Consider the following 56,762-nt stretch of genomic DNA (forward strand, 5'->3'; position numbering starts at 1 on the left):
CCAGGCGTGGACCAGCAGAAGATTGGCCGGCAGGGCCTTCCACGACAGGATGTTGGGATCGACCGCCATGCCGGCGACCGTGGCGACCACGGCCATGGCGCCGACGCCGACCAGGGTGGCCAAGTGCAGCGGATAGACCCGCGCCAGCCGGTTCCACAGGAAGTCGCCATAGCGGAAGCGGCCTTCGCCGAACCCGCTGAGATAGACGTGGCAGAGGATGAAGCCCGACAGGGTGAAGAAGGCCTCGACGCCCAGATAGCCCTTGGCGGCGATGGCCGGCGTGAAACCGACATCCAGCTTGGGCCAGTAGTGGAACATCACCACCCAGAAGGCGGCGAAGAACCGAAGGGCGGTCAGGGGCTTTACGTGGGCGGCGTCGGGCATGGACTCGTCCTCCAGCGCCGCCTCTGAAACCTTAAGGGGTCTCGACAAGCGCGGCGTTTGACCCCCATCTCACACCTTCACGGTTTCGAGCGGGGAGGCTCGGAGCCAAAATCTAGTGATAACCGATGAACGAACTCCTTAGCCTTGCGGTCGACCCAGCCGCCTGGGCCGCCTTGATCACGCTTGTCGTGATGGAAGTGGTCCTTGGGATCGACAACCTGGTCTTTATTTCCATTCTTTCGAACAAGCTGCCGCCGGAACATCGTCAGAGGGTGCGCCGGATCGGTATCTCGTTGGCGCTGATCATGCGCCTCGTCCTGCTGTCGACCATCGCCTTCATCGTCGGCCTGACCGCCCCGGTCTTCAACCTGGGCATCGTCGGTCCGGTGGGCGCGCATGGCGAGCCCGGCTTCGAGACCGCCTTCTCGTGGCGTGACCTGATCCTGATCGCCGGCGGCGTCTTCCTGATCTGGAAGGCGACCAAGGAGATCCACCACACCGTCGACCCGGCCAAGGGCGACGAACTGCTGGAGAAGGACAAGGCGACGATCGTGATCTCCAACGTCGGCGCGGCGATCTTCCAGATCATCCTGCTGGACCTGGTGTTCTCGATCGACTCGATCCTGACCGCCGTCGGCATGACCGACCACCTGCCAATCATGGTCGCGGCCGTGATCATCGCGGTGGCGGCGATGATGCTGGCCGCCGATCCGCTGGCCAACTTCATCAACGACAACCCGACCGTGGTCATGCTGGCCCTGGGCTTCCTGCTCATGATCGGCACGGTCCTGATCGCCGAGGGCTTCGGCGCCCACGTGCCGAAGGGCTACATCTACACGGCCATGGCCTTCTCGGCCGGGGTCGAGGGCCTGAACATGCTGGCGCGAAAGCGCGGGGCGAAGAAGGACCACTAGGTCCGCAACGAGCCCCTACTTCTGACGTTTGGAGCGTGGTAGTCGCGGAACCCCCGCGACGACCACGTTTCCAGGCTCAGATGACCTCGCAGACCTTCACCGATACCGAGCGCCGCACGACGCTGGCGGCGCTGATGATCGTGTTCCTGCTCAGCGCGCTGGACCAGACGATCGTGTCCACGGCCATGCCGCGGATCATCTCCGAGCTGAACGGCCTCAATCTCTATTCGTGGGTGACCACGGCCTATCTGCTGACCTCGACGGTGATGGTGCCGATCTGGGGCAAGCTGGGCGACATCTTCGGCCGCAAGCCGGTGCTGATCACCGGCATCTCGATCTTCCTGGCCGGCTCGTGGCTGTCGGGCGTGGCCGGCGAGTTCGGGACCATCCTGGGCATGCCGGGCATGGTGCAGCTGATCGTGTTCCGCGCCCTGCAGGGTATCGGTGGTGGGGCGCTGTTCACCACCGCCTTCGCCATCATCGCCGACCTCTATCCGCCGCGCGAGCGGGGCAAGTTCGCCGGCATCTTCGGTTCGGTGTTCGGCCTGGCCAGCGTGCTGGGCCCCATCATCGGCGGCTATTTCACCGACCACGGCACGGTGCAGATCGGGAGCCATCTGGTCGCCGGCTGGCGCTGGGTGTTCTACGTCAATCTGCCGCTCAGCTTGCTCTCGCTGTTCATGGTCATCGTGAAGATGCCGAAGCTGGAGCATCGCCGCTCGGGCAAGATCGACTTCCTGGGCGCGGCCCTGCTGATCGCCGCCTTCGTGCCGCTGCTGCTGGCGCTGAGCCTGGGCGGCCACAGCTTCGCCTGGAGCTCGCCGCGGAGCCTGGGGCTCTTCGCCCTGGCCGCCGTGTCGCTGGCGCTGTTCGTGTTCGTCGAGACCAAGGTCAGCAACCCGATCGTGCCGATGCACCTGTTCAAGAACCGGGTGTTCACCACGGCCAACATGGCCGGCTTCCTGATCTCCAGCGCCTTCATGGGCGTGGTGATGTTCCTGCCGCTGTTCCTGCAGTTGGGCCGGGGCGTGCCGGCCACGATCAGCGGCATGACCATGCTGCCCCTGATGGGCGGCCTGATCGTCAGCAGCACCATCGCCGGCCAGATGGTCAGCAAGACCGGCAAGTACAAGCCGTTCATGATCACCGGCGCGGTCATCCTGCTGGTCGCGGTGTTCCTACTGCACGACCTGTCGAAGATCCACGGCCTGGGCCTGCTGTGCGGACTGCTGGCCTTCGTGGGCCTGGGCCTGGGTCCCGGCCAGAGCCTGTTCAACATCGCCACCCAGAACGCCGTCGACCCGCGCGACATCGGGGTGGCGACGAGTTCCAACCAGTTCTTCCGCCAGATCGGCTCGACGGTCGGCGCGGCCCTGGCCGGGACCCTGCTGACCGCGCGCCTGGCCAACCTGCCGGGCGGCGGGCTGGACCTCGGCAAGCTGGAAGGCATGGCGGTGAAGGCCGCCGCCTCCGGTCAGGCCGCCCACGCCGATCCGGTGCTGCAGGCGGCCCTGGTCGACGCGGTGAGCGGCGTGATGGTCGCGGCGCTGTTCGTGATCGCGGCGGGCCTGGTGACGATCCTCTTCATCCCCGCCTTGCCCCTGCGCTCGCACCAGCCGGCGGCGGGCGCGCCGGTGCTCGAAAAGGACGAGCCGACGAACACCTAGAGAAATGAGTACGGGTCCACGTCGATCACCACCCGCACCGAGTTCGGGATCTTGGCCCGCGCCCGCCAAGCGGCCATGAAGCCCTGCAGGTCGACGGTGCGATCGGCCCGGACCAGGAACCGCTTGCGGCGACGGCCACGCACGATGGCCAGGGGCGCGTCGGCGGGGCCGAACACCTCGACCCCCTCGGCGTTGGGGATCACGGCGGCCAGGGCCTCGACATAGGCGTCCAGCGCCTCGCCATCGGGGCCCGAAGCGATCACCGCCGCCAGGCGTCCGTAGGGCGGCAGGCCTGCGTCCTGGCGCATCGACATCTCGGCCTCGACGAAGGCGTCGCGATCCTGGGCCTTCAGGGCCTGCATGACCGCGTGCTCCGGGGAGTAGGTCTGCAGCAGCGCCCGGCCCGTTTTCTCGTGGCGGCCCGCGCGACCGGCGGCCTGGGCCAGCAGCTGGAAGGTTCGCTCGCCCGCCCGCAGGTCGCCGCCCCGCAAGCTGAGGTCCGCATCGACCACGCCCACCAGGGTCAGGTTCGGGAAGTTGTGGCCCTTGGCCGCCGCCTGGGTGGCGACCAGGATGTCGATCTCGCCGGCCGCCATGGTCTCGACCAGGGTCCGCGCGGCTTCGGCATCCATCACCGTATCGGACGAGAACACGGCGATCCGTGCATCGGGGAAGATGTGCCGCGCCTCCTCCTCGACCCGCTCCACGCCGGGGCCGATCGAGACGAGGCTGTCCTTGGCCCCGCAGTGCGGGCAGACCTCCGGCTTCTTCATCGAGAAGCCGGTCAGGTGGCAGACCAGCCGCCCGGTGTAGCGGTGCTCGACCAGCCAGCTGTCGGTGTCGGGCGACTTCATCTTCTCGCCGCAGGACCGACAGAGGACCAGCGGCGCATAGCCCCGCCGGTTCAGGAACAGCATGGCCTGCTCGCCGCGTTGCAGCGTCACGGCCATGGCTTTGATCAGCGGCGGCGACAGCCAGCGGCCGGGCTCCGGCGGGGTCTGGCGCATGTCGACGAGGTCGATGTCAGGCAGCTGCGCCGCGCCATGCCGAGCCGACAAGCGCAGCCAGCGGTAGCGGCCGGCCTGGGCGTTGAACAGGCTCTCCAGCGACGGCGTCGCCGAGGCCAAGAGCACGGACGCGCCTTCGATCTTGGCGCGGGCCACGGCCAGGTCCCGGGCCTGATAGATGAAGCCCTCTTCCTGCTTGAACGAGCTGTCGTGCTCCTCGTCGACCACGATCAGGCGCAGCTTCCTGAACGGCAGGAACAGGGCCGAGCGGGCGCCGACGACGATGCGCGCATTGCCGCTGGCCACCGCCTCCCACACCTGCCGACGGCGCGGCGGCGAGACGCCGGAGTGCCACTCGGCCGGCTCGGCGCCGAAGCGCTGCTCGAAGCGGGCCATCACCGCCTGGGTCAGGGCGATCTCGGGCAGCAGCACCAGGACCTGGGCGTCGGGATCGGTAAGGGCCGCCGCCACGGCCTCCAGATAGACCTCGGTCTTGCCCGAGCCGGTCACCCCGTCCAGCAGCGCCGCCTGGAAGCCGCCGGCGTCCAGCATCTGCGTCATCACCTCGACGCAGGCGGCCTGGCCGGGATTGAGCGCGCGCGGCGGCAGGGAGAGGTCCGGCTGCGGCAGGCCACGGTCGGGCTCCACGAAGTCCGCGACCAGAGCGCCCTCGTCGACCAGCCCCTTCACGACGCCGGCCGAGACGCCGGCGGCCGAGGCGAGCGCCGCGCCGGACAGCTTCACGCCCTCGGCGGCGGCCAGCACCTTGAGGCGCGCGGGCGTCATGCGGGCGGGCTGAGTTCCGGTCAGGACCAGCACCTTGTCCGGCTTGGGCGGCGGATGGCGCAGGCCGCGCAGGGCCATGGCCAGGGGCCAGCCGGGCAGATCGACCGAATAACGCGCCGCCCATTCGACAAAGGCCAGCACGCCCGGCGGCAGCGGCGGGTCGTCGACCTTCTCCAGGACAGGCTTCAGCGGCCGGTTGCCGCCGGTCCCGTCGCGCAGGGCGGTGACCACGCCGCGAATCACGCGCGGCCCCAGGGGCACGGTCACGTGGTCGCCGAGGGCGAGCTCCAACCCTTCCGGCTCGGCGTAGTCGAAGGCCTCCGGCAAGGGCATGGGCAGCAGGACGGAGGCGATACGCGGCATGGCGACTTGGTATGTACGCGAAACCGTCCCCAGGTCGAGAGGCGCCAGGCGCGACGTCATCAAGCCGACGTTAACCGACTTACCCCTTCATCGTGACGTTGAGTCTAGGACGGGTGGGACGAGATGAGCGAAGCGACCAAGAAGGCTGTCGATGCGGACAGCGTCCGCGATTTCCTTCGCACCGAGCCGGAGTTCCTGCGCCAGGACGAGCACCTGCTGGGTGAGCTGGGCCTGAAGGTTGCCGGCGACAACGTCATCGACTTCGGCCCTGCCGCCCTGGCCCGCGCCTCGGCCGCCCACAAGCGCGAGGCCAGCGTCCGCCAGGCCATCGAGGAAAACGCCCGCGCCAACTATTCGGCCCAGGCCCAGACCCACGCCGCGGTCATCGACCTGCTGGACGCCCGCAACCACTCCGACCTCGCCCGCCGCGTCGACGAGATGGCGCGCGGCCGCTTCGGCCTGGCCGCCGGCGTCATGGTCCTGGAAGGTCCCACCCGCGTTCCGGCGGGCTGGTACGCCCTGGCGGAGGGTCAGGTCGACATGCTGGCCGGAGACGCCCCCATCGCCCGCATGGGCTTCTTCGCCCCGGCGCTGCCGCTGTTCGGCGAGCAGATGGAAACCATCCGCAGCATGGCCCTGGTCCGCATGGCCATCTGGGAACCGCGCCGCGAGGCCCTGCTGGCCTTCGGCTCGACGGACCCCGAAGGCTTCACCGCCGACATGGGCGCCGAGCTGGTCAACTTCCTGGCCCGCGTGGTCGAGCGCACGGCTGAACGCTGGCCGGTCCTGTGAGCGCGCGCCAGGCATACTCGGCCTGGCTGGACTACCTGACGCTGGAGCGCCGGGCCTCGCCGCGTACGGTGCGGGCCTATGGCGACAACGTCCTGGCCTATCTGAACTTCCTGGAACGGCATCGTGGCGAGAGCGTGAGCCTCGTGGCCATGGGCGAGGTCTCGGCCGCCGACCTGCGCGGCTACCTTGCCTTCCGCCGGCAGGGCGAGGACGCCCTGGCCCCGCGCTCGATCAGTCAGGCGCTGTCGTCGATCCGCGCCTTCCACCGCTATCTCGACCAGCGCCATGGCGTGGCAAACGCCGCCGTCGAGCTGGTGCGCGGTCCTCGCCTGAAGATCGGCCTGCCGCGTCCGGTCTCCGAGGACCAGGCCCGCGACCTGATCACGCAAGCCGCCGACGACACTGAGCGCGAACCCTGGGAAACCGCCCGCGACGAGGCGGTGCTGACCCTGCTGTGGGGCTGTGGACTGCGGATCAGTGAAGCGCTTTCCCTGACCTTCGGCGCCGCGCCGCTGGGGCAGGCGATCCGCATCACCGGCAAGGGCGGCAAGACCCGGATCGTGCCGGTGCTGGACGCCGTCCGCGAGGCGGTGGACGTCTATCTGAACGAGCTGCCGTTCGTGCTGACCGCCGACGAGCCGCTATTCCGCGCCAAGCGGGGCGGCCCCCTGTCGCCGCGCCACGTCCAGGGCCTGGTCCAGACCCTGCGCGGCCGGCTGGGGCTATCGGACCGGGTGACGCCACACGCCTTCCGCCACGCCTTCGCCACCCACCTGCTGGGCGCCGGCGCGGACCTGCGGGCGATCCAGGACCTGCTGGGTCACGCCTCGCTGTCGACGACCCAACGCTACACCCAGGTGGACGCGGCGGGCCTGCTGGCCGCCTACCAGGCCGCGCACCCCAAGGCGTAACGCTACCTAGGGTGCGACGGAGTGTCGCGAAAACCTAGGAAAGCCTGGCCATTAACCGCGATTTTACGGCGTTGCGCGACCCTTCGAGCTTGAACGCAGCTTTCCGCCGAGCGCGAGATCGCGCCGCGAAATGAGGCCCCGATGAAGTTCGACGACCTGAAGATCTCAACCAAGGTGGCCCTGCCCGCCGTCATCCTGACCGTGGTCGCCCTCGTGATCGTGGGCATGGGCGCATGGCAGGCCCGCAAGGTCGAGGCCAACACCAAGATCCTGGTGGAAAGCCGGGCTCCCGCCGAGCTCGAGGCCGCACGCTTCAACCGTCGCATCTCGACCATCGGCTACGCCGTCTACCGCACGGTGGCCTATGAAGGCTCCTCGCCGGAGGCTCAGGCCGCCAGCGACGAACTGGACAAGGCCTACAAGGAAGGCAAGGGCCGCCTGAAGGACATCAAGCAGGCCGATCCGTCGGCGGCCAAGACGCTGGACGCCTTCGGCGCGCGCCTCGACAAGATCTATTCCAGCGCCCGCAACGGCGCGGACATGGGCCTGCAGGACATCGACGACGCCGCCAAGATGATGCTGGTCGGCATCGATCCGGAGATCGAGGCCCTCGGCAAGGACGTCAGCAAGTTCACCAACGACCACTCGGCCGAGACCAAGCAGATGGTCGACAAGGCTTCCAAGGAAGCCGCGGCCGGCACCGTGTTTTCGATCCTGTTCGGCCTGATCGCCGCCGGCGGCGCCCTGCTGCTGGCCCTGTGGATCGGCTCCAAGAAGATCGCCGCCCCGCTGATCGCCACGTCCAAGACCATGGAAGTCCTGGCCCAGGGTTCGGTCGACGTCGACGTCAAGGGCGCGGACCGCAAGGACGAGGTCGGCGCCATGGCCCGCTCGGTCCAGGTGTTCAAGGACAACGCCGTGGCCCTGCGCACCGCCGAGGCCGCCCAGCAGCGCGCCAGCGCCGAAACGGAAGCCGAGCGCCGCCGCAATGAGGCCGCCCGCGAAGAGACCGCCAAGGAACTCGCCTTCGTCATGGAATCCGTGGCCGGCGGCCTGGCCCGTCTGTCGGACGGTGACCTGACCTACCGCCTCGAGCAGGAATTCCCCGACGCCTACAAGGCCCTGCGCATGGACTTCAACGGCGCCATCACCCAGATGGAAGAGGCGATGCGCACCATCGTCCACGCCGCCAGCAGCATCGGCGCGGGCTCGGACGAGATCGCCTCGGCCGCCGACGACCTGTCGCGCCGCAGCGAGCAGCAGGCCGCCAGCCTGGAAGAAACCGCCGCCGCCCTGGACGAGATCACCGCCACGGTGAAGCGCTCGTCGGCCGGCGCCCTGGAAGCCGCCAAGGTGGTGGGCTCGACCCGCACCGATGCCGAACGCTCCAGCGTCGTGGTCCGCAACGCCGTCGACGCCATGAACCAGATCGAGAAGTCGTCGCAGTCGATCAGCCAGATCATCGGCGTCATCGACGAAATCGCCTTCCAGACCAACCTGCTGGCCCTGAACGCCGGCGTCGAAGCCGCCCGCGCGGGTGAAGCCGGCCGTGGTTTCGCCGTCGTCGCCCAGGAAGTTCGCGCCCTGGCGCAGCGCTCGGCCGACGCGGCCAAGGAGATCAAGACCCTGATCTCGACCTCGTCGCAGCAGGTCAGCCAAGGCGTCAGCATGGTCGGTCAGACCGGTGAGGCCCTGCAGGCCATCGTCGGCAAGGTCGGTGAGATCGACGCCCTGGTCGGCGAGATCGCGGCCTCGGGCCAGGAACAGGCCACCGGCCTCAACCAGGTCAACGCCGCCGTCAACCAGATGGACCAGACCGTCCAGCAGAACGCCGCCATGGTCGAGCAATCGACCGCCGCCTCGCACGCCCTGAAGGGCGAGGCCGGCAACCTGATGCAGATGATCTCGCGCTTCCGCGTCAACGGCAGCGACGTCGCCGCCTCGACCCGCGTCTCGCGTCGTCCCTCGGCCCCGGCGCCCACCGCGTCGCGTCCGGCCGCTCCGGCCCCGAGCCGAGGCCCGTCGCTGGCCAGCTCGACCCATCGCCCAGGCGCCAATCCGGTCGCCGCCGCCCAGGCCAAGCTGGCCAAGGCCGTCGGCGCCTCGTCCAGCGACGACTGGGAAGAGTTCTGATCACCGCCAGCCGGTGTGAGTTTCAGTAAGCGTAGCCCCGTCCAGCCGACGGGGTCCTCCCCTCGAAAGCGACTGGCCCCGTCCTCCTCAAGGCGGGGCCATTTTTCGTTCAGGCGGCGGAACTTCACCGGCGCGCCCGCGCTGCACTGGAAGTCCCCCTGGAACTTCGCCGTGCCTCGCCTGCCCAAAGCCCTCGCCGTCCCGTCCCGTTCGGCCCTGTCGGTCGCCTCCAACGTGGTAGACTGGTTGACCCTGGGCGTACTGGGCGCGGCGACGGTGGCCCTGGCCATCTCGTCACGGCGCGCCAAGCCCGACGCGGTCGAGCGCCTCGAGCCCCAGACCCAGGCCAGCCGCTCGGCCGACCCCGACCGGGCCCTGCGGGAACCCGGCCGAGGCCGCCATGCCGAGACGCCGACCCAGATCCCGCCGCGCGGCTGGAAGGACATCCTCAAGCGTACGGCCAAGGAATTCCGCGACGACAATATCGCCCTGGTCGCCGCCGGCATGACCTTCTACGCCCTGCTGGCCTTCTTCCCCGGCCTGACGGCGTTCGTGGCGCTGTACGGCATGTTCGCCGACGTGGCCGACGCGCGACGGCAGCTGGACGCCCTGGCCGGGGTGCTGCCGCCCGACACTGTCCGCTTCATCGGCGACCAGATGATCCGTGTCGCCGGCGCCCACACCGCCGGCCTGACCTGGACCTTCGTCATCGGCCTGCTGGTCGCGGTCTGGAGCGCCAACGGCGCGGCCAAGGCCTGCTTCCTGGGCCTGAACATCGCCTATGAGGAAACCGAGAAGCGCGGCTTCGTGCGCCTGACCGCCACCACTCTGGCCTTCACGCTGAGCGGCCTGGCCTTCGTGGTCCTGACCCTGGCGGTGAACCTGGCGCCAGAGCTGGGCTGGCTGCGCTGGCCGGCGCTGGTCCTGGCGGTCGGCGTCGGCGTGGCGCTGCTCTACCGCTACGGCCCCAGTCGCGATCCGGCCAAGTGGCGCTGGGTCAGCTGGGGCGCGGGCCTGACCACCCTCATCTGGATCGCGGGCTCGGTCGGCTTCTCGTTCTATCTCGGCAACTTCGCCCACTACGATCGCGCCTACGGCCCCTTGGGCGCGGTGATCGGCTTCATGATGTGGACCTATGTGTCGTCGCTGATCCTGCTGGCCGGCGCGGAACTGAACGCCGAGCTGGAGCACCAGACCGCCCGCGACACCACGGCCGGACCGGCCCTGCCGCTGGGCGTGCGCGGCGCGCAGATGGCCGACACGGTGGGCGCAGCGCAGTAGCTAGCGCGCGGGTCCGCTCTGGGCGACCAGCACGGGCACGGGGCAGCCATCGACGAGGCGGACCACCGCCTTCTCAAGGCGCGCGTTCGGCATCTTGGACAGCGGTTGGGCCGTCAGGGTCTCGGGATGGCCGGCGCGCGACAGCCCGTGGCTATCGCAGCTCACCATCTGCGGGTGGCCCGCGAGGCTCATCGGGGGACGCCGAAGCGGCCGCGTCTTGAACGGCGACGGCGCGGAACGCCGAGCCCGCATCTCTTGCGGGGTCGGCGGGTGGGCGACCTTCGGAAACGGCATCCTCAGCTGATCCACCCGCTGGGTCGGATCGAACGGCTTGCGCTGAAGCACATAACCCTTGTGGCCGACCACGGGCGCGGCGGGAATGTCCACGCCTGGCGCCGCTTGAGGCGCTGCCGGTGCGGCTTGCAGCAGGGCGACCAGGGTCAGGGCGGACAAAAGCATGGCGGGGCTCCCGAGGAACCCCGCCACTCTACGTCCGATTGACCGGACGCCAACATTAACTATCGGACAGGAAGGACCCGCCCGCAGGCCCTTAGGCCTGCATGGTCCAGCCTTCGACGCCCATCGACGCCTGGCGGATCGCTTCCGAACGGGTCGGGTGCGGGTGGCAGGTGCGGGCGATGTCTTCCGACGCGCCGCCGAACTCCATGGCCACGCAGACCTCGGCGATCATGTCGCCGACGTTCGGACCCACGGCGTGGGCGCCCAGGATGCGGTCGGTCTTGGCGTCGGCCAGGATCTTCACGAAGCCATCGCCCTCATGGTTGATCTTGGCGCGGCTGTTGGCCAGGAACGGGAACTTGCCGACCTTGTAGGCGATGCCCGCGGCCTTCAGGTCCTCCTCGGTCTTACCGACCGTGGCGACTTCCGGCTTGGTGTAGATGACGCCCGGAATGATGTCGTAGTTCATGTGGCCGGCCTTGCCCGCGATCAGCTCGATGCAGGCCACGGCCTCGTCCTCGGCCTTGTGGGCCAGCATCGGACCCGAGGTCACGTCGCCGATCACCCAGACGCCGTCGACGCCGGTCTTGTAGTGGTCGTTGGCGATGACGCCGCGCTTGTCCGGCGTGATGCCGACCGATTCCAGGCCCAGGCCTTGCGTGTACGGACGACGGCCGATGGCGACCAGCACGTAGTCGGCCTCAATCGTCGAGGCCGCGCCGCCGGCGACCGGCTCGTGGGTCAGCTTCACGCCCTTGGCGCCGGCTTCAGCGCCGGTGACCTTGGCGCCCAGCTGGAACTTGAAGCCCTGCTTGGTCAGGATCTTCTGGAAGGCGGTCGCGACTTCAGCGTCCGTACCCGGCAGGATGCGGTCCAGATATTCGACGACGGTGACTTCCGCGCCCAGACGGCGCCACACCGAACCCAGCTCCAGGCCGATGACGCCGGCGCCGACCACGACCAGCGACTTGGGCACTTCCGGCAGCGACAGGGCGCCGGTCGAGTCGATGATGCGCTTGTTGTCGATCGTCACGCCGGGCAGCGGGGTCGGCTCCGAGCCGGTGGCGATGACGATGTTCTTGGTCTCGAGCACGGTTTCGGTACCGTCCTCGGCCTTGACCACGACCTTACCGGCGCCGTCGATACGGCCCCAGCCCTTCACGTAGTCGACCTTGTTCTTCTTCATCAGGAACTCGACGCCCTTGGTCAGGGCTTCGACGCTCTCGGCCTTCTGGGCCATCATCTGGGGCAGGTTCAGCTTCGGCTTGACCTCGATGCCCAGCTTGGCGAACTCGCCGCCTGCCGCCGCTTCGTAATATTCCGAGGCGTGCAGCAGGGCCTTCGAGGGCATGCAGCCGACGTTCAGGCAGGTGCCGCCCAGCTTGCCGCGGCCTTCGACGATCGCGGTCTTCAGACCCAGCTGACCGGCGCGGATCGCCGCGTTGTAGCCACCGGGACCGCCACCGATGATGACGACGTCGTACTGAGCCATGGGTCTTTCGCCTTCAGGACGCGCCGAAAGCGGCGCCGGACAAAATATGGGGCCTCGCCGGCCATATTGTCAGACCTCTGGAGGCGCGTGTTCCTTAGAGGTAAGCGGCCCAAAACGGAACCCGCTTTCGACGCTCGCGCCCTTGAAAATCAAGGAGAATGCGAGGTTTCGACAAAGTGGGCCTCCCTTCCCTCGCCCGGGCGATGCAGCCTAACCTGCGCGCCTCTTCGGGGAGACCTCCGCGCCGTGCTGAAATCCGCCTTCCTGGCCCTGGCCATCCTTTGCGCCTCGAGCGCGCCCGTGCTGGCCCAGACGGCCGAGGGCGCGCCCATCGTCATCGGGCGGTCGCTGACGATGGAGTCCAAGATCCTGAGCCAGACCCGGCGCATCAACGTCCACCTGCCCGCCGGCTACGCGACCTCGGGCAAGGCCTATCCGGTGCTGTACCTGCTGGATGGCGGCGAGGCCGAGGACTTCCCGCACATCGCCGGCCTGGCCCAGCTGGGCGAGCTGTCGTGGACCTATCGCGAGATGATCGTGGTCGGCATCGAGGGCATCGATCGCCGCCACGACCTGACCCATCCGACGAGCGACGCCAAGGAGAAGGCCGACTATCCGACGACCGGCGGATCGGCCGCCTATCGCCGCTTCCTCGGGGAGGAGCTCAAGCCGTGGGTCGCCGCCCGCTATCGGACCAGCGGCGAAAGCGCGATCATCGGCGAGAGCCTGGCGGGCCTGTTCGTGGTCGAGACACTGCTCAAGCAGCCGGCCCTGTTCGACGCCTATATCGCCGCCAGCCCCAGCCTTTGGTGGAGCCACCAGGCCCTGGCGCGAGGGGCGGCGGCCGATCTCGCCAAGTGGCCAGCGACGGGCCCGCGCAAGCTGTACCTGACCATCGGCGACGAGGGCTCGACCATGCAGGACGGCGTCGACAAGGTGGTGGCGGCCATCGGCGCGGCCAAGCCGGCCGGCCTGACGCTGATCTATGACCCGATGCATCAGGAACACCACAGCACGGTCTATCACCCGGCCGCGCTGAAGGCGTTCCGCACGGTCTGGCCCGGACCGCGTCCGAACAGTCCGTAGCTTCGCCACAAGCTTGACATCGCATCGCCTGCGGGTCGCCACGGGTCCGTGGCGTCATAGCCTTATGACCTCGCGCGTCCGCCTGCTGTCGGCCCTAGCCGCGCCATTCGCCGCTCTCGCCTTGAGCGCCGGTGGGACGCCCGCGCCGGCGGCCACACAGATCCCGATCGCCAGCGGCAAGGCCGGCGACACCCTGGCGGTGTTCTATTCGGGCGATGGCGGCTGGCGGGCCATCGACCAGCAGGTGGCCCAGCACCTGGCCGACAACGGCGTGCCGACGGTCGGCGTCGACTCGCTCACCTATTTCCGCACCCGGCGCACCGCCGCCGGCGCGGCCCAGGACCTGGCCATCGCGCTTCGGGCGTACGAGGCGACCTGGGGCCGCAAGAACGTGGTGCTGATCGGCTATTCGTTCGGGGCCGACGCCCTGCCGGCGATCATCCCGCAGCTGCCGGCCGATGTCCGCGCCCATGTCAGCCGCCTGGTGCTGATCGGAACCGGACCCAACGGCGACCTGCAGTTCCATCCGGTCAGTTGGCTGAACCTGGCGGCGTCGGACTCCTTCCCGGTGCGGCCGGCGATCGACGCCCTTTCCGGGCTCAAGATGTCGGGAATGAAGGTCACCTGCGTCTATGGCGACCAGGAGCGGGAGGACATCTGCCCCACCCTGCCCGACGCCCGCGTGGCCAAGGTCCGCCTGCCTGGCGACCACCACTTCAACCGCGACTACGCGGCTCTGGCGGCGGCGGTGCTGAAGGCCAGTCTCTAGGCGCTGGAGCCGAAACCTCGCCCTTTCGACAAGCTCAGGGTGAGGTTTCTGTTCGAGCGTCGGCGATCATCCTCACCCTGAGCCTGTCGAAGGGCAAGGACGACGCACAGCCCCTCTAGAGCGGCGCGGCTAGGTCGTACCTGTCGGCCAGCCAGCGGGTGATCGGACGGGCGTCCGACAGGAAGCTCAGCCCGTTGGCCATCTGGATCTCGCCGTGCGGGCCCTCGTCCGGCGCGGCTTGCGCCAGGATCAGGGTCGGGGCGTTCTGGTGCTCTTCGCCCAGGCGCTCGACCAAGGCAGGGCGCGGCTTGGGGTAATCGACGCGGACGATCTCCAGCGCCTCGCGCAGCTGCGGGTACCGCGCCAGATAGCCTTCCATCATCGCGCAGTCGGGGCAGAACCGCTGCTGGCCTTCTTTGTCGAAGCCCATCGGCAGCAGGTAGAGCGTGTCCTTGGCCATGGCGGTCTCCGTAAACGCAAACGGCCCCGGCGTGAACCGGGGCCGCGGGAAGCAGAGCTTCTGTAGGTCTTAGAGGTCCAGCAGCAGGCGCTGCGGATCTTCCAGGGCTTCCTTGACCTTCACGAGGAAGGTCACGGCGCCGGCGCCGTCGACGACGCGGTGGTCGTAGGACAGGGCCAGGTACATCATCGGGCGGATCTCGATCTTGCCGTTGACGACCATGGCGCGTTCCTTGATCGCGTGCATGCCCAGGATGCCCGACTGCGGCGCGTTCAGGATCGGCGTCGACATCAGCGAGCCGTAGATGCCGCCGTTGGTGATCGTGAAGGTGCCGCCCTGCATGTCCTCGATGGACAGCTGGCCGTCGCGAGCCTTCTTGCCCAGGACGCCGATGGCCTTTTCGATCTCGGCCAGGTTCAGCGCGTCGGCGTCACGGACGACCGGAACCACCAGGCCCTTGTCGGTGCCGACGGCGACGCCGATGTCGTAGTGGTTCTTGTAGACGATGTCCGTGCCGTCGATCTCGGCGTTGACGTCCGGGATCGCCTTCAGGGCCGCGACGACGGCCTTGGTGAAGAAGGACATGAAGCCCAGCTTCACGCCGTGGCGCTTTTCGAAGACGTCCTTGTACTGGCTGCGCAGAGCCATCACGGCGCTCATGTCGACCTCGTTGAAGGTCGTCAGCATGGCGGCGGTGTTCTGGGCTTCCTTCAGGCGACGAGCGATCGTCTGACGCAGGCGCGTCATCTTCACGCGCTCTTCGCGCTCGTGCAGCGGACGCGGCGCCGACGGGGCGGCGGCCGGGGCCGGAGCGGCCGAGCGGGCTTCCAGGGCGGCGAGCGCGTCGCCCTTGGTCACGCGACCGTCCTTGCCGGTGCCCGCGACCTTCGACAGGTCCAGGCCCGTCTCGGCGGCGATGCGGGCCGGAGCCGGGCTGACCGGGGCGGCGGCGGGAGCAGCAGCCGGGGCCGGAGCAGCGGCGGGCGCCGGAGCCGGCTTCGGCGCTTCAGCCTTCGGAGCCGGAGCAGCGGCCGGAGCGGCCGAGGCGGTCGCGCCTTCGGTCACCACGCCCAAGACCGTACCCGGAACGACCGTCGCGCCTTCGTCGGCGCCGATGGCCGAGAGCACGCCGTCGGCCGGCGAAGCCACTTCCAGCGAAACCTTGTCGGTTTCCAGCTCGACGAGGATCTCGTCCTTCTTCACGGCCTCGCCGACCTTCTTGGTCCAGCGCGCCACCGTGGCTTCGGTGACGGATTCGCCGAGGGCGGGCGTATTGATGTCGGCCATGGGGCTTTCCGATGTCTCTCTTGTTTGGTCCGGCGAGTATTAAAGACGAAGTCCGACGCTTACGCGAAGGCCTCGTTGAGGAAGGTCTCAAGCTCTTTCAGGTGGCGGCTCATCAAACCGGCGGCCGTGGAGGCCGAGGCGGGACGACCCACGTACTTGGCGCGCTTGGCCTTGATGTCCAGCTTGTCGAGCGTCAGCTCGATCCACGGATCGACGAAGGTCCAGCCACCCATGTTCTTGGGCTCTTCCTGACACCAGATCAGGTCGGCGTTCTTGAATCGACCGAGCACGCCCATCAGCGACTTCATCGGCCACGGATAGAACTGTTCCAGACGCAGCAGGTAGACGTCGTCACGGCCCAGCTTGGCGCGCTGGTCGACCAGGTCGAAGTAGACCTTGCCCGAGCAGACGATGACGCGCTTGATCTGATCGTCGCTCTTCAGCGTGATCCCGCCGACGTCGCAACCAGCCTCGGCGCCGTCCACCATCACGCGGTGGAAGGTCGAGCCTTCGGCGAAGTCGGAGATGTTCGAGACGGCGCGCTTGTGGCGCAGCAGGCTCTTGGGGGCCATGACGATCAGCGGCTTGCGGAACTCGCGGTGCATCTGACGACGCAGGGCGTGGAAGTAGTTCGCCGGCGTCGTGCAGTTGACGACCTGCATGTTGTCTTCCGCGCACGACTGCAGGAAGCGCTCGAGGCGCGCCGAGCTGTGCTCGGGACCCTGGCCTTCGTAGCCGTGCGGCAGCAGCATCACGAGACCGCTCATCCGCAGCCACTTGCGCTCGCCCGAGCTGATGAACTGGTCGATGACCACCTGGGCGCCGTTCACGAAGTCGCCGAACTGGCCTTCCCACAGGGTCAGGGTGTTCGGGTCGGCCAGCGAGAAGCCGTATTCGAAGCCCAGCACCGCCTCTTCCGACAGCGCCGAGTCGATCACTTCATAGTGCGCCTGGCCCGGACGGATGTTGTTGAGCATCGTGTAATGCTCTTCGGTCGTCTGATCGATGACGTCCGAATGGCGCTGGGTGAAGGTGCCGCGCACCGAGTCCTGGCCCGACAGGCGGACCGGGATGCCCTCGTCGAGCAGGGTGGCGAAGGCCAGGTGCTCGGCCGCGCCCCAGTCGATGCCTTCACCCTTCTCGAACGCGTCGCGGCGGTTCTCGATGGCGCGGCGGACGGTCTTGTGGGCGTCGATGCGTTCCGGGATCGTGGTGATCTGACGGCCCAGCTCCAGCAGGCGGGTCTTCGGGAAGGCCGTCTTGCCGCGACGATCCTCGTCGCCCGGCAGGGTCAGGCCGGCCCACTTGCCGTCCAGCCAGTCGGCCTTGTTGGCCTTGTAGGCCTTGCCGGCGTCGAATTCCTGATCGAGGAACTTCTCGAACTCGACGACCCAGCCGTCGGACTCGCCCTGGCTAATGACGCCCTCGCCGATCAGGCGGTTGGCGTACAGTTCACGGGTCGGCGGGTGACCCTTGATCTTCGCGTACATGACCGGCGAGGTCATGGTCGGATCGTCGCCTTCGTTGTGACCGAAGCGACGGTAGCAGACCATGTCGATGACGACGTCCTTGCCGAACTTCTGGCGGTACTCGGTCGCGACCTTCGAGGCGAACACGACCGCTTCCGGGTCGTCGCCGTTCACGTGGAAGATCGGGGCCTCGACCATCAGCGCCATGTCGCTGGGGTACGGCGACGAGCGCGAGTAACGCGGGCTGGTCGTGAAGCCGATCTGGTTGTTGACGATGAAGTGGATGGTGCCGCCCGTGCGGTAGCCGCGCAGGCCCGACAGGGTGAAGCACTCGGCCACCACGCCCTGGCCGGCGAAGGCGGCGTCGCCGTGCAGCAGCAGCGGCAGGACGTGGCCACGGCCGGCGTCCGGCTGCTCGCGCAGGACGAAGGCCTGCTTGGCGCGAGCCTTGCCGATCACGACCGGGTTGACGATTTCCAGGTGCGACGGGTTGGCCGTCAGCGACAGGTGGACCTTGTTGTCGTCGAACTCACGGTCCGAGGAGGCGCCCATGTGATACTTGACGTCGCCCGAGCCCTCGATGTCCGAGGGAACCGACGAGCCGCCTTGGAATTCGTGGAAGATCACGTGGTAGGGCTTGCCCATCACGGCGGCCAGCACGTTCAGGCGGCCACGGTGGGGCATGCCCAGGACGATGTCCTTCACGCCCAGAGCGCCGCCGCGCTTGATGATCTGCTCCATGGCCGGGACCATGGCTTCGCCGCCGTCCAGGCCGAAGCGCTTGGTGCCCGGGAAGCGCTTGTGCAGGAAGCGTTCGAAGCCCTCGGCCTCGATCAGCTTCTTCAGGATCGCGACCTTACCTTCCTTGGAGAAGGTGATTTCCTTGTCGCGGCCCTCGATGCGCTCCTGAAGCCAGGCCTTCTCCGACGGATCGGAGATGTGCATGTACTGCACGCCGACATTGCCGCAGTAGGTGCGACGGACGATCGACAGGATCTCGCGGACCGAAGCGGTCTCCAGGCCCAGCACGAAGTCGAGGAAGATCGGACGGTCGTAGTCGGCCTCGGCGAAGCCGTAGGTCGCCGGATCCAGCTCGCTGGCGTCCTTCGGCGGATCCAGGCCCAGCGGGTCGAGGTTGGCGGCCAGGTGGCCGCGCATCCGGTAGGCTCGGATCATCATGATGGCGCGCAGGCTGTCCAGCGTGGCGGCGCGGACGGCTTCGGCGGAGGAGCCGGGGGCCTTGCCCTCGATCGCCTTGGCGACCTTGGCTTCGACGGCGGGGGCGACGCTGGCCCACTGGCCGTCCAGGGCCGACAGCCAGTCCGGACGGACGCTGGGGACCTTCTTGGGCGTCCAGGCGGGATCTTGCGCCGCGCGCTTAACGCTGTCGGCCTGCTCCTGCAGGCTGGCGAAGAAGGCGTTCCACGAGGGATCGACCGATCCGGGGCTCTCCGCCCACTGGGCGTAGAGGTCTTCCACGAACGCTGCATTGGCGCCGTAGAGGAAGCTGGTCTCGGTCAAGACCTGGTTGATAATGCCTGCGTCGTCCGCCATCGTTTTCGCCTCAGAGCCTGCCCTTTCGGATCCGTCCGAAAGGGACAGCAGGCTCGTTTTTTAGGAGAACGTGGCGGTCGCCGAAACCGGCTTCCACTTTCGACTGCCACGTTCTCGTCCGGTGCTCTACGGGAGCGCTACCGCACACCCCGTAAATATAGTCTCTCAATCACCCGAGCGCCCGTCGCGTTGGCGGGGCCCAGGTGATTTTTTCGGATCGTCGACTGGCGGTCGCAAAAAACCTGGGCCCCGCGCGAGGCGGGGTTTCGGTGTCTTTTAGTTAGCCCTTCAGGACTTCAAGCAGGGTCTCGCCCAGCTTGGCCGGCGAAGGCGAGACACGGATGCCCGCCTCTTCCATCGCCGCGATCTTGTCCTCGGCGCCGCCCTTGCCGCCCGACACGATCGCGCCGGCGTGGCCCATGTGACGACCAGGAGGAGCCGTACGACCGGCGATGAAGCCGACCATGGGCTTCTTGCGGCCGCGCTTGGCTTCGTCCTTCAGGAACTGGGCCGCTTCTTCTTCGGCCGAGCCGCCGATTTCACCGATCATGACGATCGACTTGGTGGCTTCGTCGGCCAGGAACAGTTCCAGCACGTCGATGAACTCGGTGCCCTTGACCGGGTCGCCGCCGATGCCGACGGCCGTCGTCTGGCCAAGGCCCGCGTTGGTCGTCTGGAACACGGCTTCGTACGTCAGGGTGCCCGAACGCGACACGACGCCGACCGAGCCTTCCGAGAAGATGCCGCCCGGCATGATGCCGATCTTGCACTGGTTGGGCGTCAGGACGCCCGGGCAGTTCGGGCCGATCAGGCGCGAACGCGAACCGGCCAGAGCCTTCTTCACCTTGACCATGTCCAGCACCGGGATGCCTTCGGTGATGCAGATGATCAGCGGGATCTCGGCGTCGATGGCTTCCAGGATCGAGTCGGCCGCGAAGGGCGGCGGGACGTAGATCACCGAGGCGTCGGCGCCGGTGCGGTCCTTGGCTTCGGCGACGGTGTTGAACACCGGCAGACCGATGTGGGTCTGGCCGCCCTTACCGGGCGTGACGCCGCCGACCATCTTGGTGCCGTAGGCGATGGCCTGTTCCGAGTGGAAGGTGCCTTGAGCGCCGGTGATGCCCTGGCAGATGACCTTGGTGTGCGAACCGATCAGAACCGACATTAACGGGCGCCCTTCACAGCGGCGACGATCTTCTCGGCGCCGTCAGACAGATCGTTGGCGGCGATGACGTTCAGGCCGCTTTCCGAGATGATTTTCTTGCCGAGTTCGACGTTGGTGCCTTCCAGGCGGACGACCAGCGGAACCTGGAGACCGACTTCCTTCACGGCGGCGATGACGCCTTCAGCGATGATGTCGCAGCGCATGATGCCGCCGAAGATGTTGACCAGGATGCCCTTCACGGCCGGATCGGCGGTGATGATCTTGAAGGCCGCGGTGACCTTCTCCTTCGAAGCGCCGCCGCCGACATCCAGGAAGTTGGCCGGCTCGGCGCCGTACAGCTTGATGATGTCCATGGTGGCCATGGCCAGGCCAGCGCCGTTGACCATGCAGCCGATTTCGCCGTCGAGGGCGATATAGGCCAGGTCGTACTTCGAGGCTTCGATTTCCTTGGGGTCTTCTTCGCTCTCGTCGCGCAGCGCCTTGATGTCCGGGTGACGGAACAGGCTGTTGCCGTCGAACGACAGCTTGGCGTCGAGGACGCGCAGGTGATCATCCGCCGTCACGATCAGCGGGTTGATCTCCAGCATGGCCATGTCCTTGGCCATGAACGCCGTATAGAGCTGGTTCAGCAGCGTGGCGGCTTCCTTGGCGAGACCACCGGTCAGGCCCAGGGCGTTGGCCAGGGCGCGCTGGTGGGTCGGCCACACGCCGGTCGCCGGGTCGATGGTGAAGGTGTGGATCTTCTCCGGGGTCGCGTGGGCGACCTCTTCGATGTCCATGCCGCCTTCGGTCGAAGCGACCACCGAGACCTTGCTCGAAGCGCGGTCAACCAGCAGCGACAGGTAGAATTCCTTGGCGATCGCCGCGCCTTCTTCGATGTAGAGGCGGTTGACCTGCTTGCCCTTGGGGCCCGTCTGGTGGGTCACCAGCACGCGGCCGAGCATTTCCTCGGCGTTGGTGCGGACGTCCTCGACCGACTTGACGACGCGGACGCCGCCCTTGGCGTCGGGGCCCAGGCCCTCGAACTTGCCCTTGCCACGGCCACCGGCGTGGATCTGGCTCTTCACGACGAAGACGGGCGTGCCGAGCTTTTCGGCGGCTTCCGCGGCTTCGGCGGGCGTGTAGGCGGCGAAGCCGCGCGGCACGGGAGCGCCGAACTCGGCGAGTACGGCTTTGGCTTGATGTTCGTGGATGTTCATGTGGGCCCGGTCTCGACGACGGCTTTCTGAAATGTGGCCGGGTTATAGGAGCGCTATTTCGCAGGCGCAACCGCGTGAGGGCGATAAGGTGAAGGCTTGCGCGCTTATCTTATCGGTTGGGACGCTCGCGCCAGCCAATCTGGGGCGCCCTGGCAAGGGAAACCCTTGACGTAGCGTGATTGTTACCGGTCACACCCTTTGCCGTGAAAACGGGCGCCACCGGTGTCGAGACCGCCGTTATCTTTGGCGCCCGGGGTCTTTGAAGAAGATCAGGATCAATGACAACGTTGCCACCGCGTCCCGATCCTTCGAGCCCTTCGGCGGCAGATAGGCCGTCGGCTGCAGACCGCTGATGTCCACCGCGCCCACGTCCACGCCGTCCTTGCTGAACACATAGCCCAGCACCTGGCCGCCGCCGATCGGCATTCCGCCGACTTGCTCGGTGCGCGCCCGGATGCTCACGCCGCCGAAGCGCAGCTCGCCCGCGCGCTGCGGCTGCTGCAGGCTTTTCATGAAGCTGGAGCCCCGCGCCTGAGCCAGCCCGAAGGTCGCGTCCGAGCCCGCGCCCGGCCCGGAAAGCGTGCAGACGAACTGCAGCTTGTCGCGGTCGAAGGTGATCCAGCCCAGGCCCAGACGGCTCTGGCCGCCGCCGCAGGCGACCTCGACGGGTCCCAGGCCCGGACCGTTGATCGTCATCTCGACGCTGGCCTTGTCGCCCTCGAAGATGCCGGTGACCGAGCTCTTGCTGCTCTTCACCGTGGCGTTGCCGTCGTACTCACCCAGCTGGAAGCCAGGTCGGAACAGGCTGGGGCCCTTCTTGCCGGACAGCTTGACCTTCTCGGTCCCGGGCGGCGCGGCGGCCTGGGCGGGAAGAGCCAACGTCAGGCCGACGGCGAGCGAAAGTGCGATAGTAACGGATTTCATGGCGAGCCCCACCCCCACTATGTCGCGGCGGAGCTTGCCATGTATCGGCGTTATCTCAACCCTTCGGGGAGACCGACGCCGTCGCCCGGCGCTCCAGCTTGCCCCAGCCGACCCGGCCGCCGCGGATGGCCATGACCACCGACTTGACCACGACGTAGTACATCAGCTGGCGATAGCCGAACCGCTGCACCGGCAGGAACGGCAGATCGGCCCACGGCGCGCGCTTCTCCAGGGCCATGCCCAGGGCGCCGGCCGAGAGGTCCACCGCGATGAACACCGCCCAATAGGCCAGGCCCAGCAGCATGTCGTCGGGCCGCCACTCCACCGGGTGGGCCACCGCGCCATAAAGACCGCTGACCAGGCTCCAGACCACCGCGAGGTCCACCAGCGGCGCGGCGACGGCCAGGATGATCTGGAACAGCCAGATCTGCGGCAGGGCCACGAAGCCCAGCACCGGGGTCTTGGTCGAGAACATCGCCCGGCGGTGCTTCCAGACGCACTGCAGGGTGCCGAACGACCAGCGGAAGCGCTGCTTGAGCAGGCCGCCGACCGTGTCAGGCGCTTCGGTATAGGCGCGGGCCTCGGGATCGAAGGCGACTTTCCAGCCGGCGCGCTGGCAGGCGATGGTCAGGTCCTGGTCCTCGGCCAGGGTGTCGGCGGGATAGCCACCCAGCGTATCGAGCACGCTCTTGCGCCACGCACCGACCGCGCCGGGCACCACGGTCACCGCACCCAAGGCCGACAGGGCGCGGCGCTCCAGGTTCTGGGCGGTGACATATTCCAGGGCCTGCCAGCGGGTGACGATGTTCAGGCGATTGCCGACGATGGCGTTGCCGGCCACGGCGCCGACGTCGGGATCTTGGAACCAGCGCGCCAGGCGGCCGATTGTCTCGGGCGGGAACAGGGTGTCGGCGTCCAGGGCCACGACGAACTCGCCCCTGGCCACGGCCAGGCCCCGGTTCACGGCCCGCGCCTTGCCGCCGTTCTCGAAGCTCAGCAGCGTCACGCGCGGATCGTCGGCGAAGTGGTCGCGGACCTCCTGGGCGGTGCGGTCCTTGGAGCCGTCGTCCAGAACCAGGACCTCCAGGTTCTTCCAGTCGCTCTCCAGGATCCGCGCCACGGAGGCGGCGATCACCTTCTCCTCGTTGAAGCAGGGGATCAGGACGCTGACCAAGGGACCATTGTCGCTGTCGAGGTCGGCCGGCTCCTCGTGGGTCCAGAAGCGATGGACCAGGGCGAGGCTCGCCAGGAACACCAGCCGCGCGACGCCCAGGAAGATCGCCGCCACGAACAGCCAGGTCATCGCCGCCTGCGCCCAGCGGAAGAAGTCGAAGCCCAGGCGGTCCAGGGCCAGCCCCACCGCGTCGCGCTGGGTCGGGGGCATCACCTGCTGCGGGGTCATGCCGGCCAGCTCGCCGACCGTAACCAGGCGATAGCCGCGCGCCCGGATCTGGTCGATCAGCCCCGGCAACGCGGCCACTGTGCGGCTGCGGTCGCCGCCGGCGTCGTGCAGCAGCACCACCTGGCCGGGGTTGTTCCCCGGGTTGTCGAGACGGTCGAGGGTGCGGTCGATGATCTGCTGCGGGGTCGGCTTCTGCCAGTCGTCGGGATCGATCCGCAAGCCGACGGTCATGTAGCCCAGGGTCTGAGCGATCACGAGCGGGGCCACCTCGTGCGGGGTCGAGGGCTCGGCGTCGCCGAAGAACGGCGGGCGGAACAGGCGCATCGAGCGGCCGGTGATCACCTCGAACAGGCGCTGGGTGGCGTTCAACTCGACCGTCACCTGCGGCAGCGGCGTCTCGGCGATGTTGGGGTGGGTCCAGCTGTGGCCACCGACGTCGTGACCCTCATCCACTTCACGCTGCACCAGGTCGGGGCGGCGCTGCATGTTCTGGCCGATCACGAAGAAGGTGGCCGGCGCGTTCTTCTTCTTGAGGATGTCGAGGATCTTCGGCGTCCAGCGGCCGTCGGGACCGTCGTCGAAGGTCAGGGCGACCAGGCCCTTCTTCTGGCCGTAGCGCTCGATGACGTAGCTGGAGGGAATGACGTCGTAGGTCTCGCCCGAGATCAGGCCGGTGTCGGGATCGAACTCCAGGCCGCGCTTGCCGGGCGTGGGCAGCTGGGCGATCCGCAACACCTCGCCGCCGCCGTCGAAGTCGACGCCTTGGCCATTGGCGAGCGTGGTCAGCCCGCCCGGCGAGGCCTGGCCATAAGGCTTGCCCAGCAGCGACCAGACGCCCGGATCCTCCATGCCCATTCGCCACAGGCCGTAGCCGCGCGGCTTCCAGGGGTCGGAGACCTTGACCTGGTTGAACAGGGTCACCGCGTCCAGGAACCAGACGACGTGGTTGTCGCCGTTGTCGTCGGTGTACTGGTAGGTCGGGTTCAGGGCGTCGTCGTCCATGCGGATCGTCGCCCCGGCGTCCTGGGCGTTGCGCATCGCCTCGTGGAAGGTGGCGGGCGCCCCCGAGGCGCGGCTGCCGTCCTTGTTCAGCGTCCAGTCGTAGCCGTAGGCGCCGAGCGCCAGCACCGTGCGGTTCGGGTCGAGCTGCTTGGAAAAGCGCTTCTCCAGCTCGCTCTCGTACCAGTCCTGGCCGGCGTTCGGCCCGGGATCGCCGAGGGCGTAGTGCTGGTCATAGGCCATCAGCACCAGGGTGTCGGCGCTCTGCTGCAGGCGCTTGAGCGGCCAGCCCTCCTCGTCGAACGGGGCGGTGACCCAGACCTCGCGGCCGGTCGCCTTGAAGGCCGCACGGGCTTCGTCGAGGAACTTCGGATAGGCCGCCAGCCCCTTGGCCGATAGCGCCTCGAAGTCGAAGACATAGCCGCCGAAGCCGCGCTGGGCGGCCAGGGCCTCGAGATTGGCGATCAGCTTGGCGCGCGCGGCGGGATCGGCCAGCAGGGCGTCGGCCAGCGGTCCGTTGAAGGCGGCGTTGGCCGAGTTGTGGACCAGCGGCAGCACGGCCAGCCGGCTGGAGGCCGCCGCGATCCGGGCCGCGCCCTGCGGGTCGTCGACGACGCTGATCGCACCGGACGCGCCGTTGATCGCCACCCACTGCGGGGAGATCACATCCAGCTTGTCGATGTTGCGGCGCAGGGACTCGCGGCTGTCCTCGTCCCAGGGGACATAGAAGCCGACCGACAGCGCCCGGGCGCCGGCCTCGTTCGGGGCGACCTTGGGATGGGGCACGCGGCGCCAGGTCTTGGCCGGCCGCGTCTTGCGGACCGTCTCCTGGTGCAGCGAGGTCAGGACGTGGGGGTCCTTCAGCGGCGCGTCGGGCAGGCGCGGGGCGAAGGCCAGGGTGGCGGCGAAGCCGGCCACGATCGCGGCGATCAGCGAGATGACGATCCCGAGGGCCAGCTTGGCCCGCCGCTCACGCTTGCCCGTGGGGTCGTGGAAGATGTGGCGGTCTTCGGGGGTCATGGCGGCGCTCGCGATTTGGGCGGCTCATGATCCCCGATCTTGACCGAAGCGTGGCGGTAGGCGGGCGGCGGAATGCCGCTCCCCACCGTGGGTTCGCCTCAGTCCACCCAGTCGCGGTCCAGACGGCGCGAGGCCAGGAAGAAGAGCAGCGCCGCCAATAGATAGAAGCCCATGCCGGTATAGATCGCCCAGCGCAGCGACTCCGCGCCGAACACGGGCTTCAGGGCGTCGGAGACCGCGCCGAAATAGTAGATGCCGACGGCGATCCCCAGCAGGTTGTTGATCAGCAGGAACAGGGCCGAGGCCGTGGTCCGCATCGGGGCCGGGGCCAGGTGCTGCACGGCCGCCGTGATGGGACCCAGCCAGGCCAGGTTCAGGCCCGTGGGGATCAGGAAGATCACGAAGGCCAGGGCCAGCGAGGCTTGCCCGCCCAGGCCGCCGACCAGCGCGCCGCTGTTCATGGCCAGCAGGAAGCACGGCACCGAGATCAGGAAGGCGATGGCCGGGGTCAGCGGGTAGCCGGCCTTGGACTTGGCGCCCAGGCGATCGGCCATGACGCCGCCCATCCAGATGCCCGCGACGCCGCCCAGGAAGGCGATGCCGGAATAGTACCAGGCGGTCTGGGCCAGGGTCAGGCCCAGACTGCGCATGAAGAACGACGGCAGCCAGGCCGCGACGCCGTAGCCGCAGACCGACGAGCTGGCCGCGCCCAGGGCCAGCAGCCAGAAGCTGGGCTTGTTGGCCAGCAGCTTGGCCACCTCGCGCAGCGGCGCGGCGGGCGCCGGGGCGACCGGCGCCTCGCCGGGCGCGCGGTCGGCGCCGCCGCGTTGCGGGTCGCGCATCACCAGGCGGAAGATCGGGGCCAGCAGCACGCCCAGCAGGCCCACGACGATGAAGGCCGTGCGCCAGCCGTAGTGCACGGCCAGCAGGCCGCCGACCAAGGTGCCGGCCGCCGTGCCCAGCGGAATCCCGAAAGCGTAGGCCGCCAGGGCCCGCGCGCGCTGGTGCTTGGGGAAATAGTCCGAGATCAGCGAATAGGCCGGGGCCACGCCGCCCGCCTCGCCGATGCCCACGCCCATGCGGGCCAGGAACAGGTGACTGAAGCTGCCGACCATGCCGCACAGGGCCGTGAAGCCGCTCCACAGCGTCAGGGCGGCAGTCATGATCCAGACGCGGCTGAAACGGTCGGCCAGCCAGGCGATCGGGATGGCCAGAGTCGTATAGAGCAGGGCGAAGGCCAGACCGCCCATCAGGCCGAACTGGGCGTCGGTGAGCTGGAACTCGTCCTTGATCGGCTTGGCCAGGATGCCGAGGATCTGCCGGTCCAGGAAGTTGAAGGTGTAGGCCAGGATCAGCATGGCCAGGACGAGGTAGCGATAGCTCCCGCCCTGCGTCTTCGCGGCCGCCTCGGTCCCGTTCTCGCTCATCGCCCGCCCCCGTTACGCGATCCCGCACACATACAAAAAGGGCGGGGCTTGTTGCAGCAAGCCCCGCCCAACTAGTCGCCTAGATTAGAACGCCACCTCGATCGAGCCGGCGAAGGTGCGCGGCGGACCGTAGAAGCCGATCACCGAGTTGTTGTAGGTCGCCCCGGCGAAGTTGTAGCCGCCGGTGCGGTACTTTTCGTTCGTCAGGTTCTTGCCCGTCAGAGCCAGCTTGTACTTGCCGCCCGGGGCCGTCCAGATCGCCGTCAGGTCCACCAGGGTGAAGGCCTTCTGGTCCAGGGCCGGCAGCGGCTGCTCGAACTGCTGGTAGGCGTCGCGATAGCTGACCATCGGGGTGATCGCCAGGCCGCCGCCCGCCAGTTCGCCGCGCCAGGTCAGGCTGACATTGCCCGTCCATTCCGGCGTGTTCTGGAAGCCGTAGAGGTCGGCGACGTTGATCACCTGGCCGGTCGCCAGCACGGTCGACGGGTTCAGCGGGTTGGGCGCACCGGCCGGCACGAAGCGGCTGAAGGTGTCGTACTTGGCGTGGATGTAGCCGAGGGCGACATTGGCCGACAGGTTGGCGGTCAGCTTGGTGTTGGCTTCGAACTCGACGCCGTACAGGGTCGAGGCGCCGGCGTTGTCGACCGAGCTGGCGATGCCCGAGGGCACCACGACCTGGGTCGTGACCTGCTGGTTCGTATATTTCGACAGGAAGGCCGCCGACGAGAACGAGACGCGGCGCTCGAACAGGTAGCCCTTCAGGCCGGTCTCGTAGGTCTTCACGACCTCGGGCTTGTAGCCCTGGGTCGTCTGCGGGGTGATGAACGCGTCGCCGCGCATGTCCCAGCCGCCCGACTTGTAGCCCTTCGAGAACGAGACGTAGGTCGTCAGGTCGTCGTTCAGCTCATACGAGGCCGAGAGGCGCGGCGTGAACTGCGAGAAGGTCTTGGCGGCGTTGTAGTTCGTCCGCACCTGCAGGATCGCGCGCTGGGCGCCGCCCTGGTACGGGGTCGGCGTCGCGCCGAGATAGAAGAAGCGATAGACGCTGGCGCGCTTGGAATCGCGCGTGGCGCGGGCGCCCAGCGAGACCTTGAAGCGGTCGGTCAGGTTGGCGCTGAAGTCGAAGAAGGCCGCGAAGCTCTGGGTGTCGACCTTGCCGCCGTCGGCGATGGCCACGCCCAGATTGCCGGCGATGGTGTCGAACTCGCCCGAGGCCTGGCTGTTCATGTAGTAGATGCCGAAGACGCCCTGGACGTTCTCGTCCGAATAGACCGCCTGCAGTTCCTGCGACAGCGACGCGTCGTCGTAGTTCGCGGGGACGTCCAGCGTCGGCAGCGGGGTGCCGTCGAAGTCGATCAGGGTCTTGGTGTGACCCGTGCGGTGGGCCGTGATCGACTTCACCGTGACCTTGTCGGTGACGTCCCACTGGCCGGTCAGCGACAGGCCGTCGGTGGTCACCTTGTTCTTGTCGCCCAGGCCGGCTTGCGTGTCGTAGATGCCCAGGATCGGATAGCTGCCGGCCGTCGGCAGGGTCTCGCGGTGGCCGTGACGCGGGTTGGAATTGTCCTCGACGCGGTCATAGGCCAGGCGGAAGAACAGGTTCTCGGTCGGCTTGTACTCGGCGCTGAGGCGCAGGGCGTCGACGTCCTTGTTGTAGTGCTCGGCGCCCGTGGTCAGGTTCTCGCCGTAGCCGTCACGCTTGTAGCGTGCATACGAACCGCCGATCGACAGGCCGGTTTCGCCGATCGGCGCCTGGGCCGAGACCAGCAGGTCGGTCTGGTTGTAGCTGCCGTAGGCGCCCTTGACCTTGAAGCCGGCTTCATTGCCCAGGCGCTTGGTCACGTACTTGATGGCGCCGCCGATGGTGTTGCGGCCGTAGAGCGTGCCTTGCGGGCCGCGCAGCACTTCGATGCGCTCGATGTCGAAGATGTCGAGCACCGCGCCCTGCGGGCGATAGATGTAGACGTCGTCGACATAGAGGCCGACGCCGGGCTCGTAGCCCCACAGCGGATCCTGCTGGCCCACGCCGCGGATGTAGCTGATCAGGGTCGAGTTCGAGCCCCGGGCGGTCTGCACCGTGATGTTCGGGGTGGTCTGCGAGAGCACGGTGATGTCCGTGCCGCCCGAGCGTTCCAGCTTCTCGGCCGAGAAGGCCGAGACGGCCACCGGGACGTCCTTGAGGTTTTCCTCGCGACGGCGGGCCGTGACCACGACCTCGTCCACCGAGATCGCATTGTCAGCAGCCGGAGCCTGTTGCGCCGACGCGACGCCAGCGATCGTGCTCCACGCGGCGCCAGCCAGCAGCGCGGCTTTCCACATTGATTTCATGGGATTTCCCCTCCCCTTGCGTTCCGCCCTTCCGAGCCGGATCCGTCTGAAGCGGACGCGTGCTCGGGGTTCGCCAATTCATCGAACAGCGAATTGCGATCACAATCACCCGAACCAGCGCCGGACGCCAGCCTTTTTTCATCAGGTGATGAAAAAGAACCGGGGACGGAAGGTCAGGGGCGGGATTAAACCCTGCCGGCCTTAGCGATTACGGCCTCGAAGCCGGCCGCGCAGTACGAGAACAGGCGGCGGCGGACCGCCTCCAGGTCGCTGGAATGGCACTCGCCTTCCGACAGCGAGTCGATCCGTCCGGTCTCGGACAGCGACAGCATCATCGATCCGGTCAGGAACTGGTAGCACCAGTAGAGGTCGCGATACTCGGCCTGGGGATGCACGCTCTTCAGGGTCTCGACCAGGCGATGGACGACCGGATCGAAGAACCGGGCCATGGTCTCGCCGCCCCAGGCCGGCGTGTTGTTCACCTGGGCGACCAGGGCGAAATAGCTCTTCCAGCCGGGCCCGCCGTCCTGCGAGATGCGCAGCAGCGGCTCGATGAAGGCCTCGATCACGCCCTCGACCGTCATGGCCCCCGAATGGGCCCTCAGATAGGCGTCCATCGAGGCCTCGCGGGCCTGGTTCAGGATCTCGGCCCGACGCAGGAACACCGCGTCGAACAGCTCGCGCTTGGCGCCGAAATAGTAGTGGATCAGGGCGGTGTCGACGCCGGCCTCGGCCGCGACCTGGCGGGTCGTCACGCCGTGGAAGCCATGGCGCGCGAACAGGCCCTCGGCCGCGTCGAGGATGGTTTCCTTCAGGTCCAGGCCCTTGGCCTTGGACGGACGGCCCCGCCCGCCGGAACGGGCTCCGGAGCGGGATGGGGGCTTGGCTGCGGTCATGGAGATCGGGCCCGCCGTGGTTGCGCTCCGTCCTCGGATAGGCGCAACCCGGCGGGCGTGGCAAGGGACCGTTGTTATCTAGGCCTGCGCGAACACCCCGTGGAAGGTCACCGGCAGGGCCACGGGCGCCCGCCAGGCGGCGATCGGGCCTTGCTTCACGCGGCGGGCGTCGAAGACGTGCAACTCGGTCGCCCCGGCGTCCAGATTGAGCGTCGCGCCGACCAGCCAGCCGTCCAGCTCCTCGGACGAATCGGGGCGCGGGACGAAGACCATCTCCTCGACCAGATGCCGCGCGCCGAAGTCGAAGACCTGGTCGCTGTCGGCCTTCCAGTCGCGGACCGCCACGCTCTGGAACAGTGGCCGGTCGGGCCGCTCGTTGGTGACGTGGACGGAGTAGCGGCGGGCCTGGCCGGCGAAGCGCGGGTCCGAGCGCGGGAACTCGGCGCTGACCGATTCCCTGGCGAACGCGCCCTTGCCGTCGGCGCGCAGGGTGATCAGGGCCCGGCGCGGGGGCGCGGCCCGGACATGCTGGCCTTGCAGCAGCAGGCCGGCATTGACCGCCGTGCCCGACGGGTCCTCGTCGACACAGGCGTCGAAACGGATGGTCCCGTCGGCCTCCTCCCAGGCGTCGCCCAGGTGGAAGAAGAAGAACGGCGGCAGCTCGAACACCCGGCGCCTGGAGAGGTCGTCCTTGTCCAGCACCAGGACCTGGGTCCCCAGCTCCGGCTTCCACTGCATCGAGGTCGAGAACGGCATGACCATCCGCTCCTGCACCCAGGGCTGGAGCACCAGCACCAGATGGCGCGCGGTGGCCGTGAAGTCGTGCATGTAGCTGCCGCGCGGCAGGGCGATCATCTCGGCGTTCATCAGGGTCCCGTCCGGGGCCAGCTTCCAGACCACCGCCTGCTTGCCGCCCAGACCGATGTTCCAGATCGTCCCGTCGGGCTGGACGCGCGGGTGGGCCAGGAACGGCATGCCCTTCAGGTCCGGGCGCAGGGTCTTGAAGCCCCGCGTCTCCAGGGTGGCGGGATCCAGCGCCGTGGGCGAGCCGCCCTCCCACAGCGCCCACAGCTCGCCGCCGGCCATCAGCACCGAGGTGTTGGCGGCGTTGGCGTCGTCGGGGCCGGAGAGGGCCGAGCCGGGACCTGCGGCGGTGCCGTAGCCGGGCGTGATCACGGCGTTGGCGGCCGTGTCGTTGCGGCGCTTCACGGTGTCGACGAAACGCGCGCTCATCCGCGCATGGCCGTCGGCGATCTGGAACTTCCGGACCATGCCGTCGCCGTCGAACCAGTGACCGACCGAGCGGCCCGGACGACGGAACTTGGCCGGGCCGTTGCGGAACAGGGTCCCCTTCAGCTCGGCCGGGGCGCTGCCGTGCAGGCGGGTCATGGCGGTCGGCGCGAGGTCGGCCTCGACGTCGGCCAGACCCAGGGTCCAGTCCACGGCCTTCGCGTTAGCAGCCGCCGCCCAGACGGCCTCCGGAGTCAGCAGGGAAGCGCCGCCCAGCAGGGTCGCGCCACGCAGGAAATCGCGCCGGTCCATCGATGCTTCTCCTACTTCAGGTGGATGGCTTGGGCGTTGGCGCCGGCCTTCACCTCGAAGGCGGCGGCGTCGAAGCTGGGCGGGCCCATGTTCGGCTGGGCGTCGCGCGAGAAGCCGTAGGGCTCGACCGGCAGGCCGAACGGGTTCGTGCCCATCTTGCCGTTGTCGTCGACGTCCTGGAACGCGCGGACGGCATAGGTCCCCGGCGGTAGGGCGACGATCTTGGCGGCGGCGGGATTGTCCGAGGCTGAGGCCATGGCCACCCGCGCCGGCTTGCCCGAGGCCCAGCCCTGGGCGCTGTCGAACACGGCGATCATCACCTTACCTTGCGTCGACTTCAGCGCCGGGAAGGTCAGGGTCAGGTCGCCGAAAGTCTCTTGGGCGTGGGCAGCCGAAGCGAGGGCGGCGGTGGCGATCAGCGCCAGGCCGAAGGTGCGGAGCGTGGTCATCGGGAAATCCTTTGTCGAAGGGGTTTGGTGAGGGATCGGCTCAGCTCAGGAACACGGTCCAGAGCAGGCGGCCGGGGATGAAGGCGAACAGGCCGGCCAGGATCAGGCCGCCCACGAACATGCCGGTCATGGCCCGGCGATGGGTCGCGACCTTGCCGCGCTTGATGGCGTAGACCGCGCCCGGCAGGCCCACGATCGTCCAGCCGGACAACAGGTGGATGAAGCTGAAGGCGCCGTGATTGATCTCGCGGATGAACAGCGAGCTGACCGCCGTCGAGCCCATGGCCAGCACCCAGGTCCAGCCCAGCATCTTGTGCAGGGTCGAGCCCTTCACGCGCATCATCAGGACGATGCCGATCATCAGCGCCGTGAGGGCCGAGGTCAGGTGGACCTTCACGACGGTCGGCGCCGCCGCGATCCGCGAGAAGTCCGGCGCATGCGGTTGGAACTGAACCCGCTCTGCGAAGGCCGTGACGTTCGTGAACAGGGTCGGCGAGGCGACGGCCACGATCAGCATGGCGGCCCCGACGCCGAAGGCGGCGTTGCGCAGGCCGGTCCAGCGATCCGCAAGAAGACCCTTGGGGCCTTGCGAAATTGACTTGCCGTCGGTGGCCATCTTCCTTCACTCCGGGTTCGGGCGGGGCGTCGGATCGCCTTGCCGTCGAAAGCCTTGGTGGAGTGGGCGGGCCCGTGTCTCAATCGTCGTTGCGTCAGTCACCGGCTCCGTTTCGCGAACGGCTGGCCGACGCCGTTCACGCTTCGCGAACGGTCATGGCTTCGCGGGAAAGCCTGCGCGGTTTCATGGTGTCGGGCGCGGCCGGGGTGTTCCTGGCGCTGATCGGCGCGTTCGGCAGCGACGAGGCCCCGATGGGGATCCGGCTGGTCTATTGGGTCGGCCTGTGCCTGGCCGGCGCCGTGGTCGGCACGGGGGTCAGCCACCTGATCGGCCGCGAAGGTCGCGGGGACGAGCGCCCCTGGCTCTTCGGCGCCCTGACGGTGCTGGGCATCACCCTGCCCTTCACGGGCGTGGTCTGGCTGGTCAGCGAGCTGGCCTTCCATGGCGGCGCGCCGCGCCTTGCCACCCTGTCGCTCTATCTGGGGCCGGTGTTCATCGTGACGGTGGCGATGACCGCCCTGAACTTCCTGGTCCAGCGCCGTCCGGCCGAGACCCATGCCGCCCCGGTCGGGGCCCAGCCGGCGCGCTTCCTGGACCGCCTGCCGCCCAAGCTGCGCGGCGCCGAGCTCTACGCGGTCGAGGCCCAGGACCACTATCTGCGCCTGCACACCTCGCGCGGCCAGGACCTGATCCTGATGCGGCTGTCGGACGCCGTGGCCGAGCTGGAGGGCATCGAAGGCGCCCAGACCCACCGCTCGTGGTGGGTGGCCAAGACGGCCGTCGAGGGCGCCCAGCGCGGCGACGGCCGGGCGACCCTGACGGTGAAGGGCGGCGTCGCGGCGCCGGTCAGTCGCGCGTATGCGAAGGCGTTGCGGGAGGCGGGGTGGTTCTAGGCCTCTAGAACTCTTCCCACTCGTCGATCTTCGGCGCGGCCGAGCCCGGGCGGGCCGAGACACGCGGCATCGGGCGCGGAGCGGGCGCGGCGGGACGATGCGCGGCCGGCGGCGGGGCGATGGCCGAACCGGCCGGGGCCGAGGCGCGGTTCTGCTGGCCGACGCTGAACTGGCCCATCAGCTGGGTCAGGTTGTCGGCCTCGCGCGACAGGGCGTGGCTGGCGGCCGTGCTCTGCTCGACCATGGCGGCGTTCTGCTGAGTGGCCTGGTCCATCTGGTTGACGGCCACATTGACCTGCTCCAGACCCGTGGCCTGTTCCTGAGCCGAGGCGGCGATCTCGGCGACGACGCCGTTGATCTGGCCGACCTGGGCGACGATGCGATCCAGGGCCTCGCCGGTCTTGCCGACCAGGTCGACGCCCGACTCGACCTGCTGGGTCGAGTTCGAGATCAGGGCCTTGATCTCCTTGGCCGCTTCCGCCGAGCGCTGGGCCAGGGCCCGAACTTCCTGGGCGACGACCGCGAAGCCACGACCGGCTTCACCGGCGCGCGCCGCCTCGACGCCGGCGTTCAGGGCCAGCAGATTGGTCTGGAAGGCGATCTCGTCGATCACCCCGATGATGTTGCCGATCTGGGCCGAGGACTTCTCGATCTCGCCCATGGCGGTGATGGCCTCGGCGACGACCGCGCCGCCGGTCTCGGCGTCCGACTTGGCCACGCCGACCACGCGGCGGGCTTCCTTGGCGCCCTCGGCGGTGCGCTTGACGGTCGAGGTGATCTCTTCCAGCGCGGCGGCCGTCTCTTCCAGACCAGCCGCTTGCTGCTCGGTGCGCTTGGCCATGTCGTCGGAGGCGTTGGTGATCTCGCGGCTGCCGGCGCGGATGCCGTCGGCGTTGCCGATGATCACCTTCATGGTGTCCTGCAGCTTGGTCAGGGCGGCATTGAAGTCGCCGCGCAGCTTTTCGTACTCGGGCGGCAGGTCGTCATTGACGCGATAGGTCAGGTCGCCGGCGGCCAGGCTGGAGAGGCCGACGCCGAACGACTGCACGACCAGCTCCTGCTGCTCGGCGATGGCCTTGGCGGCGATGGCCTGGCGCTCGGCTTCCGAGCGGGCCTTGGCCTCGGCGGCGGCGGCATCGGCGGCCAGCTTGGCGATGGCGTTTTCCTTGAAGACCAGGACGGCGCCGGCCATCTGGCCCAGCTCGTCCTTCTGCCCCACGGCCGGGATCGCCACGGTGTTGTCGCCGTCAGCCAGGCGGCGCATGACGCCGGTCATGGCCCGCAGCGGCGCGGAGACCTTGCGGATCACGACATTGGTGGCGAAGACCATCAGGCCGGTGGCGATCAGGGCGATGAAGCCCATGATCGCGGTGGCGATTCCCCCCGCGGTCTTGGCGGCGGCGCCGTCCTCGTGGGCCACGCGGGTCTGCAGGTCGACCAGGGCGCCGACATTGGCGGTGACCGGATCGATGGTCGGATAAAGCTTGGCGTCGACAAAGGCCTGGAGGCCGGCCGCGTCATTGGCCTTCATCAGAGCCTGCAGCGTTTCGACGGTCGCGTCGGCGGCCGGCAGGGCGGCGGTGACCTGGTCGGCCAGCGCCTTTTCCTCGGGGGTCATCTGGGTGGCGGCGTAAGCCTGCCAGTTCTTGGCGATTACCGACTGGGCGGCCTCGACGTTCTCGGCGGCCTTGCCCATCGGCAGCTCGCCCGACCGCGCCTTGTGGGCGCTGTCGACGATGTTGACCGCGTACATGTCGCTGACGGCCTTGAGCTGCTGCATCGGCTCGACGCGATCCGCGATCACCGACTGCATGCGCTGGTTGGCGACGCCATTGGCGACGAAGCCCGAAAGGCCGATGGCGGCCATGCCGACGCCCAGCGCGGCCAGGCAGGCCAGCAGTCTCGCCTTGATGGTCCAGGTCATAGGAAATCCCCCGCTGATGACCTCGACGCGACCGCCCCGTGCCCGGACGGTCTGACGTCGTTCATCGTGAGGAAGCGCTCCGATTGTTAACCAAAACCTTCACCGCAACCGCGCGTAGGAACCGGCGTTTTTCCCGGATTCCGGTCTGCCTAATCCTTGAACAGGCCCCAAGGCAGATTTGCCCCTTAACCATACCGTCGCCTCGACGAAATGCCGGAGAACCGACAGGACGAAGGGGAAATACCACCGGGGAAACCGGTGTTATTTCCCCCTATGCGACAGGGTGACGCACTCGCCCGGAGGCTGTCGGGATCAGGCCTTCCAGCCGCCGCCCAGGGCTTTGTAGATGGCCACGACGTCAGTATTGACGCCGGTCTCGGCGACGCTGAGGGCGTCCTCGGCGGCCAGAAGCGTGCGCTCGGCGTCGAGCAGGACCAGGAAGTCGATGCCGCCTTCCTTGTACTGGATCCGCGCCAGCTCGGCCGCGCGGCGCGAGGCGGCGGCCTGGTCGGTCAGACTGTTCAGCTGGGCCTGCTGCTGGCGGTAGGAGACGAGCGCGTTCTCCAGGTCCTCCAGCGCACGCAGCACCGTCTGGTCGTAATTGGCCAGGGCCGCGTCGTCACGGAACCGGGCCGCGCGCAGGCGGGCGTGGGCGCTGCCCAGGTCGAGGGCCGGCCAGCTGACGCTGGGGGCCACCGACCAGGCCTTGCTGGCGCCGTTTCCGAAACCGGCCGAGGTCCCCGACAGGAAGCCGACGAAGCCGGTCACCGAGACGCGCGGGAAGAGGTCGGCCGTGGCCACCCCGACCTGAGCGGTCGACGAGGCCAGGCGACGCTCGGCGGCCTGCACGTCCGGACGCCGGCGCAGCAGGTCGCCGGCCTGGCCGATCGGCAGGGCGGTGATCAGCGGACGGGTGTCGACGTCGCGCGCCGTTAGCAGGGCGTCCAGCGCGCCGGGGCGCTGACCGGTCAGGACGGCGAGCCGGTAGTTGGCGCGCTTCTCGGCCGTGATGAGGACCGGGATCGCCGCCTCGGTGGCGTTGAGGCGGGCCTGGGCCGAGGCGACGTCGATCGGGCTGCCGGCCCCGGCGTCGAACCGCACCTTGGTCAGGCGCACGGTCTCGCGCTGGGTCTCGAGGTTGCGGTTGGCGACCTTCAGGCGAGCCTGGGCGCCGCGCAGTTCGAGGTAGTTGCGGGCCACCTCGGCGGCGACCGTGACCTGGGCGTTGCGCAGCTCGGCCTCGGTGGCGCCCGCTTCGGCGCCTGCCGCCTCGACACCACGACGGACGCGGCCGAAGAGGTCGATCTCCCAGCCGGCGTCGAAGCCGGCCTGGTAGGTCTGGCCTTCGACGCGCTTGCCGTTGGAGCCTGGCTGCTGCTGGTCGCTCTTCACGTAGGTCCCGTCGGCGGTGACGTGCGGCAGGAGGTCCAGCTTCTGCTCGGTGAACAGGGCCCGGGCCTCGCCGACGCGGGCGACGGCGATCTTCAGGTCGAGATTGGCGCCCAGGGCCTGGCCGACCAGCTGGTCGAGGACCGGGTCGCCAAACGCCTTCCACCATTCGGCTTCCGGATTGGCGGCGGTGAAGACGGCCGGGTCGGCGTTCTGGAAGGCCGCCGGCGGGGTCGCCGGCGCCTTGTAGTTCGGCCCTACCGCGCAGGCGACGGCCGTCAGGGAGAGGCCGGCGATCAGCGCGGCCCGCAGGGTCTTAGCAAGAACAGGCATCAGTGAGCCTCCGCGGCCGGAGCCGCCGAATTGGCCAGCGCCGCCTTGGCCGCGGCCCGGCGGGCCGTGGTGCGACGGATGACGTAGTAAAAGACAGGCGTGAGGATCAGGCCGAACAGGGTCACGCCCAGCATCCCCGAGAACACCGCCACGCCCATGGCGCGGCGCATCTCGGCCCCGGCCCCGTGCGACACCACCAGGGGGTAGACCCCCATGATGAAGGCGATCGAGGTCATCAGGATCGGACGCAGGCGCAGGCGGCAGGCCTCAAGCACCGCCTGGAGCGGACTGTCGCCGTGCTCCTCGCGTTCCTTGGCGAACTCCACGATCAGGATGGCGTTCTTGCACGCCAACCCTACCAGCACGATCAGGCCAATCTGAGTGAAGATGTTGTTGTCGCCCTTGCTGATCCACACGCCGGCCAGGGCCGACAGCAGGGTCATCGGGACGATCAGGATGACGACCAGCGGCAGGCTCCAGCTTTCGTACTGCGCGACCAGCACCAGGAAGGCCAGCAGCACGCAGAGCGGGAAGATGAAGACCGCCGTGTTGCCCGCCAGGATCTGCTGGTAGGTCAGCTCGGTCCACTCGAAGGCCATGCCGTTGGGCAGTTCCGACTTGGCGATGTCTTCCAGGGCCTTCTGGGCCTGGCCGGTCGAGAAGCCGGGCGCCGGGCCGCCGTTGATCTCGGCGGTCAGGTAGCCGTTGTAGTGGCTCTCGCGGTCGGGACCGGTGGCTTCCTTGAACGAGACGAAAGCGCCCAGCGGGATCATCTGGCCCTGACCGTTGCGGGTCTGCAGGCGCAGCATCTGCTCGGGCTGCAGGCGGAAGCTCTGATCGGCCTGGACGTTGACCTGGTAGGTGTGACCGAAGCGGTTGAAGTCGTTGACGTACAGCGAGCCCAGATAGACCTGCATCGTCTCGAAGAGGTCGGTCAGGGACACGCCCTGGGCCCGGGCCTTTTCGCGGTCGATGTCGGCCTGGATCTTCGGCACGCTGACCTGGTAGCTGGAGAAGATCCCTGCCAGGGCCGGGTCCTTCGACGCCTTGGCGATGACGTTCTGGGTGGCCTTGTAGAGCTCTTCCGAGCCCAGGCCGGCCTTGTCGACGATCTGCATCCGGAAGCCGCCGATGGTGCCCAGGCCCTGCACGGACGGCGGCGGGAAGACCGCGATCTGGGCGTCGGGAATGGCGGCGAACTTCTGGTTCAGCTCGCCGACGATGGCGCCGGCCGACATCGTCTCGCCGCGACGGTTCTTGAAGTCGTCGAGCGGGAAGAACACGGCGCCGGCGTTCGGGGCGTTGATGAAGCCGTTGGCCGACAGGCCGGGGAAGGCCACCGAGTGCTTGATGCCCGGCACCTTCATGGCGATGTCGCCCATCTGGCGGATCACCGCCTCGGTGCGATCCAGCGAGGCCGCGTCGGGCAGCTGCACGACGGCGACCACATAGGCCTTGTCCTGCTGGGGCACGAAGCCGCCCGGCGTCTTGGCGAAGGCGAAGACGGTCAGGATCAGCAGGCCGCCGTAGAGCGCCAGGGCGGCGGTGGAGCGGCCCAGGGTCTTGGCGACGCCGCCGACATAGCCGCTGGAGGCCTTGGCGAAGAAGCGGTTGAAGGGGTTGAACAGCCAGCCCAGCGCGGCGTCGATCAGCTTCTGGAAGCGGTCCTTCGGCGCATCATGCGAGCGCAGCAGGACGGCGGCCAGGGCCGGCGACAGGGTCAGGGAGTTGATGGCCGAGATCACCGTCGAGATGGCGATGGTCAGGGCGAACTGGCGATAGAACTGGCCCGACAGGCCGCTGATGAAGGCGGTCGGAATGAACACCGCGCACAGCACCAGGGCCGTGGAGATGATCGGACCCGTGACCTCGGTCATGGCCTTCCGCGTGGCGGCCGCCGGCTCAAGGCCGTTGGTGATGTTGCGCTCGACGTTCTCGACCACGACGATGGCGTCGTCGACGACGATGCCGATGGCCAGGACGAGGCCGAACAGCGTCAGGGCGTTGAGGCCAAAGCCCAGCATCAAGAGGATCGCGAAGGTGCCGACCAGCGACACCGGCACGGCGATCAGCGGAATGATCGAGGCGCGCCAGCCCTGCAGGAACAGCACCACCACCAGCACGACCAGGATGATGGCCTCGATCAGGGTGTGGACCACCGAGTCGATGCTTTCCTGCACGAAGGCCGTGGTGTCGTAGATGATCTCGTAGTCGACGCCCTCGGGGAACTCCTTCTTGAGCTCCTTCATGGTCTTCTTGACCTCGGCGGCCATCTCCAAGGCGTTCGAGCCCGGGCGCTGGAACACCGGTACGGCGACGGCGGACTTGTTGTCGAGCAGAGAGCGCAGGGCGTAGTTGTCGGCGCCCAGCTCCACGCGGGCCACGTCGCCCAGGCGGGTGATCTGGCCGTCGGCGCCCGAGCGGACGATCACGTCGCGGAACTGCTCCTCGTCGGTCAGGCGGCCGGGGGCGTTGATCGACAGCTGGAAGTCGGCGCCGGAGCCCGCGTTGGGCGGCGCGCCCAGCTGGCCGGCGGCGACCTGGACGTTCTGCTCGCGCAGGGACCGGACGACATCGCCGGCGGTCATCTGCAGGGCAGCCAGCTTCTCCGGGTCCAGCCACACGCGCATCGAGTAGGCGCCCGCGCCGAAGATCTGCACGTCGCCGACCCCGTCGATCCGCTTCAGGCGGTCGCGGACGTTCAGCTGCGCGTAGTTGCTGAGATACAGCATGTCGTAGCGGTTGTTCGGCGAGATCATGTGCACGACCAGGGTCAGGTCGGGCGAGGCCTTGTTGGTCGTCACGCCGATGCGCTGGACCTCCTGCGGCAGCTTGGGCAGGGCCTGGGCCACCCGGTTCTGCACCTGCACCTGGGCCTTATCCAGGTCGGTGCCGAGCGCGAAGGTGACGGTCAGGATCATCGCCCCGTCGGACGCCGACTGGGACGACTGGTAGATCATCCCCTCGACCCCGTTGATGGCTTGTTCCAGAGGTGCCGCCACCGTCTCGCCGATGACGGACGGGTTGGCGCCAGGATAGGCCGCGCGCACCACCACGGTGGGCGGCACGACTTCCGGATATTCGGAGATCGGCAGGCGCGGCAGCGACACCAGGCCGGCGATGAAGATGATGATGGAGAGCACGGCCGCGAAGCGCGGTCGGTTCACGAAGAACTTCGAGAAATTCATGGCGATACGCCTTGGGGAGAGGCTGAAAACGGGTACGCGTAGGGCACAAGCGGCCCCTCCCCCGCCAAGCGGCGGGCGACAGGAACCGTTGAGACCCGAAAAAGACGCCCGGCTCAGACACGCGAGCCGGGCGCTACGCTTCAGTTAGTTCTGGCCGGAGGACCGGGCGGCCTGCGCGATCTGGCGGCCAGCGACTTCCAGCTGCGAGAGGTCGGCGAGGTCGGTCTTGACCTTGACCGGGGCGACGGTGTCGCCCGGTTTGACCTTCTGCAGGCCGCCGACGACCACCCGGTCGCCCGGCTTCAGGCCGGTGCGGATGATGCGCAGGTTGCCGGCCAGCGGACCGATCTCGACCGGGCGATACTCGGCCTTGTTGGCGCTGTTGACGACCACGACGTAGCGCTTGCCCAGATCCGTCGCGATGGCGCGATCGGGGGCCAGGGCCACCTCTTTCGTCTCGGCGCTGACCAGGCGGATGCGGGCGAACAGGCCCGGCGTGAAGCGGCCATCGGCATTGGCGAAGATCGCCCGGCCGTTGATGGTGCCGCTCTTGGCGTCCAGGGCGTTGTCGATGAACGACAGCTTGCCTTCGTGCGGATAACCGTCCTCGGTCATCAGGCCCATATAGACCGGGCCGTTCTTGCCGCGCTCGGCCGAGGCGTACTTCAGGAAGGTCTGCTCGTCGGCGTTGAACTCGGCGTAGATCGGGGTGTCGGACACCACGGTCGTCAGCAGGGAAGCCTGGGTGACCAGGTTGCCGCGCGTGATGATGGTCTTGGAGACCCGGCCGTCGATCGGCGAGGTCACCCGCGTCCATTCCAGGTTCAGGCGGGCGGTCTGGTAGGCGGCTTGGGCGGCAGAGACATTGGCCTGGGCGGCGCGCTCTTCCGACGACAGCCGGTCGAATTCGCTCTGGGCCAGGGCGTTCTGCTCGATCAGGCGACGGCCGCGTTCGCGGTTGATGGTCGCGAGATCCAGCTGAGCCTTGGCGCGCGACACCTCGGCGGCGGCGCGGTCGGCCTCGGCCTTGTAGGGGCGCGGGTCGATCTGGAAGAGCACCTGGCCCTTGTGGACACGGGCGCCCTCGGCGAACTGGGCGCCGTCGACATAGCCCGAAACGCGGGGCCGGATCTCGACGGTGTCGACCGGCTCGAGGCGGCCGGTGAAGTCGTCCCATTGGCGGAGCGACTTGAAGGCGACGTCGGTGACGGTGACCTGCACGGGCGGGGCGGCGACGGCTTCCTGCTTGGCCTGGGCCGAGCAAGCAGCCAGCACGGCCACGGCGGCCAGGCCGGCGAAGGACGTGATGACGGGTTGGATACGCATGAGGGGGACCCTGTCAGGGGGTGAAGCGGTAAAGGCGGGGAGGATTTTCTTGATCATTCCCAGACGGGGCGGCGGGCCGACCCTCGGGTGTTCGAAGACCAGGTCTGGCCCAGGCTGCGGACAGTCGAGTGACCTGCCCAATGGCGCTTGGAGCCGTCGCGGGGCTTCATGAAGCCCAGAAACCCCTTGGAAGACTTGGTCTGGGATGCGGCGGCGGTGTCGTTCGCTTGCGGGGGCATTGGCGCGCGCTCCTTTTTTGGGGTCTAAGGGAGTAAATGTCGCAAGGGCTGTTACTTGACCCGGGCGACCGGAAGGACGATTTAGGATGTGACGAGACCGTTCGGTATCATCTCCATGGCGGAGAGATACTGACCGGTAACTCCCACGTCAAGGAGAGCACGGCCAAAATGGCGACGAGAAATTCTGGGGACGTTGTCGGGGGCGACACGGAAACCGCTGCGGGGACTGCCCAACAGGCAGCCACGGGAGCGCCCGTGTCCAAGCGTCCCGCGCGGGACCGGATCTTCGAAACCGCGCGCGAGCTGTTCTATCAGCACGGCATCCGCGCGGTGGGCGTCGAGACAATCGCGTCCGAAGCCGACGCCACCAAGATGACGCTCTATCGGAACTTCCCGTCCAAGGACGAGCTGGTCGCCGAGGTCCTGCGCGAGCAGGAGCGCGAGTACTGGGCCTGGTGGGAAGGCGTCACCGCTTGCTGCTGCACCGACCCGCGCAAGCAGCTCGAGGCGATCTTCGACGCCTTCGAGACCAAGGCCTGCGACGCCGACGTCCTGGGTTGCCCGCTGTCGAACGCCGCCATCGAGCTGCACGAGGAGAACCACCCGGCGCAGGTGGTCTCGGTCAACTACAAGAAAGAGCTGTACCGCCGGATCAACGCCCTGACCCGCGCCGCCGGCGCCAAGGACGACGACCTGGCCGACTCCCTGATGCTGCTGATGGAAGGCGCTTCGGGGGCGCGCGTGACGCTCGGCGCCGGTGGTCCGGTCAAGGCCGTGGCGCGCTCAGCCAAGGCGCTGATCAAATTCCATCTGGATGGGTGCTGAGCGAAAACCTCGTCCTTCGACAAGCTCAGGATGAGGTTTTCGACTGTTGGGCCGCAACAGTAGTCCTCACCCTGAGCTTGTCGAAGGGCGAGAACGGCCCCTAAGCCCCCGCCCCGATATACCCCAACCCCGCCGCCCGGTGGATGGCCTGGGCTCTGCCGGCCACCCGCAGTTTCAGCGCCGCGTTCTGGACGTGGAAGCGCACGGTCGGCCCGGAAATCCCAATGATCTGGGCGATGTCGGCGTCGGTCTTGCCCGCCGCCGCCCACTTCAGGCACTGGATCTCGCGCTTGGTCAGCCGCACCGGCGGGGCGTCGTCGTCGCGACCGTCGCGATAGGCGCAGACCAGCCGCAACGCCGCCCCGTGCAGCTCGTCGCCTCGCGCTTCGTACAGCGCCTGCAGGTCGGCCACGGGCGTCGATGACGCCCAGACCACCGCCCCGATCACGCCGCTGGTCAGGTAGGTCGGGCAGATGATCGCCGCCTGCACTCCGAACGCCTCGGCGGCCTCGGCCACCTCGATCGCCTCCAGCCTCGGCAGCGGCCGCCAGCTGGAGAACCGGCCCTGATGGTAGAAGAAAGGCTCGGCCGTATAGCGCGCGGCCAGGATGAACGGGGCGCGCAGGGCGAAGGCTCGGTCGCGCCAGTAGCGCAGCGAACTGTCCAGCCACTCGAACGTCGTCTCGGCCAGCGGCTTGCCGTCCTTGCCCAGCATCGGCTCGGGGCTGGAGATGTCGGCGCTGGCGGCGACATAGGGCAGGCCGATTTCGGCGCCCAGGTCGCGGACGCGCTCGGCCAGGGTCGTGACCCGCGCCAGACGTTCGCTGTCGTCCGTCTTGCTGAGCATCGAGACCGCTTCCCCTATCGGTTCCGATAGCTTGCGCGCCCGCCCCGCGCTTTCGCAAGTTTCCCCGACGATGTCGGCGGGAGGAATCTGCGGATGGATCTGGAACTGTCGGCGGACGACCTGGCCTTTCGCGACACGGTGCGCGGCTTTCTCGGCGCGAACCTGACGCCAACGCTGCGCGAGGCCGGCCGGCGGATGACCAGCGTCTTCTGCGACAAGGTCCACAGCCTGGCCTGGCAGCGCATCCTGCACGCTCGGGGCTGGGCGGCGCCGACCTGGCCGATCGAGTACGGCGGCCCCGGCTGGACCGACATCCAACGCCACGTCTTCTTCGCCGAATGCGCCCGCGCCGGCGCGCCGAACCTCGCGCCGATGGGACTGCGGATGGTGGCGCCCGCGATCATGACGTTCGGCACGCCGGAGCAGAAGGCCCGCTACCTGCCCCGCATCCTGTCGGGCGAGGACTATTGGTGCCAGGGCTATTCCGAGCCGGGTTCGGGCTCCGACCTCGCCTCCCTGCAGATGCGCGCGACGCCGGACGGCGACGACTATGTCCTCAACGGCTCGAAGATCTGGACCACCCATGCCCACTGGGCCAGCCACATGTTCTGCCTGGTCCGCACCTCGACCGAGGGCAAGCCGCAGGCCGGCATCACCTTCCTGCTGATCGAGATGGACCGGCCTGGGATCAAGGTCGATCCGATCGTCACCCTGGCCGGCGAGCACGAGGTCAACCAGGTGTTCTTCGACGATGTCCGCACGCCGCAGGCCGATCGGCTGGGCGCGGAGAACCAGGGCTGGACCGTTGCCAAGCACCTGCTGGAATTCGAGCGCGGCGGCGGCTACGCGGCCGGTCTGCAGGCGGGGCTCGAGCGCCTGCGTGGCGTCGTCCAAGCAGAGGACCTGCTGGACGATCCCCACTATCGCCGCCGCCTGGCCGAGGCCGAGATCGGCGCCCTGGCCATCGACATCACCGAGCGCCGGGTGCTGAGCGCCCTGGCCGCCGGCGGCAAGCCGGGGCCGGCGTCATCGATCCTGAAACTCCAGGGCTCCGAGCAACTCCAGCGCCTGGACGAAGCGGGCGTCGACGCCCTGGCGACCTACGTCGCCCCGCACCAGCCCAAGGCCCGCGAGGCCGGCTCGAACGAGACCCCCGTCGGCCCCGAACACGGCCTGACGACCATGGCTCGCTACCTGAACAATCGCGCCGCCTCGATCTATGGCGGCTCCAACGAGATCCAGCGCGACATCATCGCCAAGCTAGTGCTGGGGCTGTAGGGCCGTCCTCGCCCTTCGACAGGCTCAGGGTGAGGACGAATGCCGGCGCCGTATCAGGAGAAACCTCACCCTGAGCTTGTCGAAGGGCGAAGTTTCGCCCCCCTCCCCTATCATTTCCGATAGCTTGTTACGCGAAGCCCCTCCCCGCACGCTCCCGTCAAAGCTCGCACCCAATGTAGGCGCGACCAGAGGGAGGTAAGAACGGATGCCGGGATCTAATCGCCTGATCTTGACCCTGAGCGTGTCGGCGCTCGCCTTGGCCATGGCGGCGCCCGCCCTGGCGCAGAGCCAGCCGCAGCCGAAGCCGGAAGAGACCCTGACCATCGACACCCTGGTGGTCACGGCCCAGCGCCGCGAGGAGACCGCCAACAGCGTCGGCATGCCGATCCAGGCGTTCAGCGGCGAGGCCCTGCAGCAGCTGCGGGTCACCGATCCCAAGGACCTCTCGACCGTCGCGCCCAGCTTCACGGTCAGCCAGAGCTATCAGGGCGTGCCGACCTATACGCTGCGCGGCATCGGCTTCAACACCATCAACCTGTCGGCCACCTCGACCGTCGGCACCTATTGGGACGAAGTCGCCTACGCCTATCCGTTCATGAACACCGGCCCGGTCTTCGACCTGGAGCGGGTGGAGGTGCTGAAGGGTCCGCAAGGCACGCTCTACGGCCGCAACACCACCGCCGGCCTGATCGACTTCGTGACCGCCAAGCCGACCGAAGAGTTCGAGGGCTCGCTGACCGCCGAGGCCGGGAACTACAAGACCTACAACCTCGAAGGCGTGGTCAGCGGCGCCCTGGGTCCGCGCGTGCGGGGCCGGGCGGCCTTCCGCATGGAGAACAGCGACAAGGGCTGGCAGATCTCCAACAGCCGCGGCGAGCGCCAGGGCAAGGTCGATCGCGACGGCTGGCGTCTGTCGCTGGCCATGCAGCCGACCGACACGGTCGAGGTCGAGGCCAGCTATTCCGGCTGGGCCAACAAGTCCGACACCGTGGCGGCCCAGGGCATCGGCTTCACGCCCGCGACCGCCGCCAGTCCGTTCAACGCGCCGGGCATCGTCAGCTACATCGCCGCCAACGCCCCGACCAAGGCCAGCCAGGCCGACTGGGCGCCGCTGTCCGTGCGCGGCGTCGATGTCGGGATCGGCCTGGGCATCAAGGACCCTCTGCGCGAGAACGACCAGTTCCACGCCGGCAAGCTGCGGGTGAGCTGGGATCTCTCCGACAATGTCCGCATGGTCTCGCTGACCAGCCTGAACCGCCTGACCCGCAAGGCCGTCTTCGACTGGAGCGGCGCGCCCTACGAGGTGCTGATCCAGAAGGCCCACGGCGACATCAAGTCGGCCGCCGAGGAGCTGCATTTCGAGGGCCGCACCGACAAGGGTTCGTGGCTGGTCGGGGCCTATGTCGCCCGCGACAAGATCTATGACAGCAACCGCACCCTGCTGGGCCAGAACGCCAATGTCGGCACGATCCGCTTCTACGGCGCGTCCCTGCTGGCCACGCCGTTCAACAGCGGCGGCTACACCGCCCTGCAGATGAGCCAGGCGTTCCGCACCTATGAAGACGTCGGCAATATCGAGACCAAGACCTGGAGCGTCTTCGCCAATGCCGACCACGCCCTGACCGAAACGCTGAAACTGACCCTGGGCGTCCGCTACAGCCAGGACAAGCAGGACTATGTCGGCTGCTCGCGCGACTCTGGCGGCTCGATGCTGCCCAACGTCAATGTCGTCAACCGCTACCTGTTCTCCGCCGCCTACGGCCTCGTCGCGCCGATCACCCAAGGCGGGTGCAACACCTTCGATCCGGCCAAGAAGAGCTTCGGCTTCGTGTCCTCGACCCTGGACGAGGACAACATCGCCTGGCGCGCCGCCCTGGACTGGCAGGCGGCCGAGAACGTCCTGGTGTTCGGTTCGATCTCGCGAGGCGCCAAGGCCGGCGCCACGCCGATCAACGCCGCCAACATCTCGACCCAGAACGCCCCGGCGAACCAGGAACTGCTGACCGCCTACGAGGTCGGGGTGAAGGCCGGGCTGTTCGACCGCCGCGTCCAGGCCAACCTCAGCGCCTTCTACTACGACTACAAGGACAAGCAGCTGTCGGTGTACTTCGCCGACCCGATCTATACGGCCCTCTCGCGGCTGGCCAACGTGCCCAAGGGCGAGGCCCACGGGCTGGACGGCGACATCACCTGGCGCGCCACGCGGGCCCTGACCCTGATCGCCTCGGCCACCTGGCTGCACACCGAGGTGAAGGGCTACACCGGCATCAACTCGGCCGGGAAGTCGCAGAGCTTCGACGGCGCCGAGTTCCTCTACAGTCCGAAATTCCAGGGCGGCCTGACGGCCCTGTTCAAGCAGCCGATCGGCGATGACCTGGAGCTGAACGCGGCCCTGAACGGCCGCTGGCAGGCCAAGTCGCACGCCGACCTGGAGGCCAACCCGCTGTTCGTCATCGACAGCTACGGCCTGCTCAACGCCAGCATCGGCGTCTCCTCGCCGAGCAAGGGCTGGGACCTGTCGGTCTGGGGCCGCAACATCACCAACGAATATTATTGGAGCGCCGTCAGCAGCAACGCCAACGTCGTGGTCCGTTTCCCGGGCAAGCCGACGACCTACGGGGCGTCGCTGACCTGGAAATTCTAGTCCGAGTTCGAGTTCCCAATCTCGGTAACCTGGAGCGCGACGTCCCCACGTCGCGCTCCTTCTTTATGTGCGGGTCCGCAGCAGGATCTTCGAGCGCGCCTCAAGACCCAGCAGGGTGAAGAGCACCAGGAAGGCGAAGACCAGCAGCAGCAGCGACAGGCGGTGCGCCTCGCCCCACTCCAGCGCCTCGACCAGGCGGTAGATCTCGGTCGACAGCACCGTGGTCTCGCCGGGGATATTGCCGCCCAGCATCATCACCACCCCGAACTCCCCGACCGTGTGGGCGAAGGTCAGGATGGCGGCGGCGACATAGCCCGGCAGGGCCAGCGGCAGGGCCACCCGCCAGAAGCTCTGCCAGCGCGAGGCGCCCAGGCAGGCCGCGGCTTCAAGCGGCTCGTTACCAATGGCCAGGAAGGCGTTGCGCAGCGGCTGCACCGCGAACGGCAGGGAGTAGATCAGCGAGCCGATCACCAGGCCCTCGAAGGTGAAGGCCAGAGTGCGGATCCCGAACGGATGCAGCAGCGCCATTAGCGGGCTCTTCGGGCCCAGGGCGATCAGCAGGTAGAAGCCCAGCACGGTCGGCGGCAGCACGATCGGCAAGGCGACCAGCGCCGTGACCGGCGTCCGCAGGCTCGAACGCCCGCGCGCCAGCCACCAGGACAGCGGCGTGGCCAGGACCAGCAGCAGGATCGTGGTGATCCCCGCCAGCTTGGCCGTCAGCCACAGGACTTCCGTCATGGATTAGCGAACCTCGTAGCCGTAGCGCTTGATGATCGCCTTGGCCTCGCCGCTCTTCAAGAACTTCAGGAAGGCCTTGGCGGCCTCGCTGTCCTCGCCGGTCTTCAGGAGGACCGCCTGCTGCTCGATGGGCGTGTGGTTCGAAGCCGGCACGACCCAGCGCGAACCGCCCTGCTCGTTGATCACCTGCGACAGCGCCACGAAGCCCAGCTCGGCCGCGCCGGTCTGGACGTACTGGTAGGCCTGGGTGATCGACGAGCCCGTGACGATCTTGGGCTTCAGCGTGTCGTAGAGCTTCAGCTTGGTCAGGGTCTCGACCGCCGCCACGCCATAGGGCGCGGCCTTGGGGTCGGCGATGGACAGCTTCTCGAACTTGCTGGCGGCGAGCACCTTGCCCTTCCCGTCGACGAGGCGCGGCGTCTTGCTGAACAGCACCAGGCGGCCCGTGGCGTAGGTGAAGCGCGAACCCGGAACCGCCAGGCCCTCGGCTTCGGCCTTCTGCGGACGCTCGACGTCGGCCGACAGGAAAACCTCGAACGGCGCGCCGTTGGCGATCTGGGTGTAGAACTGGCCCGACGAGCCGAAGCTCAGCGTCGCGTCATGGCCCGTCTTGACCTTGAACTTGGCGGCGATCTCCTTGGCCGCTTCCGTGAAGTTGGCGGCCACGGCCACCTTGGTCTCGCCGGCGAAGGCGGCTCCGCCCAGCATCAACGACAAGGCGCCGGAAAGCGCGGCGATCAGCATCGGACGACGGGCGATCATCTGGTAATCCTAGTGAACGGCTGCGGTTATGCAGATCGACTACATAACGATGAAATCGAGACCCGACCAGTGAGTGAAGACGCCGACTTCAGCGCCTCCCTGATCCTCAAGCGCGGCGGCCTGGCCCGCGTGGGGCTGGAGCGCATCGCCCTGCTGGAAGCCGTCGCCCACCTGGGCTCGATCAGCGCCGCCGCCAAGCAGGTTGGGCTGTCGTACAAGGGCGCCTGGGACGGGGTGCAGGCGCTGAACAATCTGTTCGACGCGCCGCTGGTCAGCGCCGCGCCCGGCGGCAAGAGCGGCGGGGCGGCCCGGGTCACCCCGCGCGGCCAGGCGGTGATCCGCGCCTTCCGCGCCGCCGAGCGCGAGGTCGGTGCGGCCTTCGCGCGGCTGGAGGCGGACCTCTCCGGCGACGCCGACCTGCTCTGGAGCCTGGGCCTGCGCACCAGCGCCCGCAATGCTCTGCGCGGGGTGGTCACGGCGGTCGAGGGCGACGGCGTCACGGCGGTCGTCACCCTGTCGCTGGGCGAGGGGCTGAGCCTGCGCTCTTCCATCACCCAGCGCAGCATCGAGGATCTGGGCCTGACGGTCGGACGTCCCGCCGTGGCGCTGATCAAGTCCAGCTTCGTGCGGCTTGGTGAGGGTGACGGCGACAATCGCCTGGCCGGCGAGATCGTCGATCGCGAGGCCGGCGAGACTTCGGCCGAGGTGACGATCGCGCTCGCGGCGGGGAAGAGCCTGGTGGCGACCTTGAAGCCGGGTGACGTGGCGTGGGGATTGCCTGTGGGCGCAAAGGTGGACGCGTGGATTGCGGCGTCCGATGTGATCCTGGCGGTCGACTAGGGAGGACCGAAACCTCGCCCTTCGACAGGCTCAGGGTGAGGTTTCTAATGCAGCGCCTAAAGTCGTCCTCACCCTGAGCTTGTCGAAGGGCGAGGACGGGCCACGGCCCTAGGCGATCGTCCTCAGGCCCGCCCGTAGCGCGTCCGGCCCACCGTCCAGTTCCTCATCCAGCTTGCCGTGCTCACGGGTCCAGATCGGCAGGGCTTGCGCCAGCACCGCCCGCCCGTCCGGTGTCAGGCTCAGCACCCGGGCGCGGCCGTCCTTGGGGTCGGGCGCGATGGCCAGCAGACCCCGACGCTCCAGCGGCTTCAGCGCCGCCGTCAGGGTGGTGCGATCCATCGCGAGCAGGTTCGCGACCCCGCCCAGCCCCGCCGGCTCGGGCCGGTTCAGTGACATCAACAGCGAGAACTGGCCGTTGGTCAGCCCCACCGGGCGCAGGGCCTCGTCGAAGCGCCGGGCCAGGGCCCGGGCGGCGCGCTGGACATGCAGGCACAGGCACGTATCGCGGACATGCAGCGTGGTTTCGAAGGGAATCGCCACGGGCTTTGACATATCCAAGTTATGTTGATATCAACGTAAAAAGTCAAGTCGAAGTTGCTCAGCTTACGGAGGATGTGATGTCGCAGGCCCCAGAAAAGCATGCGGTGGTTTCCCGCGCGGACTGGCTGGAGGCGCGCCGCGCCCTTCTGCTGAAGGAGAAGGCCCACACCCGCGCCCGCGACGCCCTGAACGCCGAGCGCATGGCCCTGCCCTGGGTCCAGCTGGACAAGGACTATGTCTTCGACACCCCGACCGGGAAGAAGACCCTGACCGACCTCTTCGAGGGCCGCAGCCAGCTCTTGATCTACCACTTCATGCTGGGTCCGGACTGGGAGGCGGGCTGCCCCGGCTGCTCGTTCATGGCCGACCATTTCGACGGGATGCTGGCGCACCTGAACCACCACGACGTCACCCTGGTCGCCGTGGCGCGCGCACCGCTCGACAAGATCGCCGCCTACAAGCGCCGCATGGGCTGGCATTTCCCGTGGGTGTCGGCGTTCGAGAGTGACTTCAACACCGACTTCCGCGTCTCGTTCTCGGCCGACGAGCTGGCCGGCGAGACCATCAACTACAACTTCATCGACCTGCCGGCCTCGCAGGGGCACGACGAGCTGCCCGGCCTGTCGGCCTTCTATCGCGATGCGGACGGCCAGGTGTTCCACACCTATTCGACCTTCGCTCGCGGCGCCGAGGAACTGCTGGGCACGCTGATGATCCTCGACCGCGCGCCGCTGGGCCGCAACGAGGCGGGCGGCATGGACTGGGTCCGCCGCCACGACGAGTACGAGGACGCTCCGAAAGCCGCCTGCTGCGGTGCCGCCGCCTGACGTCATGATCCGGTCCTGGAGCGCCTTCGTCGAGACGCTGCCCGCGTCCAAATCCAGCCTCGCGCCCGAGGCTCACGCCAAGCCCCATGGGAGACCCGCATGGCCAACGACTTCTGCTGGTTCGAGCTCGTCACGACCGACGCCAACGCCGCCGGCGACTTCTACGCCAAGGTGATCGGCTGGAGGACCGAGATGTCCTCGGGTCCGGCCGGTCCGTACACGATCTTCAAGGCGCCCGGCGACATCCACGTCGGCGGCATGCTGGAGATGCAAGGCGCGCCGCCAGGCTGGCTGGGCTACATCGCCGTCGATGACGTGGACGCCTTCACCGCGAAGGTCGAGGTCGCCGGCGGCCAGGTCCACAAGGCGCCGCAGGACATCCCGAACGTCGGCCGCTTTTCCGTCGTCGCCGACCCGCAGGGCGCGATGTTCGTGCTGTTCAGGGGCGCGCTGGACCAGGCCCCGCCCCGTCCCGCGCCGATGTCGCCCGGCTCGCTGGGTTGGTCGGAGCTGCACGCCGCCGACTGGGAGAAGGCCTTCGACTTCTATTCGGGCCTGTTCGGCTGGACGAAGCACGACACCGTGCCGATGGGCGAGATGGGCGTCTACCAGACCTTCGGCCTGGAGCAGGCGTTCGGCGGCCTGTACAGCGACACCCAGTCGGGACTGGGCCCTCACTGGCTCTATTACTTCGGCGTCGACGGCGTGGACTCGGCCGTCGAGCGGGTGAAGGCCAATGGCGGCGAGGTCCTGATGGGCCCGCACGAGGTCCCCGGCGGCGCCTTCGTGGTCAACGCCAAGGATCCGCAGGGCGGCTACTTCGCCTTCCTCGGGATGCGCGGCTAGCGCTTGGTGCGGCCAAGACCCGAGGCCTTGGCCATCGCGCTGCGGCGGTCACGGTACTCCGGCGCCGTCATCGGATAGTCGTCCGGCAGGCCGTAGCGGACGCGATAGGCCGCCTCGGTCAGGCCATGACGATGCAGGTGGCGGCGCAGGGTCTTGTAGGCCTTGCCGTCCACGAAGCTCACCAGCGCGTCGGGACGGATGCTGCGTCGGATCTGGGCCGAGCTCGGCAGGGTCGACGGCCGCACGGGCGACGACGGCCGAGGCGGCTTGGCCGCGTCGTCCAGCACATCGTGCACGGTGCGGATCAGCACCGGCAGTTCCGCGCTCTCCAGCTGGTGGGCCGAGACATAGGCGCTGATGATCCGGGCGGTCAGGCCCAGGGTGGGCGTGGCGGGATGGTCCATGGCGTCGTTCCCCAGCGGCGGCGATGACCCTGCCTTAGCCGCACCGGAAAATTGGAACGCGGGGAATATTGCGTCGCATGCCCAATGCGACGAACCCCGCCGCCTTAACGACGGGGACGCACTCGCCACTGGGCCACCGTCTGCCCCCACAGGTCGACGACGTGATCCTCGAACGGCGGCGGCAGCTTGCCCCGTCCGCCATTGGTCGAGCCCAGGCGCTGGGCGACCTTCTGCGAGGGCGTGTTCTCCGGGTCGATGCAGTGGATGACCTCCGTCCAGCCGAGGTAGTCGAAGACCCAGTCCAGTGTGGCCTCGGCGGCCTCGACCGCGTAGCCCTGGCCCCAGGCCGAAGGATGCAGACCCCAGCCGACCTCGTTCCCCGGCCAGCCGTCGGGGCGCCACGGGCCGATGCGGCCCAGCCATTGGCCGCTCTCCTTCTCAATCACCGAGAACATGCCGAAACCGTTCAGCGCCCAGGACCCGGCCATGGTCGCCATGAACCGCCAGGCCACCGCGCGGGGCTGCTGACCGCCGATGAAGCGCGAGGCGACGGGGTCGGCCATCATCTCCGCCCAGCCGTCCAGGTCGGCGTCGGCGGGCGGACGCAGGATCAGGCGCTGCGTCTCCAGCGTGGGTCCCGGCGCGACGTTCATGGCCCTCTCCTCTTTAGCCGACGCACTCCGCCAGGCCGTCGCGGCGCACCGTCCCCGAGGCCCTGCCGATCTTCTTGCTGCGCTTGGCGACGTACTTGCCCGGCTTGACCACCTTCCACTTCAGCGGGCTGGGCAGGATGGCCGCCAGGCGCGAGGCCTGGGCCTGGGTCAGCTTGTCGGCGCCGACGCCGAAATAGCGCCGCGAGGCCGACTCGGCCCCGTAGATGCCCGGGCCGTACTCGATGGAGTTCAGATACACCTCCATGATCCGCTTCTTGCCCCAGAGCGTCTCGATCAGGACCGTGAACCAGGCCTCCAGCCCTTTGCGGACGTAGCTGCGGCCCGGCCACAGGAAGACGTTCTTGGCCGTCTGCTGGCTGATCGTGGAGCCGCCCCGGATCTTCCGGCCCGTTTCGTTGTTGGCGTAGGCCTTCTGCAGGGCGTCGAAGTCGAAGCCGCGGTGGTCGCAGAACTTGGCGTCCTCGGCGGCGATCAGGGCGCGCGGCAGGGCCGTCGAGACCTTGTCGATCGAGATCCAGCGGTGATCGAGGCCCTTTCCCTCGACGGCGCGGATCACCATCAGCGGCGTCACCGGCGGCGGCAGGAAGCGGTAGATGATCACCGCCACGACTGGCCCCGCCACCAGCACGATGAACAGAGCCAGCGCGATGTTCCGCAAAAGCCGCCGCACGAAGCCCCCGATACCCTTGTCTTGACGCTGCGGACGGATGCTAACCAGAGCCATCGCCGCTGTCGCGGGATAAGAGCAGGGAGCTTTCGATGGACGTGATCGACGCCGTCAACCGCCGCATGTCGGTGCGCGCCTTCAAGCCCGATCCGGTCGACGGCGGCCTGATCCGCGAGCTCCTCGAGGCCGCCGCCCGCGCCCCGTCCGGCGGCAATCTCCAGCCCTGGCGGGTGCAGGTCGTAGCGGGCGAGCCGCTGGAAAAGCTGAAGGCGACCATGCTGGCCCGCGTCGCCGCGCCCGATCCCATCGAATATGACGTCTATCCCGCCAATCTGTGGGAGCCACTGCGCAGCCGCCGCTTCCAGGTCGGCGAGGACCTCTACGGAGCGCTAGGCATCCCGCGCGAGGACAAGCTGGCCCGCCTGCAGTGGTTCTCGACCAACGGCCAGGGCTTCGGGGCGCCGGTGCAGCTGTTCTTCTCGATCGACCGCCGCTGCGGCCCGCCGCAATGGAGCGACGTCGGCATGCTGATGCAGACCTTCATGCTGCTGGCCGTCGAGCGCGGCCTGGACACCTGCCCGCAGGAGTTCTGGTCGCACTACAACAAGATCGTCGACGACCATGTCGGCCTGCCCGAAGGCCACATGCTGTTCTCCGGCATGGCCCTGGGCTATCGCGACGAGGCCGCACCGGTGAACAACTTCCGCAGCCAGCGGGCGCCGTTCGAGGAGTGGGGGGAGTTGAAGGGGTTCTGAGGCGCTTGGGGCGACATCCTCGTCCTTCGACAGGCTCAGGATGAGGTGTCTTTATCGCCGCGCTCTCACGGCCTCACCCTGAGCCTGTCGAAGGGCGAGGACGCGGCAATGAGCCAGCCGGCTACCCCGCGAACTGCCGCGGCCCGCTGATGTCCGGGATTTCCACCACCCCGGCCTCGCCGTCCTCGTCGCCCCAGGCGAAGAACTTGCCGTCGGCGCTGACCGACAGGGCGCTGATCGAGGCGCCCTTCTCGGCCTTCACGGTCTCGATGCGGCCGTTGCGCATGTGGGCGGCCCAGATCTTGCCGTTGTCCTGGGCGGCCAGGCAGACCGGGTGCGTGTCGATGCCCGCCACGCGGACGACCATCGAATCGCGGGAAAAGCCGATCTCGGCCGCTTCCTTGCCCATCGGGCCGTTGGCGCCGGCGAACGGCCAGATGACCGCGCCCGAGGCGCCGGCCGTGGCCAGCAGGTTGCCCTTGTCGAAGAAGGCCACGCTCTTGATCTTGGAGGGGTAGCCGCCCATCCGCATGTCCTTGCTGTCCGACAGGCGCCAGCCGTGCAGCTGGTTCTCCTGCATCGACGAGATCAGGAACTTGCCGTCCGGGCTGAAGGCGGCGGCGATGTGGCTGCCGGCCCATTTCAGCAGGGTCGGCTTCTGGTCGGCGATGCGCGCGTACCAGAGATAGGCCCCGCCGTAGGAAACCGAGGCCAGGCGCCGGCCCTTGGGCTCGAAGGCCAGGCCCGACACCGTCTTCTCGTGCGCGAAGGTCCTGGCGAAGGCCGGGTCGGCGACGTCGCGGACGTGGACGTCCTTGCCGGCCGTGAAGGCGACCAGGCCCGAGGCGGCGCTGGCGGCGACATGCTCGATCCAGCGGCCCTTCACCTCGGCGATCAGCGTGGCGGCGACCTCTGCCCCTTTGGAACCAGAGTCGATTCGGCTCCAGACGACCTTGCCGTCATCGCCACCGGTGACGACGCCATTGCCGCTGGGATGGACGGCCGCAGCCAGGACCGCGCCGTCATGGGCCTCGACCGTGACGAATCCCTCCTCGGTCTGCAGGCGAACCGTGCCGTCGCCCAGGGCGAACATGGCGCGGCCGGAGCGGTCAAAGAGGGCGTCGGTGACGAAGGCGTCGAAAGAAAAGATCATGCGCGCGAGATAAGGCGCCGGACCCGCCACGACCAGACTCTTTCAATAACCCCGCCTCCACGGCGCGTTTCGCGCCGTGCGCGAACCCTGACCCCACAAGGCGCCTGTTCGAACGGCGTTCGGCAAAAAAGACTCGAAAAGGGGTTGCCATTGCGATGCGTCGTCGGGCTTTACTTCCGCGCCCGTCTGCGCCAGACGTGGCCAGGTAACGACATTTCAGGCGCGCCCCGAGCGGCGCGACCTTCTGGGAGACAGTCAGGCTATGGCGGCTAAACTTGCTGGCGGCGGCGGTGGCCGTTATTCGCTGGGCCAGAATTCCGAAATCAACGTCACGCCCTTCGTGGACATTCTGCTGGTTCTGCTGATCATCTTCATGGTCGCCGTGCCGATGGCCGTGACCTCTATCAAGATCGATCTGCCGCCGGCCTCGCCGCCGCCGCCGAACGCTCCGAAGCCGAAGGAACCGGTCTTCATCTCGATCCAGAAGTCGGGCGCGATCTTCATCGCCGACAAGCAGACCAGCTTGGACAACCTGGAAATCGACCTGAACGCCAAGTTCGCGGCCACCGGTCAAGCCGGTCCGAAGGACGAACAGCGCGTCATGATCCGCGCCGACGCCGACGTGCTGTACGCCGACTTCATGGGCGTCCTGAACCAGCTGCAGACCTCGGGCTGGTTCAAGGTCGGTCTGATCAACGAAGACCTGCACTAAGCAACTTCGACGATCGAAAAAATCAGGGGCCGGGCGGAAACGTCCGGCCCCTTTTTCGTGCCCGCAAGTTCCGACTTTACAATTGTAGAAACGAGCGCAATCTACATCTGTAACTTCGCAACGAGAAAGGGATGCAGGCCATGGCGGCGAAACTCTCGGGCGGCGGCGGACGCCATG

General features: G+C 68.1%; 48 protein-coding genes and 3 pseudogenes (2 of these 51 only partly in view). 19 read left to right on the forward strand and 32 right to left on the reverse strand.

The genetic code is table 11. The annotated features are described in order from the left end of the window. Positions 1-384: the start of an acyltransferase family protein gene (locus tag AC07NN_RS16055; RefSeq protein ID WP_494642892.1), read on the reverse strand. Its footprint begins 714 nt before the window's first position; the window shows 384 of its 1,098 coding nt (coding positions 1-384); the start codon lies at positions 382-384; the stop codon falls past the left edge of the window. Positions 385-509: 125 nt separating this feature from the next. Here AC07NN_RS16055 and AC07NN_RS16060 point away from each other — a divergent pair, with 125 nt between their 5' ends. Beyond that, complete coding sequence (locus AC07NN_RS16060; RefSeq protein WP_494642895.1) at positions 510-1,298, forward strand: TerC family protein; 789 nt, start codon at positions 510-512, stop codon at positions 1,296-1,298. An 80-nt stretch (positions 1,299-1,378) separates the two neighbouring features. Then, complete coding sequence (locus AC07NN_RS16065; RefSeq protein WP_494642897.1) at positions 1,379-2,965, forward strand: MDR family MFS transporter; 1,587 nt, start codon at positions 1,379-1,381, stop codon at positions 2,963-2,965. Here AC07NN_RS16065 and AC07NN_RS16070 read toward each other — a convergent pair. Continuing rightward, a complete protein-coding gene (locus AC07NN_RS16070) occupies positions 2,962-5,121 on the reverse strand; it encodes a primosomal protein N' (RefSeq protein ID WP_494642899.1) in 2,160 nt (719 codons plus the stop codon). The two genes, AC07NN_RS16065 and AC07NN_RS16070, sit on opposite strands and share 4 nt — an antisense overlap. A 123-nt stretch (positions 5,122-5,244) precedes the next feature. Here AC07NN_RS16070 and AC07NN_RS16075 point away from each other — a divergent pair, with 123 nt between their 5' ends. From AC07NN_RS16075 to AC07NN_RS16090, 4 genes are all read left to right on the forward strand, one after another. Then, complete coding sequence (locus tag AC07NN_RS16075; RefSeq protein WP_494642902.1) at positions 5,245-5,913, forward strand: DUF484 family protein; 669 nt, start codon at positions 5,245-5,247, stop codon at positions 5,911-5,913. Continuing rightward, positions 5,910-6,824 (forward strand): tyrosine recombinase XerC, encoded by a 915-nt coding sequence (locus AC07NN_RS16080; protein ID WP_494642905.1) that lies wholly within the window; start codon positions 5,910-5,912, stop codon positions 6,822-6,824. Before AC07NN_RS16075 ends, AC07NN_RS16080 begins: the two co-directional genes overlap by 4 nt. Before the next feature lie 141 nt (positions 6,825-6,965). Next, positions 6,966-8,957 carry a methyl-accepting chemotaxis protein gene (locus tag AC07NN_RS16085; RefSeq protein ID WP_494642906.1) on the forward strand — a complete coding sequence of 664 codons (1,992 nt, stop codon included), beginning with the start codon at positions 6,966-6,968 and terminating at the stop codon, positions 8,955-8,957. 171 nt (positions 8,958-9,128) lie between these two features. After that, complete coding sequence (locus tag AC07NN_RS16090) at positions 9,129-10,238, forward strand: YihY/virulence factor BrkB family protein (protein ID WP_494642911.1); 1,110 nt, start codon at positions 9,129-9,131, stop codon at positions 10,236-10,238. Here AC07NN_RS16090 and AC07NN_RS16095 read toward each other — a convergent pair whose 3' ends face one another. Next, positions 10,239-10,697, reverse strand: coding sequence for a hypothetical protein (locus AC07NN_RS16095; RefSeq protein WP_494642914.1), 459 nt, complete (start codon positions 10,695-10,697; stop codon positions 10,239-10,241). A 91-nt stretch (positions 10,698-10,788) separates the two neighbouring features. After that, complete coding sequence (lpdA, locus tag AC07NN_RS16100; RefSeq protein ID WP_494642917.1) at positions 10,789-12,189, reverse strand: dihydrolipoyl dehydrogenase; 1,401 nt, start codon at positions 12,187-12,189, stop codon at positions 10,789-10,791. Positions 12,190-12,435: 246 nt separating this feature from the next. Here lpdA and AC07NN_RS16105 point away from each other — a divergent pair, with 246 nt between their 5' ends. Further along, the gene (locus tag AC07NN_RS16105; RefSeq protein WP_494642920.1) at positions 12,436-13,275 is read left to right on the forward strand and encodes an alpha/beta hydrolase; all 840 of its coding nucleotides are present in this window, start codon (positions 12,436-12,438) and stop codon (positions 13,273-13,275) included. Between the two features lie 64 nt (positions 13,276-13,339). Further along, positions 13,340-14,044 (forward strand): AcvB/VirJ family lysyl-phosphatidylglycerol hydrolase, encoded by a 705-nt coding sequence (locus AC07NN_RS16110; RefSeq protein WP_494642924.1) that lies wholly within the window; start codon positions 13,340-13,342, stop codon positions 14,042-14,044. Between the two features lie 115 nt (positions 14,045-14,159). Here the strand turns inward: AC07NN_RS16110 and AC07NN_RS16115 are convergent, their stop codons facing one another. The 13 genes from AC07NN_RS16115 to AC07NN_RS16175 form a co-directional block, all read right to left on the reverse strand. Beyond that, entirely contained in the window at positions 14,160-14,504 is a 345-nt protein-coding gene (locus AC07NN_RS16115; protein WP_494642926.1) for a DUF3088 family protein, read from the reverse strand. A 69-nt stretch (positions 14,505-14,573) separates the two neighbouring features. Next, positions 14,574-15,791, reverse strand: coding sequence for a 2-oxoglutarate dehydrogenase complex dihydrolipoyllysine-residue succinyltransferase (gene odhB, locus AC07NN_RS16120; protein WP_494642928.1), 1,218 nt, complete (start codon positions 15,789-15,791; stop codon positions 14,574-14,576). 59 nt (positions 15,792-15,850) lie between these two features. Then, a complete protein-coding gene (locus AC07NN_RS16125) occupies positions 15,851-18,814 on the reverse strand; it encodes a 2-oxoglutarate dehydrogenase E1 component (RefSeq protein WP_494642930.1) in 2,964 nt (987 codons plus the stop codon). 280 nt (positions 18,815-19,094) lie between these two features. Then, entirely contained in the window at positions 19,095-19,979 is an 885-nt protein-coding gene (gene sucD, locus AC07NN_RS16130; RefSeq protein ID WP_492919711.1) for a succinate--CoA ligase subunit alpha, read from the reverse strand. Next, positions 19,979-21,178 carry an ADP-forming succinate--CoA ligase subunit beta gene (gene sucC / locus AC07NN_RS16135; RefSeq protein ID WP_494642933.1) on the reverse strand — a complete coding sequence of 400 codons (1,200 nt, stop codon included), beginning with the start codon at positions 21,176-21,178 and terminating at the stop codon, positions 19,979-19,981. The genes sucD and sucC overlap by 1 nt, the downstream gene beginning before the upstream one ends. A gap of 237 nt (positions 21,179-21,415) precedes the next feature. Continuing rightward, entirely contained in the window at positions 21,416-22,102 is a 687-nt protein-coding gene (locus AC07NN_RS16140; RefSeq protein WP_494642935.1) for a hypothetical protein, read from the reverse strand. 55 nt (positions 22,103-22,157) lie between these two features. After that, on the reverse strand, positions 22,158-25,523 hold the full coding sequence (locus tag AC07NN_RS16145) for a glycosyltransferase (protein WP_494642937.1): 3,366 nt from the start codon (positions 25,521-25,523) through the stop codon (positions 22,158-22,160). A 98-nt stretch (positions 25,524-25,621) separates the two neighbouring features. Beyond that, positions 25,622-26,950: a spinster family MFS transporter gene (locus tag AC07NN_RS16150; protein WP_494642939.1), complete on the reverse strand. Its 1,329-nt coding sequence runs from the start codon at positions 26,948-26,950 to the stop codon at positions 25,622-25,624. A gap of 84 nt (positions 26,951-27,034) precedes the next feature. Beyond that, complete coding sequence (locus AC07NN_RS16155) at positions 27,035-29,278, reverse strand: TonB-dependent receptor (RefSeq protein ID WP_494642941.1); 2,244 nt, start codon at positions 29,276-29,278, stop codon at positions 27,035-27,037. A gap of 185 nt (positions 29,279-29,463) precedes the next feature. Next, a complete protein-coding gene (locus tag AC07NN_RS16160; protein ID WP_494642943.1) occupies positions 29,464-30,174 on the reverse strand; it encodes a TetR/AcrR family transcriptional regulator in 711 nt (236 codons plus the stop codon). Positions 30,175-30,252: 78 nt separating this feature from the next. Further along, entirely contained in the window at positions 30,253-31,716 is a 1,464-nt protein-coding gene (locus AC07NN_RS16165; RefSeq protein ID WP_494642945.1) for a carotenoid oxygenase family protein, read from the reverse strand. Between the two features lie 11 nt (positions 31,717-31,727). Continuing rightward, entirely contained in the window at positions 31,728-32,165 is a 438-nt protein-coding gene (locus tag AC07NN_RS16170) for a DUF2141 domain-containing protein (protein WP_494642947.1), read from the reverse strand. A 40-nt stretch (positions 32,166-32,205) separates the two neighbouring features. Continuing rightward, entirely contained in the window at positions 32,206-32,781 is a 576-nt protein-coding gene (locus AC07NN_RS16175) for a DUF2306 domain-containing protein (RefSeq protein WP_494642949.1), read from the reverse strand. A gap of 62 nt (positions 32,782-32,843) precedes the next feature. Between AC07NN_RS16175 and AC07NN_RS16180 the strand changes: the two genes are divergently transcribed. Further along, positions 32,844-33,674 (forward strand): LytTR family DNA-binding domain-containing protein, encoded by an 831-nt coding sequence (locus tag AC07NN_RS16180; protein WP_494642951.1) that lies wholly within the window; start codon positions 32,844-32,846, stop codon positions 33,672-33,674. A 4-nt stretch (positions 33,675-33,678) separates the two neighbouring features. Here AC07NN_RS16180 and AC07NN_RS16185 read toward each other — a convergent pair whose 3' ends face one another. The 6 genes and pseudogenes from AC07NN_RS16185 to AC07NN_RS16210 form a co-directional block, all read right to left on the reverse strand. Further along, the gene (locus AC07NN_RS16185) at positions 33,679-34,452 is read right to left on the reverse strand and encodes a methyl-accepting chemotaxis protein (RefSeq protein ID WP_494643994.1); all 774 of its coding nucleotides are present in this window, start codon (positions 34,450-34,452) and stop codon (positions 33,679-33,681) included. 399 nt (positions 34,453-34,851) lie between these two features. Next, positions 34,852-35,598, reverse strand: a pseudogene (locus AC07NN_RS16190) (Tar ligand binding domain-containing protein); the annotation flags it as partial. A 312-nt stretch (positions 35,599-35,910) separates the two neighbouring features. Continuing rightward, positions 35,911-37,320: an efflux transporter outer membrane subunit gene (locus AC07NN_RS16195; RefSeq protein ID WP_494642953.1), complete on the reverse strand. Its 1,410-nt coding sequence runs from the start codon at positions 37,318-37,320 to the stop codon at positions 35,911-35,913. After that, entirely contained in the window at positions 37,320-40,508 is a 3,189-nt protein-coding gene (locus AC07NN_RS16200) for an efflux RND transporter permease subunit (RefSeq protein WP_494642955.1), read from the reverse strand. Before AC07NN_RS16200 ends, AC07NN_RS16195 begins: the two co-directional genes overlap by 1 nt. A gap of 144 nt (positions 40,509-40,652) precedes the next feature. Beyond that, positions 40,653-41,834 (reverse strand): efflux RND transporter periplasmic adaptor subunit, encoded by a 1,182-nt coding sequence (locus AC07NN_RS16205; RefSeq protein ID WP_494642957.1) that lies wholly within the window; start codon positions 41,832-41,834, stop codon positions 40,653-40,655. 53 nt (positions 41,835-41,887) lie between these two features. Then, positions 41,888-42,073, reverse strand: coding sequence for a hypothetical protein (locus AC07NN_RS16210; protein WP_494642959.1), 186 nt, complete (start codon positions 42,071-42,073; stop codon positions 41,888-41,890). Between the two features lie 168 nt (positions 42,074-42,241). On the opposite strand from AC07NN_RS16210, the gene AC07NN_RS16215 reads away from it, so the two are divergent. Then, complete coding sequence (locus AC07NN_RS16215; RefSeq protein ID WP_494642961.1) at positions 42,242-42,898, forward strand: TetR/AcrR family transcriptional regulator; 657 nt, start codon at positions 42,242-42,244, stop codon at positions 42,896-42,898. A gap of 2 nt (positions 42,899-42,900) precedes the next feature. On the opposite strand, the pseudogene AC07NN_RS16220 reads toward AC07NN_RS16215, so the two are convergent. Both AC07NN_RS16220 and AC07NN_RS16225 read right to left on the reverse strand, forming a co-directional pair. Continuing rightward, positions 42,901-42,995 (reverse strand): annotated as a pseudogene (locus AC07NN_RS16220) (hypothetical protein); the annotation flags it as partial. A 3-nt stretch (positions 42,996-42,998) separates the two neighbouring features. Beyond that, positions 42,999-43,745 (reverse strand): helix-turn-helix transcriptional regulator, encoded by a 747-nt coding sequence (locus AC07NN_RS16225; protein WP_494642963.1) that lies wholly within the window; start codon positions 43,743-43,745, stop codon positions 42,999-43,001. Positions 43,746-43,838: 93 nt separating this feature from the next. Here AC07NN_RS16225 and AC07NN_RS16230 point away from each other — a divergent pair, with 93 nt between their 5' ends. Further along, complete coding sequence (locus tag AC07NN_RS16230; RefSeq protein ID WP_494642965.1) at positions 43,839-45,023, forward strand: acyl-CoA dehydrogenase family protein; 1,185 nt, start codon at positions 43,839-43,841, stop codon at positions 45,021-45,023. Between the two features lie 205 nt (positions 45,024-45,228). After that, complete coding sequence (locus tag AC07NN_RS16235; protein WP_494642967.1) at positions 45,229-47,667, forward strand: TonB-dependent receptor; 2,439 nt, start codon at positions 45,229-45,231, stop codon at positions 47,665-47,667. 63 nt (positions 47,668-47,730) lie between these two features. Here the strand turns inward: AC07NN_RS16235 and modB are convergent, their stop codons facing one another. Further along, the gene (gene modB, locus AC07NN_RS16240; protein WP_494642969.1) at positions 47,731-48,405 is read right to left on the reverse strand and encodes a molybdate ABC transporter permease subunit; all 675 of its coding nucleotides are present in this window, start codon (positions 48,403-48,405) and stop codon (positions 47,731-47,733) included. A gap of 3 nt (positions 48,406-48,408) precedes the next feature. Further along, positions 48,409-49,167, reverse strand: a complete 759-nt coding sequence (modA, locus tag AC07NN_RS16245; RefSeq protein WP_494642971.1) for a molybdate ABC transporter substrate-binding protein — start codon at positions 49,165-49,167, stop codon at positions 48,409-48,411. Between the two features lie 69 nt (positions 49,168-49,236). Between modA and AC07NN_RS16250 the strand changes: the two genes are divergently transcribed. Beyond that, a complete protein-coding gene (locus AC07NN_RS16250; RefSeq protein WP_494642973.1) occupies positions 49,237-50,007 on the forward strand; it encodes a TOBE domain-containing protein in 771 nt (256 codons plus the stop codon). A gap of 108 nt (positions 50,008-50,115) precedes the next feature. On the opposite strand, the gene AC07NN_RS16255 is transcribed toward AC07NN_RS16250, so the two are convergent. Next, a complete protein-coding gene (locus tag AC07NN_RS16255) occupies positions 50,116-50,547 on the reverse strand; it encodes a MarR family winged helix-turn-helix transcriptional regulator (RefSeq protein ID WP_494642975.1) in 432 nt (143 codons plus the stop codon). A 77-nt stretch (positions 50,548-50,624) separates the two neighbouring features. On the opposite strand from AC07NN_RS16255, the gene AC07NN_RS16260 reads away from it, so the two are divergent. Together AC07NN_RS16260 and AC07NN_RS16265 are read left to right on the forward strand one after the other, a co-directional pair. Then, positions 50,625-51,374, forward strand: coding sequence for a DUF899 domain-containing protein (locus AC07NN_RS16260; RefSeq protein WP_494642977.1), 750 nt, complete (start codon positions 50,625-50,627; stop codon positions 51,372-51,374). Positions 51,375-51,473: 99 nt separating this feature from the next. After that, positions 51,474-52,220, forward strand: a complete 747-nt coding sequence (locus AC07NN_RS16265; protein ID WP_494642979.1) for a VOC family protein — start codon at positions 51,474-51,476, stop codon at positions 52,218-52,220. Here AC07NN_RS16265 and AC07NN_RS16270 read toward each other — a convergent pair. The 3 genes from AC07NN_RS16270 to mtgA form a co-directional block, all read right to left on the reverse strand. Continuing rightward, positions 52,217-52,624, reverse strand: a complete 408-nt coding sequence (locus AC07NN_RS16270; protein ID WP_494642981.1) for a Ros/MucR family transcriptional regulator — start codon at positions 52,622-52,624, stop codon at positions 52,217-52,219. The genes AC07NN_RS16265 and AC07NN_RS16270 overlap by 4 nt on opposite strands. 104 nt (positions 52,625-52,728) lie before the next feature. Beyond that, positions 52,729-53,277 carry a GNAT family N-acetyltransferase gene (locus tag AC07NN_RS16275; RefSeq protein WP_494642984.1) on the reverse strand — a complete coding sequence of 183 codons (549 nt, stop codon included), beginning with the start codon at positions 53,275-53,277 and terminating at the stop codon, positions 52,729-52,731. Between the two features lie 13 nt (positions 53,278-53,290). Further along, positions 53,291-53,980, reverse strand: a complete 690-nt coding sequence (mtgA, locus tag AC07NN_RS16280; protein WP_494644000.1) for a monofunctional biosynthetic peptidoglycan transglycosylase — start codon at positions 53,978-53,980, stop codon at positions 53,291-53,293. A gap of 77 nt (positions 53,981-54,057) precedes the next feature. On the opposite strand from mtgA, the gene AC07NN_RS16285 reads away from it, so the two are divergent. Together AC07NN_RS16285 and AC07NN_RS16290 are read left to right on the forward strand one after the other, a co-directional pair. After that, complete coding sequence (locus tag AC07NN_RS16285) at positions 54,058-54,720, forward strand: nitroreductase (protein ID WP_494642988.1); 663 nt, start codon at positions 54,058-54,060, stop codon at positions 54,718-54,720. Positions 54,721-54,735: 15 nt separating this feature from the next. After that, positions 54,736-54,824: pseudogene (locus tag AC07NN_RS16290) on the forward strand (hypothetical protein); the annotation flags it as partial. Positions 54,825-54,841: 17 nt separating this feature from the next. On the opposite strand, the gene AC07NN_RS16295 reads toward AC07NN_RS16290, so the two are convergent. Further along, the gene (locus AC07NN_RS16295) at positions 54,842-55,873 is read right to left on the reverse strand and encodes a WD40 repeat domain-containing protein (protein ID WP_494642991.1); all 1,032 of its coding nucleotides are present in this window, start codon (positions 55,871-55,873) and stop codon (positions 54,842-54,844) included. Between the two features lie 262 nt (positions 55,874-56,135). On the opposite strand from AC07NN_RS16295, the gene AC07NN_RS16300 reads away from it, so the two are divergent. After that, positions 56,136-56,585 (forward strand): biopolymer transporter ExbD, encoded by a 450-nt coding sequence (locus AC07NN_RS16300; RefSeq protein WP_494642993.1) that lies wholly within the window; start codon positions 56,136-56,138, stop codon positions 56,583-56,585. 140 nt (positions 56,586-56,725) lie between these two features. Continuing rightward, a protein-coding gene (locus AC07NN_RS16305; protein ID WP_494642995.1) for a biopolymer transporter ExbD crosses the window boundary here: on the forward strand, positions 56,726-56,762 show its beginning. Its footprint extends 398 nt past the window's final position; 37 of the gene's 435 nt are visible here — the first part of the coding sequence; it begins with the start codon at positions 56,726-56,728; its stop codon lies beyond the right edge, outside the window.

It is taken from the genome of Caulobacter sp. GW821-FHT09H08, from assembly GCF_059415885.1.

Bases quoted from the DNA above. Each gene is read 5' to 3' on its own strand.
- AC07NN_RS16195 (WP_494642953.1), bottom strand. From the start codon at position 37,320: ATGCCTGTTCTTGCTAAGACCCTGCGGGCCGCGCTGATCGCCGGCCTC.
- AC07NN_RS16110 (WP_494642924.1), top strand. From the start codon at position 13,340: ATGACCTCGCGCGTCCGCCTGCTGTCGGCCCTAGCCGCGCCATTCGCC.
- AC07NN_RS16125 (WP_494642930.1), bottom strand. From the start codon at position 18,814: ATGGCGGACGACGCAGGCATTATCAACCAGGTCTTGACCGAGACCAGC.
- AC07NN_RS16265 (WP_494642979.1), top strand. From the start codon at position 51,474: ATGGCCAACGACTTCTGCTGGTTCGAGCTCGTCACGACCGACGCCAAC.
- sucC (WP_494642933.1), bottom strand. From the start codon at position 21,178: ATGAACATCCACGAACATCAAGCCAAAGCCGTACTCGCCGAGTTCGGC.
- lpdA (WP_494642917.1), bottom strand. From the start codon at position 12,189: ATGGCTCAGTACGACGTCGTCATCATCGGTGGCGGTCCCGGTGGCTAC.
- AC07NN_RS16065 (WP_494642897.1), top strand. From the start codon at position 1,379: ATGACCTCGCAGACCTTCACCGATACCGAGCGCCGCACGACGCTGGCG.
- AC07NN_RS16140 (WP_494642935.1), bottom strand. From the start codon at position 22,102: ATGAAATCCGTTACTATCGCACTTTCGCTCGCCGTCGGCCTGACGTTG.
- AC07NN_RS16145 (WP_494642937.1), bottom strand. From the start codon at position 25,523: ATGACCCCCGAAGACCGCCACATCTTCCACGACCCCACGGGCAAGCGT.
- AC07NN_RS16270 (WP_494642981.1), bottom strand. From the start codon at position 52,624: ATGGACCATCCCGCCACGCCCACCCTGGGCCTGACCGCCCGGATCATC.
- AC07NN_RS16205 (WP_494642957.1), bottom strand. From the start codon at position 41,834: ATGCGTATCCAACCCGTCATCACGTCCTTCGCCGGCCTGGCCGCCGTG.
- odhB (WP_494642928.1), bottom strand. From the start codon at position 15,791: ATGGCCGACATCAATACGCCCGCCCTCGGCGAATCCGTCACCGAAGCC.
- AC07NN_RS16095 (WP_494642914.1), bottom strand. From the start codon at position 10,697: ATGCTTTTGTCCGCCCTGACCCTGGTCGCCCTGCTGCAAGCCGCACCG.
- modA (WP_494642971.1), bottom strand. From the start codon at position 49,167: ATGATCGCCCGTCGTCCGATGCTGATCGCCGCGCTTTCCGGCGCCTTG.
- AC07NN_RS16160 (WP_494642943.1), bottom strand. From the start codon at position 30,174: ATGACCGCAGCCAAGCCCCCATCCCGCTCCGGAGCCCGTTCCGGCGGG.
- AC07NN_RS16275 (WP_494642984.1), bottom strand. From the start codon at position 53,277: ATGAACGTCGCGCCGGGACCCACGCTGGAGACGCAGCGCCTGATCCTG.
- AC07NN_RS16085 (WP_494642906.1), top strand. From the start codon at position 6,966: ATGAAGTTCGACGACCTGAAGATCTCAACCAAGGTGGCCCTGCCCGCC.
- AC07NN_RS16295 (WP_494642991.1), bottom strand. From the start codon at position 55,873: ATGATCTTTTCTTTCGACGCCTTCGTCACCGACGCCCTCTTTGACCGC.
- AC07NN_RS16170 (WP_494642947.1), bottom strand. From the start codon at position 32,165: ATGACCACGCTCCGCACCTTCGGCCTGGCGCTGATCGCCACCGCCGCC.
- sucD (WP_492919711.1), bottom strand. From the start codon at position 19,979: ATGTCGGTTCTGATCGGTTCGCACACCAAGGTCATCTGCCAGGGCATC.
- AC07NN_RS16210 (WP_494642959.1), bottom strand. From the start codon at position 42,073: ATGCCCCCGCAAGCGAACGACACCGCCGCCGCATCCCAGACCAAGTCT.
- AC07NN_RS16150 (WP_494642939.1), bottom strand. From the start codon at position 26,950: ATGAGCGAGAACGGGACCGAGGCGGCCGCGAAGACGCAGGGCGGGAGC.
- AC07NN_RS16235 (WP_494642967.1), top strand. From the start codon at position 45,229: ATGCCGGGATCTAATCGCCTGATCTTGACCCTGAGCGTGTCGGCGCTC.
- AC07NN_RS16175 (WP_494642949.1), bottom strand. From the start codon at position 32,781: ATGGCCACCGACGGCAAGTCAATTTCGCAAGGCCCCAAGGGTCTTCTT.
- AC07NN_RS16060 (WP_494642895.1), top strand. From the start codon at position 510: ATGAACGAACTCCTTAGCCTTGCGGTCGACCCAGCCGCCTGGGCCGCC.
- AC07NN_RS16215 (WP_494642961.1), top strand. From the start codon at position 42,242: ATGGCGACGAGAAATTCTGGGGACGTTGTCGGGGGCGACACGGAAACC.
- AC07NN_RS16200 (WP_494642955.1), bottom strand. From the start codon at position 40,508: ATGAATTTCTCGAAGTTCTTCGTGAACCGACCGCGCTTCGCGGCCGTG.
- AC07NN_RS16225 (WP_494642963.1), bottom strand. From the start codon at position 43,745: ATGCTCAGCAAGACGGACGACAGCGAACGTCTGGCGCGGGTCACGACC.
- AC07NN_RS16155 (WP_494642941.1), bottom strand. From the start codon at position 29,278: ATGAAATCAATGTGGAAAGCCGCGCTGCTGGCTGGCGCCGCGTGGAGC.
- AC07NN_RS16285 (WP_494642988.1), top strand. From the start codon at position 54,058: ATGGACGTGATCGACGCCGTCAACCGCCGCATGTCGGTGCGCGCCTTC.
- AC07NN_RS16075 (WP_494642902.1), top strand. From the start codon at position 5,245: ATGAGCGAAGCGACCAAGAAGGCTGTCGATGCGGACAGCGTCCGCGAT.
- AC07NN_RS16165 (WP_494642945.1), bottom strand. From the start codon at position 31,716: ATGGACCGGCGCGATTTCCTGCGTGGCGCGACCCTGCTGGGCGGCGCT.
- AC07NN_RS16300 (WP_494642993.1), top strand. From the start codon at position 56,136: ATGGCGGCTAAACTTGCTGGCGGCGGCGGTGGCCGTTATTCGCTGGGC.
- AC07NN_RS16260 (WP_494642977.1), top strand. From the start codon at position 50,625: ATGTCGCAGGCCCCAGAAAAGCATGCGGTGGTTTCCCGCGCGGACTGG.
- modB (WP_494642969.1), bottom strand. From the start codon at position 48,405: ATGACGGAAGTCCTGTGGCTGACGGCCAAGCTGGCGGGGATCACCACG.
- AC07NN_RS16230 (WP_494642965.1), top strand. From the start codon at position 43,839: ATGGATCTGGAACTGTCGGCGGACGACCTGGCCTTTCGCGACACGGTG.
- AC07NN_RS16115 (WP_494642926.1), bottom strand. From the start codon at position 14,504: ATGGCCAAGGACACGCTCTACCTGCTGCCGATGGGCTTCGACAAAGAA.
- AC07NN_RS16070 (WP_494642899.1), bottom strand. From the start codon at position 5,121: ATGCCGCGTATCGCCTCCGTCCTGCTGCCCATGCCCTTGCCGGAGGCC.